Raw genomic sequence first — 57,114 nt, 5'->3', positions numbered from 1 at the left:
TCAGCTGCGCCGCATCCAGCGCGGGCTCTACGACAAACCATCCCAGAATGCGCTGACAGGCAAATCTACCGTACCAGACTACCGCGCCGTCATCGATGCAATCGCGCGTCGCGATCAGGTTCGCTGGTTGATCGATGGTATGACGGCTGCCAACACGCTCGGCCTCACCAACGCGGTGCCGGCCAAAATCGAAGTGCTTGTTGATGCGCGGTTAAAGCCTGTCACTCTAGACAATCAAAAGATCGTCTTCAAACAAGCGGCACCTAGTCGGCTGTATTGGGCAGGGCGCCCTGGCATGTATCTGGTGCAGGCCTTGCACTGGCTTCATGACGTCATGTCGAGCGACGAAGAACAGGCGGCTGTTCAAAGCGCAGTGCGTCGCCTGCTAGCCAGCCACGAAACTGGCCCGGCACTGTTGGACGATCTGAAAAGTGGTTTCGCTGCTACGCCAATTTGGATGCAGGACATTTTGCGTGGGCATCTGTTTGGTGCGGCTGCGGGTGATCGAGGCTGAGCATGGAAGGTTTGAACGCCCCGCTCTCTCCAGATGATGAAATGGCCGCTCGGATGATCGGTGATTACCAAAATGCTGAGGCCATGATCTTCGGTGAGGCTCCATCCTTTGATGCAATCCTGGCGTCGACTGGGTCTCTCGAGGACCAATTGAACCAAGCTTGATCTTGTGGCTTTGAAGCTGTCGTTCGGTTTTTTGGAGCGGCTTGGTTGAGATCAGGTGAGCAGCAACTTCGTATCTGAGTGTGGGATACCGTCCTCTTTCGCCTGCAGGAAAACTGGTGAGAGACGGTTCAATTCTTCACCGTGTTGTGCTCTTCCCATTGACCTGTTGGCCCATCAGATCGCTAGCCCGGAGGCGAGCGGGCTGCAACGCTTGGGCAAGGTTTCTGGACGGCTGGCGCCTTGCGCGCTGCTTTGCATCGCCCACAACAAAAATCGCCCTTCACGTGCTCCATTTCATTGCGCCCCAAGTTGGGTGCAGCCCGCTCTGATGCCTCCGGTCTTTTCCACGATCCGTCCAACGACGATCAATGGAAAGGATCACAACATGACATTCGAACAATCTCTCGACCTCGCAGAACTGCAAGCTGACATGGCCTTTGAAACCTACCTCTCAGCCTTTGAGGAGGGTGACCATCCTGAAGTCATAGACAGCCTCGCAACCGAGGCTCTGATTGCCCAAGATCGCTGCGCAGATTTGCGCTCTCAGGATCTGGCTCATTGAGCCAGATACCCCTGCGGATTGAGTGATCCGCAGGGGAGGGCGACCTCCTGTGGGAGGCCCCAGACAGGCAGTTGTAGAAGCTGACACCGACGCGGTCGGGCGTCAGCTTTTTTGCTGTTTTCATGTTGATCACTCGATGCGCCTTGGGGGCGCATATCCTTGCGTATTGTTTTGTATGTGAAGGCCCGCGCTCGCTTTGTGCGAGCTGCCAACAGGGTCAGTCAGAATGTTTCTGATAGTTGGTGTGGCCTCTGGGAGGCGGCGTGAAGCGCATAGAAATTGAACTCATGCAAAAAGATAAATTGCGCAATATGTATTATTGATATATGAAGGAAGGAGAAGAAAAGGACGTTGGCAGGATATGCCACTTGTCTGCGACATTTGTCCGAGGGGTCTGAGAGCGTGCCACGCAAGAAAGAATCCACCAACACGCGCGAACGCGCTTGCAAGCAAGCGCTGCCTCGCACGCGCCGCCGGATATTTGATTTTGAATGTAGCGAGGTGCACTTGTGATGAAGACAGGAAGACCAAAACGCCTCAAGCTGGAGCAGCGCATTGAGCTGGCGCGGCGCTATCATGCAGGTGAAACCCCAAAGGTATTGGCGGAAGCCTATGGCGTCTCTCGCAGGCATGTGACGCGGCTTGCAAAGGAAGAGCAGGGCGAAGGACTGGCGGTGCGTGATCCCTCTGAACGGGTCAGTTTCCGCGCCTCAGCGTCAGAGCTCGCAGCCTTTGATGCAGAGTGGCAGACACGTGGTTTCGCCAACCGCTCCCAAGCCCTCAATGCAGTGCTGCGCGGACGGTGTGGGTTCCTTGATGTGCCGCGCGATCTAGTTGCTGAATTCTGTGCCAGTTGGCGACAAGCCAAGGACGTCAGTGATGCTGGTTTGGCGCTCGCAAAGGCTGTGCATCGCGGCAAGATTTCCGTGTCGCTTGAGGACCGCGCATTGCTTGTAGACCTGCTTGATCTTGCGCAGTGCATGAGCCGTGAGCTCGGCCAGATGAAGTATGCAGCGCAGGTCCGACGCAAGCAGGATTGGCCGTTAAAGGAAGAAGGGGATGCCACCCTGCGGGCGCATCCAGATGAGACTGCGCGCGTGGCATCGGGACTGAGATTGGTGGCAGGGGAGGGTGGCCGCGAAGGGGTGCGGGAATCGGCTGCTTTGGTTCCGAACGGCGGGTCTGCGCTGCAAGCGGGCGCGATCGTGATTGATCGGAACATCTCCAATGGCTGATCCGCTCGCTCTTTACAGTTCCGTCATGGGGAAGCTCTGGGAGGATGAGCGGATCCGGGGCAAAGCCGCGGCGCGGATTGATGCGCGTATCGCGGGCCGGCGGCAAGGGCGCAGCTTTGGGCGCGTCGGATCCATGTCGGCGCGCAACGTCGCCAAGGCTGCCAGTGGCCAGAGCCAGGCGGCTGTGTTCAAGCGGATCAGGGCAGGGGGGTGCAAAACACAAGCCTCTCTTGGCAATCAGCTTGCCTATATCAATGACAAGGCCGTCTACACTTATTCGACCATGACCAATGCGCTGACGGATGACGCGGTGCTGTCTGAAGATCAGAAGTCAGATATCATCGAGGCTTGGTCGGAGACCTGGCGCGGATCGACCAAGCTCGGGTTCACCTCACACATGCTGCTGTCGTTCCCGACAGACGTCACCGTCGATCAGGTGCGCGACATCGCGATGGACTGGACGGAGCATTTTTTCGAGAGCGGTGAGTACGGTGATCAGTGGGATTACGTTCTCGCCGTACATGACGACCGCGCCCACAAACATGCGCACATCATTCTGAACAACCGTGGGCTCGATCAGGGCACATGGTTTTCTTGCTGGGCTGAGGGCGTGATGTCGCCGCAGCTAATGCGCGAAAAGCAGGCCGAGATCGCAGAAGGCTATGGCGTCATACTCGACGCGACGACCCGTCTCGAGCGGGGTATCTTTGAGAAGCCAGCGGGTCTTGCTGAAATCTACCGCGCCAAAGAAGAAGCGCGCTTGCCGCGCGAGATCATCATGACGGCCGAGGAATCCGCCGTCGCACAAGCGCAGGTCGTGGGCTTTGCCAAAGACTACACAGAGTTTGCCGAGCTGCTGGACCGCATGGACCAGCGCCATCTGGCCCGCGCCGTGCGCGGTATGGCCGCCAATCTGGGCACTGGCACCCCTTGGACATTCACCGAAGGAGAGATCGATATGAAAGACATCAAAACCGTTGGTGATGCCATCGACTATTCCGAGCGCACGATCGAAGCGTTGCGGCTGAAAGCCGAAGAGCTTGATGTAACCGAGCGCGCCGCGTTTGAAGCCAAGGCCGCTCCCGTCATTGCGGACTTGTCACAGATGGTGCCCGATCCAGAACTGCGCGCGCGGTTTGGCAAGCAGCTTGAAGAGCCCTATCCGCCCGGTGCTGGAAACGAGGTGCTGACCGCAGCGCTGCAGTCTGGCAATGACGACGCTTTGAAAGATGTCCTAGCGCAAGCCGATGAGGCGGGCATGGATAGCAATGAGTTGGTGGCGCGGATTACAGCTGGCGGCACGAAGAATTACGGCATGGCGCAAGACTGGGTTGAGCGGGACATGAATGCCGTCCTCAGCAAAGAGGGGCTGACGGTCGAGAGTGCGAATGATGAGCAACTCGATGGGGCGTTGGAACGTGTCGATGGGGTGATGGAAGCCCTGACCGAGCGGGCCAAAGAACTCGGTGTCGCAATCGGGTTGAGCCTTGCAGAGGAAGAGGCGGCAGATCTGCCCTTGATCGATGAGGATGATCGCAGCCCCAATACCTATCTGCAGGATCTGGCGGATATGTTGCGCGATGGGCAGTTGTCAGAAGTTCAGGAAGAAACTGTTGAGCGCACTCTGCAGGCTGAGCTGTTCAAAGAGCTGGGCGAGGAAGGCCTCGGCGAGCTGCGGCGCGGGAACTACGAAGTCCTCAACGACGTGCTGCCGGGCAAGATCGATCAGATCACCGTCACACAAGAATTCCTAGAAATGACCTTTGAAGAAACCGGCGACCAGGTCTTCACTGATCGTGCATCCAGTCTGCAGCAGGACAAGGCAACCGAAGTGGCGCAGCTCAAAGGGCAGCAAGAGGCGCAGACCTTAGGCAAAGACCTTGGGCGTGATCGTGGTCTCGACGACGAGATGGAATTCTAGAGCGAGGATGAACACATGAACAAAGCATTTCCTCTTTGGGCCGCACTGCCCTTTGGCGCAATCTGCGGTGCGATCCTCGGGACCATTGTCGCAAGCTTCTATTTGGCATTGGCGCTGCGAACGGGGTTTGGCAATTTCGACATGCTGGCTGTGTGGAACGCCAGTCCTGGATTGCGCGCGGCACACCCTGAAGCCTTCAAGGTGGCTTACGGTGCAGTTGGCTTTGGATCCATCGGGCTCGGTGGCCTTGCACTTGCTTGGACCTGGAAGAAAGAACGGGATGACTACGGTTCGGCCCATTGGCAGACCAAACCAGAGCTTATGAAAAACGACATGCTGCATAAGCCGGGGAAGGGGTTTGTTTGCGGCAAGCTCGGACTGCCAAAGTCAAAGGGCGGATTTATTTCTTCTGCGGCAATCCCGCATGTGATGATGGTGGCGCCAACGCGGGCGGGTAAAGGTGTGGGCTTCGTGATCCCAAACCTGATGGCCTTCGCAGGATCTGTGGTGGTCCTCGATGTCAAAGGCGAGAACTTCGAGAAAACATCCCGCTTGCGTGCACTCAATGGCGATGAGGTTTATCGCTTCAGCCCGTTTGATTGGTCCAATGCCACGCACCGTTACAACCCGCTGTCGCGCATCGCCAAAGCGCCAACCTTTGCGCAGCGGTTTACGGAAGTCAGCATCTTGGCTGATCTGTTCCTCGATAAGGACAACAAGACGCTGGATACGTTTTCAGAGGCAGGCAAGTCGATCTTTGTGGCAGCCTGTCTGCTGGCGATCCAGCGCGGCACAGCAAACCTTGGCGAGGTGAACAAGATCGTTGCGGGTGGTGAGTACAAGAACGCCCAATACAAGACTTATGCCGATGAGGCGGAGGAAGCTATTCTGCGCGAACTTTGGACCAACGCGGCCAGCGCGTCATCGCGGTTGCTGACCTCAAATATTCAGGCGCTGATGACGGCGGGCTTGAAACAGTGGGACAATCCGGCGGTCCGCTCAGCCACTCAAGTCAGCGATTTCGATTTCGCGACGTTCCGCAAAACACCGCAGTCACTCTACATCGCGGTTTCAGAAGACCACATCGCGACGCTGGCACCACTATTGCGGCTGATGTTCGCGGACTTGATTGCATCGATCCGTCTCAAAGAGCCAGAACAAGATGAGCCGTGGCCAGTCATGATGATGATTGATGAATTCCAGCAGATGGGCGCAATGCCGTATTTGGAACGCGCGATCCATTCGCTGGCGAGCTATGGGGGCAGGGTAGCGATGATCGCGCAGTCGCTGGCATCGTTGGATCGCATCTATGGGTCCGAGGGCCGTGAAAGTTTGGAGAACGGTGCAGGGCTGAAGCTTTACATTACGCCGCGGGATCAGCGCACGGTAAAGGAGGTTTCGGTGGCTGTGGGCAGCACGACACGGGAAGCGGTGACGCGGATGTACGGGCGGAACAAAGGGATACTTGGTGCGACGTCGACATCTGCCCGATTGGAGGAGCGGCCGCTGCTATCGGAGACAGAGGCGCGGCTGATGGATCCCGACGAGGTAATAATCTTGGCGTCGCCGCAGCATCCGATCAAAGCGCAGCGCATCAAGTACTACGATGATCCGCTTTTTAAGGCGATGGACGCCAAACAGAAGGACAAGCCGTTTCCTTATCCGCCAAGTGTGGAAGGTGTTGGGCCATGGGGTGTTGGGAGTGACGAGAACAGAGCGCAGGGGGCAAATGAAACCGGGGGCCATCCGCCGGCGCGAGATCGTGCGGAACGGCGCGAGGCGCGGGGGATGCGGGTGATGGGTGAAGGGGTTGAGATGGAACAGCAGCCTGCGCCAGAGGCGCTCGAGCGAGAGGCGGATGTGCCGAAGGCTTGGGAGCAGACGCTGGATATGCGGGAAGAGCTTATCGAGGAATTGTTAGGGTACTAGAGGCTGTTGTCGCGAACAACAGCGGACGTTGGAGCAAGCCGTAGCGGATTCACAATTCGAGCCCGAGGCGGTCATTGCTATTTCTCGCTGCGCGCGCTCGCAGCAAGAAAATCGCTGCATCAGCTTTGCTCATGGCGCTGCAAGGCGGCGGGAAAACCGGCCATTGGTGCAAGGCGCAGCAAAGATTGAGGCGGCAACTCACAGGTTGCGAACAAAGGGTGAATTCACTGCATGCGCGACAACGGCCGGTCGATGAGCATCGCGACTGCATTAGATGTAGGTCGGGCAGCGCTCCACGAGATCCCAACGTATTGGCCGCCCCTTCGTTTGTTAGGAGTGCTACTCGACAATTTCAGCCCATCTTAATAGACTCTACTCTCTAAGTCCTCAGGGTCCGGCGTCAAATGCGTGACATAAACATCAGAGCAACCGAATACTTCGAATCCGTGGCGCGGCTCGGGACGGTTACGAAGGCCGCGCAGGAACTCGGCGTGTCGCCATCGGCCGTAAGCCAGCAACTACGAATCCTAGAAGAGCAATTTGGCGTCAAACTTTTTCGCCGCGAAAAGCGACGGCTTATTCTGACACTGGACGGAGATCGTCTGTTTCAAACCACGACCCAGGCCTTCAGTGCCATCCGAAACGCCCGAGGCGCGATCTCGCGCCAGCGGGATACACGCAATCTGACCCTTCGGGTCAGCCCCAGCTTCGGCGTTCGTTGGCTTGGTCCAAAAATCGCAAATTTTGCGACAGAAAATCCCGACTGGAACATCCGCATTGACGCAACGCCCGACTTCACCGCATTCGATACCGAGGCGGTCGATTTTGACCTGCGCTACGGTTTGGGCGGTTGGACGGGCCTGACAGTCAACAACGTCATACATGATCTTGTGCTTCCGCTGTGCAGTCCGGATTACCTTGCTTCGTTGCAGGAACACTCCGACGATCCGCGCGAACAGATCAAGGCGGCGCGCCTGATCGACAGCGTGAAGATGCTGTATCGTTGGGATCTATGGCTTGCTTCGAACAAGATCGAGATCGAGGGCCTGACATATCCTTTTCGCTTCGACCGATCCTCGATGTCGATTGAACTGGCAAAGCAGGGCGGCGGGCTTGCGCTTGACAGCGTGACGCTCTGCCTGCCGGAATTACAGCGCGGTGAGCTTGTACCGTTCTCGACGAATTTCGACGTTATAGATTTCCCGGCCTATTGGTTCGTTTGTCCGCCACGCCACTTCAACCGCCGTATCGTGAGCCGATTTGCGAGCTGGCTTCAGTCCAGTGCAGACGAGCACGAAGCCGGCGCGCGCAAGTTTCTGACCGGCTTGGGGTGCAGCTTTCGGCCCGAATCCGGGCCGGAACTGATCGATGTGAAACCTTGGGGTATTTAGTAAATCGTCAAGGCGGGTACGTAAGAGATGAGCAAAAGGACCACGATTGCCACACCGTAGAACGGCAGCAACCACTTCACGGTCTGGCCAATACTCGCACCCGAGATCGCCGAGGATATGAACAAAGTCGTGCCAACAGGCGGGGTGTAAAGACCGATCGCCAAGTTGACGACCATCATCAGACCAAGCTGCACAAGGTCCAGACCGATCGCATTGCCGATCGTGACGAATAGTGGGCCGAGAAGAAGAACTGCGGCAGGCAGATCGAGAAACGCGCCAACGATCAGCATCACCACATTCAAGGCAAGGATAACCATCCAGGGTTCTGAGAAGGTCAGTTGTACCCATTCAGCAAGCTCCTGTGGGACTCGCTCGGCTGTCAGAACCCACTGGATCGTCGAGGATGCCATGATGATGATCATGACTGCGCCGGTCATCAGCCCGGTGTCGACCGAAGCCTGCCAGATTCCGCGCCATGTGAGGTCGCGATAGACAAGACCGGACACCAGAAGTGCGTAGGCCACCGCCATGACGCTGACCTCGGTCGGCGTGGCGACGCCGAAGCGCAGGGTGCCGATCACGAAGATAGGCATAAGCAGCGCGGGGATCGCTGCGAAAATCTGCGACTTAAACGCCCGGAATCCGCCTTCGAGCGGCGAGCGCGGCAGGTTCTTTATTCCCGACACCACGGCGACTGCCGCGAACATACCAACGCCGAGCATGACACCCGGCAGGATACCGGCGATGAACAGGTCAACGATTGAGACATTGGACACGAGGCCAAACAGGATCAGCGGAATAGACGGCGGGATCAGGACCGACACGGTTGACGAGGCCGAGTTGATCGCGGCCGAAAACCCGGCCGGATAACCTTCTTTCTTCTGCACCGGGATCAGCGCATTACCAAGCGCGGAGGCATCGGCCACCGCCGAGCCAGAGACGCCGCCGAACATCACCGAACCGATGATCGAGACCTGGCCCAGACCCCCTTTGAAATTGCCGACAATCAGTCGTGCGATATTGACGAGATAGACGCCGAACTTGCCCGACATCATCAGGTTGCCAGCGAGGATAAAAAACGGGATCGCCAGCATCGGGAAGCTTTGTGTCGGCGTATAGAGTCGCTGTGCGATCACCGCCATCGGCTTGCCGTCGAGCCAGAGCGCAGCAGCGACCCCGCCCAGCATGGCATGGGCGACAGGGACCGAAATTGCCAGCAGAATGAAGAAAATCCAGACGAGGGGAGCGGTCATGATGGTCTCCTTTCAGCTCAGGCTTGCGTGTTGGGGATCGTGATTGGCAACATCTTCGCCGGACAGCGCCCTAAAGAGGTTAAGCGCGGCAATGAGCGCCATGGCCGCGAAAGCGTAGACAAGACTCGAATACCCCCACACCTGCTTTATGCCGAGGGTCGACAGGGTCTGGAACTGCGAGGCCTTCAGGATTGGCTGGCTACTCCAGAGAACACTGATGGCAATGATCAGGATAATCGCTTGGATGATCAGATTGAGCCCGAGAAGCGCCCGGCCTTTCAGCAGATCAGAAAGCAGCGTGATCGCAATATTGCGCCCGCGCGCTGAAGCAATCACGAGCCCACCAGCCACCAACCAAGGCAGCAGGATCGCATGTATTTCAGAAGCCCATGGGATGCCGGAGCCAAGAGCGTAGCGTAGGATCACATTGACGAGAAGTGCTACGAACATTGACGCGAGACAGGCTGCCACGATGATCCGGCCGCTCCAGTCCAGTACGTTAGTAGCCCCGCGAGCCAGGCTGAGGAAGGGGCTGTTCTGCCCCTTCCCGCCATTCTCCGGGGACTTGCGGTCCCCGGCGGACATCACAGGCCCGCCGCTTCGCGTAGTGCCGCAACGAGCTCAGGGTACTGCTCCGCGTACTGGTCGTAGACGGACTGCGTTGCTTCTTGATATGCCGCCTTGTCGGCTTCGGCGAAGATCGCGCCTTCGGCTTCCATCGTCGGCCGAAGCTCCTCGTCAGAGGCCAGTACCAGATTTCGTTGAAGCTCGCCAGCTTCGGCCACGGCGTCGGTGACACAGGTTTGCGTCGCCTCGTCAAGGCCCGACCACCAAGCCAGACCCGCGACGACCGGCGTGGATTCGTACTTGTGGCCGGTCAGCGTGACGTAGGGGGTAATTTCGTGCAGGTTGGCCGAGTAGATGTTCACAAGCGGGTTTTCCTGCCCGTCAAAGACGCCGGATTGCAGCGCGGTCGGCAGTTCTGACCATGCCAGAGGAGCTGGAGATGCACCCAGAGCCTCGAAGATGTCGACCGTCATCTGATCGGGGGGGGTGCGGATCTGCATGCCCGACAGATCAGCAGGGGTTGGAACGCCCTTCTCAGTATGAGTGACGTTCCGGATGCCGTTGTCCCAGAAACCCAAAACCTTGAGGCCTGCGTTGTTGGCGCGTGCGTCGATCATATCACCGACCTCCCCGTCAAGCACGGCCCAAGCGGTCGGCAGATCCTTGAACAGGAAGGGCAACCCCAAGAGGCCCACTTCAGGTACGATCTGGCTCATTGCGCCTTGGCTATTCGCAGTGATGTTGATGACACCTGCCGTGGCAGAGGTTAGCATCTCGGAGTCGTCACCCATCGTAGCAGAGGCTGCCACGTTCACGGTGTGCTCGCCGCCCGTGCACGCGGTGAAAAGTTCGGCGAACTTCTCTGCTGCGACATAGCGCGGATTGCCTGGGTTGGAGCCGTGGGCGAAGATGATCTCGTCCGCTTGTGCGGTGCCCGCGATTATGGTCGTGGTGGCCAGAACGGCCATTAGTGTTGTCTTCATTGTAGGTTCCTCCCTTTGAGAAGACTTCAGGTTTTGGCGCCATTCCTCATGACGCCGGCTTTTAGCTCGGGGATCAGTGGATCAAAGAGCCTCCGTTGACGTCGACCTCAGTGCCTGTGCAGTAGGCGGAAAGGTCGGACGCAAGAAACAAGGCGCAGCCGGCGACGTCTGACGCCGCTCCGGCTCGGCCCATGGGAATGCCGTCCAGCACCATCTGTTGCTGATCAGCGGTCAGCTTACCTGCTGTGATGTCAGTGGCGATGAAGCCGGGACAGATGGCATTCACGCGCACGTTGTCGGGGGCCAGCTCACGCGCCATTGCCTTGGTCAGACCAAGGACACCGGCTTTGGCTGCGGAATAATGCGGCCCGCCAAAAATACCGCCGCCGCGCTGCGCAGAGACGGACGACAGGTTGACGATGGAGCCGGATTTCTGCGCTATCATCCCGGGGATGACGGCCTGGCTCACATAAAGCGTGCCGCGCAGGTTCACGTCTGTCACCGCGTCATAGTTCTGCGGCTCGATCTCCATGATCTTGAGTGGCTGGGTGATCCCGGCGTTGTTGACCAGAATGTCAATCCGGCCCCAGCTGTCCATCAGCGTCTGGATTGCCGCATTGCAGGCATCTTTGTCAGTGACGTTACAGGCGAGACCGACATGACCCTTACCGAGGTCCGCCGCTGCGGCCTTTGCCGCGTCAGCGTCGAGATCAAGAATGGCAATTGTTGCGCCGTGTTCGGCGAACATTTGCGCTGTCGCCTTGCCGAGACCTCGGGCCGAGGCCGCGCCGGTCACAATGGCGTACTTGTTCTTCAGAAGCCCCATAGCCTCTCTCCTCCCTTAAATTGTGTTGGACTGACTAAACCCTAATTCGTCATAGCCAATCTTTGATCTTCGCCGCGATCTGGCTGACTGTCATGCCGTACATCTCGTGCAAAGTCGGCAAAGCGCCCGCTTCAAGGAACTCGTCTGGAAGACCAATCATTCGGAACGTCGGGGTTACTCCGTTCGTCAGCAGGGTCCGCGCAACCGCCTCACCAAGCCCGCCAACAACGGTGTGGTTTTCGGCCGTAACGACCAGACGACCGCCCTTCTGCGCTTCCGCAAGGATTGTCTGGGTATCCAGCGGCTTAATCGTCGGGACATGCAGCACGGCAGCCTCTACCCCATCCGCCTCAAGTTGGACGGCGGCGTCCAGCGCACGCATGGTCATGAAACCTGTCGAGATGATTAAGGCATCCTTCCCGTCGCGTATGATCTGCGCTTTGCCCAGCTCGAACTTGTAGTCTGGTTTGTGGCGAGTCAGAACGCTCGGAACCTTGCCCCGTGGCAGTCGCGAATAAACTGGACCGTTATGCGCAGCAATCTGCGGCACCATGCCTGCGATATCGTCAGCATCACACGGGTCAATGATCGTCATGTTCGGCAGGCCCCGAAAAATCGCCAGGTCCTCTGTCGCCTGGTGGCTGGGACCGTAGCCAGTGGTGAGTCCTGGAAGGGCGCAAATGATCTTGACCGGCAGGTTTTCTTCGGCAATCGCCATTGCAATGAAGTCATAAGCGCGCCGCGAGGCGAAGACAGCATAAGTCGTGGCAAAGGGATTAAAACCTTCCCGTGCCAGCCCGGCGGCGGCCGACATCAACAACTGTTCCGCCATACCCATTTGGTAGAACCGGTCCGGCATCGCTTTGGCGAAGATATGCAGATCTGTGTATTTGGCGAGATCGGCGGACAGACCGACAATCTTGTCGTCTTTCCGGGCGGCCTCGACCAGGGCAAGGCCGAAAGGCGCCGCCACCGTGTCATAGCCCTCTGCCGCCAAGGAGGCGATCATCGCGGTCGTTGCAACCTTCTGACCGTCCGGGCCCAGCCGGACCGTGCGCGGCTCGTATTTGCGCTTCATCGAGGCGAGGGTCATTGCGGCTTTCCTTCTTCCAGCTTGGCCAGGGCTTTGGACCATTCGTCGGCTTCCACGCGCACGAAGTGGGTGATTTCGCGGCTTTCCAGGAAATCTACGCCCTTGCACATGCGTGTGTCGAAAATGATGACACGCGGTCCGGCATGGTCGGTGTTGCGTGCCTCATCGAATGCGGTCACGACGGCATCAAGATCGTTTCCATCCACCCGCTGCGCGTGCCAGCCGAAGGCGGCCCATTTTTTCTCTTCATCCCCTTGCGCCAGCGCCGCGCGCGTCGGCCCGTCAGCCTGCTGATTGTTGAAATCGACCAGACAAATCAGGTTGTCGAGCTTCCACTGAACGGCAGACATGACCGCTTCCCAGGTCGATCCTTCACCCAGTTCGCCGTCCGACATGAGGTTGTAGACGAAGGCGGGGCTTTCCTTGCGCTTTAGGCCAAGAGCCGCGCCGACAGCGATGCCCAGACCGTGACCCAACGATCCACCGGTAATTTCCATACCGGGCGTGTAGGACGCCATGCCAGACATGGGCATCCGGCTATCGTCCATACCATAGGTTTCAAGCTCGTCCTCCGGCAAGATTCCTGCCTCCATCAACACCGAATAAAGCGCGATGGCATAGTGACCGATAGAGAGGTAAAAGCGATCCCGACCTTCCCATTCAGGGTCTTCTGGCCGGTATTCGAGTGCATGGAAATACGACGCGGCAAGTACGTCCGCCACGCCGAGAGCCTGGCCGATATAGCCTTGTCCCTGAACCTCGCCCATCAAGAGCGCTTTGCGCCGGATGTTCCACGCGCGTCGCTCGAGCGAGACGTTGGATTCAGAATGTCGACGGACTGTTTCCATGATTTCCTCCCTTTGCCCAGTTGGGCGTCGGAGGAATTGATAGCAGAGCACACTTCACCGGTCTTTTATCTAAATTTACAGACTTTGTTAGCTCAGCTTAAATGATTTTCATAATCTACGGAACGACTACAGCCAGACCGGCCGCTCTCAAATCAGGTCGTTGGCATCGGCCAAGTTTGGCCGCTGCAATGTCTGTCTGACACGGATTGTACCAGTTCGCGCCCGACGCAGCATTGGTCAAAATGCGCTCTTTGCTGCCGAATGCGTCTGCGGCGTGTCCCAAAAAACAGGCGACCTGACAACGGCCATTCAAACTGCCTGTAAAATTTAGGTGTCAGCGCGGTGCTGATGTCTGGGTTTGGCGGGAGGATTGGAGGGCGTAATATGCCAAGAGTCCAACTTCCCGCTGTCACCCCGAAACGAAGACCCTGGAACAAGGGCCGGATCATCGGCCAGAAACGACCACTGTTGCCGAAACAGGTCTGGGCGATCCGCGCGCGGCTCGAACTGTCGGGCAACCTGCGCGATCTTGCGCTTTTCAACGTGGCCATCGACAGCAAACTGCGAGGATGCGATCTGGTGAAACTGGCGGTTGCTGATCTGGTCAAAGATGACCGCGTGCGGGAGCAAGTCTCTGTGATCCAGAGCAAAACCAAGCGGCCCGTTCAATTCGAACTGACGGAAAACACGCGCCAAACTGTCCTGGCTTGGGTCAAGTCGCCCGAGATGTTTGCGTGCCGGTACATGTTCCCGAGTCGGTTCCATGACCGCCCACACATCTCGACGCGCCAGTACGGTCGGCTCGTCCGCGACTGGGTGACCGCGATTGGTTTAGAACCGAGCGGGTATGGCACCCATTCGCTTCGTCGGACGAAAGCGGCCGAAATTTACCGAAAGACTGGCAATCTTCGCGCAGTTCAGCTGCTCCTTGGTCACACCAAAGTGGACAGCACTGTGCGCTACCTTGGCGTTGAGCTGGAAGACGCTCTGAGCATCGCCGAGCAGATCGACATTTGAGCCACGTTGGCGGACGGCATGTGCCGTTCGCCAATCCAGACCGGACTTGCGTACGCGGCGCAGCGGTGGTTCTGATTGAGCCCTCTTTGCCGAATTTCTGCGATGCAGCTAAAGTCTGCTATCCCGGTGGAGGCAAAAACGTTCAACAACCACTTGGGTTTTGAACGGGGTTTAAGGCAGCATCGAACGAGGAGTTTCGTGGTTGTGCCAAAAAGGAGGGTTTTTGGAACAAGGCAGAATTTAAATCTACTTGAAGAGAAACAGTGCATCGACCATCAGTGATCAGAGCACGTCAACGACATGGAAGTTTAAGGAATGATGAGCGCCGATGTCCGCAGGAATGCGAAGATCCCTGCAGCAATATTTACGGTAGTTGCCCTTTTTGTCGGGCTTGCACTTTTAGCGTTGCAGATGATCCTACGGATGGAGTTGATGGCCCCTGGGCTTCAGTATATTTGCGCTGAGGGCCAGTTAACATTTTGCTTTGCAAATGTTGATCAAGCCAGCGCGATTTCGCGCGCCCCTTTGGCATTCCTAGTTTACTTGGCTCTGATTCCCGCATTCCTCGCAGTGCTTGTGATGCGCCTACAAAAAACCATGCCACTTCATTTCAAGGCATGGGTCGTTGCGGCGATGTGGCTAGCTCTTGCATGTTACCTCGCCGTTCCAATCACCAGTATAAATTTCCCCTCATCGTTATCGGGTCCTGTCGCGCCAGATGGCTGGACGCTTTATCCACCTTTGTCGTCATCCTCCTCGTCTTATCAAATTGATGCGATCCTTAATTCGCTACAAATGAACAAGGTGGTAGTTGCGATACTCTTAGCCCTAAGCCTGTTCGGTTTTACAATTGCCGGATTTAATCGACTGCGCTCCACCTTTTCAAAGGTCGTGCGAATAGGTTTCGCCACTTTGATGATCTGGATGACCTGGATGCTCATCTCACGGCTAAGCTATTTTCTGGGATTCATAAGTATGGATCGGAATTTTGGGACCGTATTTTTTGACCCCGCCTTGCAGCCGGACAAAGACTTTCCGACACGTTTTTTAGAACTTTTGGACGGCCCAGAAATATGGTACATAGCGCCGGCACTCTGTTGTTTGGTTCTTTGGTTTTTAGCTAGACGAACATAGCCTTCCAAAAAGGACCGTTTGTTGAACGGTTCGCTGGACAGGACATTCGCGCACGTGCAGCGAAGGTCTGAAATGTCCCGCGTAGTGTAAGTTGATACGGTGCGCAGCGAATGGCCGCAATCGTCGCGCTTTATTGAGCCTAGTTGGGCAAATAGAACTCAGCGATTCCACGTTTCCCGTCCATTCGACCCAATTGGACGATAACATCGATCGACTTCTGAATGTACTTCCGCACCTCAGCGAAGGTGAGCGGCGTGCCCGCTTGTAAGACCATTATGGCTAACCGATCGATTGCCAGCTCAGCTGTTTCCGCATGGATGGTTGAGACTGACCCACCATGTCCGGTGTTGATCGCTTCGAGGTAAGTTAAGGCTTCGTCCCCGCGCAGTTCCCCAACGATGATACGGTCCGGGCGCATCCGCAAAGACGCCTGCAGAAGCGCGTGAGCGCTTCTCTGTGATCCAGTGCTGCGACTTGCCAGCAGGGCTACGGTGTTGGGTTGGCTAGGGAACAGTTCAAACGCATCTTCAATCGTGATCAGCCGTTCGCCATCATCGACATGAGTAAGAAGATGTCGGGCAAAGGTGGTCTTGCCAGTCGATGTGCCACCACTGATCAATATATTGAGCCTTTGATGTACCAAGGCCTCTAACGCGGCTTCGAGGTTTTCTTCAGCTTGGCTGGCAATGTCTTTCATCTTTTCAGCTCTCAGTTGGTCGAGCGAGACAGCTTTGCCAAAAAGATAGGATGGTTTGTACCCCTGCACGCCCGCTGTAGCGAACAGACGGATAGTGATCGAGGCACCCTGTTCAATGGCAGGTGGAACCGCGACCTGAACTCTCAGAGGTCGGCCTGCATATTCAACTTTGCCAGACACCAGCGGGTTTTTCTCTGATACGCGGGCATTGGCATCACCGACGATTGTCTGCGCCATATTGAATGCCGTGCTACGGTCAACTGTCTGACCTTCATGACGCATTGCCGCGTCACCTGCGGCTTCGACCCAGACTTTTCCATCAGGGTTGATTGCGATTTCGACGACATCGTCGCGCAGCAGCAAATCGCGAAACGGCTCAAGATATCGCTCTAAGTAGGACGCAGGCAGCGGGGGTTGGCTCAATAGATCACCACATCGCGGTCGACGAGAACTGTCACGGATGCACCTTGATCAATATAAATAGTGGGTGAGATCGAAACCTGCTCGGCGATCACAGACCCCACAGCGTCTTCCAGATCTCCGGAAACCCCCTCAAGCACTTCGCTGGCTGTTTCATTGTCAGTACTGTTTGCGGCAACTGCTGGTGCTGCGCCAATGAGGGAGATCAGCGCGGCCCCACCAAAACGTTCAGCAAACTTTGTGTCGACGATCCCAGTTAACCCAGAGCGCCCAAGCTGGTCGCCGCCAACAGAGGCAATTTCAATCGACGTCCCATCTGGGGTTAGAACGCGGGTCCATAGGATCAGGATACGTTTCTGGTTCAACTCAATTCCAGACCGATATTGGCCAAAAAGACGCGAGCCGCGCGGGATTAGGATTTGATCGCCAGAAAAGGCAGGCACCGGTTCAGACACAACCGCCACAACAGAGCCCGGCAAGTCGCTGTTGATAGCTGTTTGCAAGGCAGCTTGAATGACAGAGCCTTGGGAGAGCGTTCTCTCTGGAAAGGCCATCTGGGACGCTTCTTGAATTTCCAGTGGCCTTGCGCCTTGCCGGAGATACTGTTCGTTTTCGGTCAGGGTGGGTCCATCTGTTCCTGCCACAGCAGCATTTGGACTTGTTCCGTCAGCGGATGCGGTCCGTGGGCCATCTGCATAAACGACCGAAGGAGAAACGATCTGGGCGGTCAGCAATTCTTGCGCAACACGTTCGGCTTCACGCTGACGCTGCTCTTCCTCCTGCCGCTGGCGTTCTTCAAGCAACCGTTGATCTGCAATCAGACCATCGCGCGCCATTTCTGCCTCAAGACCTTCGCGCTGCGCACGTTCAGCGTCCAGCATGGCCTGCAGGCCGGCCAAACGTGCTTCGTTCTGCCGCTGCGCGTTTTCTATTTCGGTGTCTTTGGCGGCAATGGAGGCTTCAAGCGCATCGGTTTGGACTTGGAACGCCTCTCGCAGATCAGAGACGGCTTCCTGAATTTCGGCGTTGCGGGCAGATTGGCTCGCAGCAAGCGCTTCCCTCAGTTTCGCGATTTCCTCCAGCACCGCTGCACTGGGTTCTGCGGGTGCCGGCGCAGGGGCCGGCACATCGAGCGCCTCTTCAACTGCTATAAGTGCATCGTTGACCCGTTGTTCCGCTTCATCCGGCGGAAATTCCAACCGCCCACCATTTCCGGTGCGTTGATCCTGAAAGGTCTCAACGTCAGACGTTTCTAAGCCTTTGGCTCTTTCTTGCAGATTTGTTGCCAGAAAGTAGGCAGCACCACCGCCGCCAAGCGCAAGCGCGATCGCCAATGCCCCGACACCTATATTACCGCCACGGCGTTTGGTCTTGTTCTTCTGGCTGAACGTGCTCAGGCGGTCCTGAAGGTCGGGTGTGTTCTCATCAGCCATGATCAGTTGCTCACATAAATTGCGCTGTCATCGCGCAAGGCGCAGATGGCCTCGTCGCCAATCCGCAAGGTCCAGAATTGGTTCACGCCAAGCACGCGCACGATGTTGCCTTGTTGAGTCCAGTTCACGGTGCGCTCCCGGCCTTGATCGTCGGCCTTAAAGACTGCGGGTTGGCGTCCGTTTTCGGGGAAGGTGAAGTATGTGTACCGCCCGTCATCGTAGATATGGGTTGGACGGAAATCCCCTTCGCCCGCGACGCGGTAGCTGTAGTTGCGCGGGGCCTCAAAGCCTTTGGGTTGGGTACTAGCAGCTGCCGCGCGACGCTCATCCTCTGGATAGAGAAACCGCACCTCAAAAAACATGCCCGAGCGACCCGGAATGGCCCCTTCGCGCAGATGGAAGGAATAGGTCCTGCGGTTGGTGATCACTGTCATGTTGGTCGAGGCACCTTGCACATGCGGCTTGATGGTCAGCACGTTTCCGAGCTCGGGGATCGGATCGACTTGGAAACTCTCGGTGTCGCCAACAATGACCGCATCAAACCGTTCGCCTGGCCCGAAGTGGATAGTTGTTGAGTGGCGCAGATCAGTCTCGATGACGAAGACTTGGTTTTCGAAGTAAGTGGCGATGCGCACACGATCGTCGAGCGCGCCGCTGCGCGGCACGGACTCTGACAGGGCAGGGGACGCCGAAAGCAATGCGGCAGCGCAGATCAAACGGGCAGCGATATTCAAGGGATCAGTTCTCCAAAGTCTCGGCGTCGACGCGGTATGAGGTGACCACGAAGCCCAAGGGGTTGGCCCAGACATCCTGAAGGCGCTGGCGAGTTTCTGGTTCAAAGGCGTAGCCAGCAGTGGCCACATAGCTGCGCGTCACGGTGCGGGTATCGCGCGTGCGGCGCAGGGTGCGGGTAAAGCGGATCTGTGCGACGCCAGGTTCGATCTGGTTCACGGACTTGATCACAACTTCGATGACGGCATCGCGGCCATAAACAGCGATTGGGTAATCTTCGTTGGACGAGGTCCAAAGGTCGCGCAGGGTGCGTGCGGCATCTCCGTCGGATCGTTCAAGAACGGAATTGATCCGTTGTTCGCCGTCGGTCAGGTCATAGGTTTCTCGGTCATCCACATAAGCCACAAGGTTGGCCTGAATAATGGCATCGCTCTCGGACAGGGACAGTGCTTGGACTGCAGCCACTCGGTCCATTTGGCCGGTTTCCTTGTCCACGACGACAACGAATGTCTCGATCGACTTGAGTGGAAACACACTCGCTCCAGCGACAATTCCTGCCAGCCCGACCAGAACGCCAGCGGCGGCCACAAAATAGGCAAAGCGTTCGCGTCTTCGCGGGCCGTAAATAAAATCCACTGCAAAAGCGTCACTTTGATCTTGGCTTGTTTGGCTTTTCATTTTTGGTGTTGGTCTTTCATCATGAGGCGCGGAAGGATTTGACGGTGTTCAGGGCTGAGGCTGGTGTTCTGCGGATCGCTTCGCCGGTTTTGACAACGCCGCTGTTCACCGCTTGCTGGAGCTCTTGCGGTGATTTGCCTGTTGCGAGGCGCGTGGCACTGCCCGTGCCATAATCGCTCGTGTTGACGATGCCGCGACGTGCCAGCCCCGTCAGGCCGACAGCGTTGGAGGCGATGCCCATCACGCCGGTTAGGTTGGAGGCGATGTAAGGGACGGATGCCATAATCCCGGCGCTGAGGAGCAGAATGACCAAGAATGGCAAGATGAGACTGACGGTTTCGACATCGACGGGATCGGCGGACGCATCGCCAATGGCTTCTGCGATCGCAACGATAATGCCAGCAGCACCTGCAGCGGCGACGGGCATCAAGGCGTAGCCGATAGTTGCACGGCTCCAGGCCTCAAAGAGAGACTGGGTTGGCTTGAACAGCGATGTGATGATCATGAATGGGGCAATCACGATCATCAGCGCAAAGACGATTTTGGCGAATGCAATGATCCCAGCAGTAACGGCTGCGAAGAGTGCGGAAAGAACGAAGAAAATTGCGCCAAGCACAGCCCCAAAGACCCAGCCGGCTTGATCGCCGATCGTGTCGCCGTAGGCCGTGATCCGGGCCACCATGTTGTCGAGACTTTCGTATACGCCGGCCTCATCGCCAGATCCCGTGAGAGCGAGAATGGATGCGCCGACTGAGTCCGGTACTTGCGTTACAATGCCGTAGATAACGCTAAAATTATCCCAACTCTGGGCGAAAATGGCGACCAGCGAGATTTTGATCCCAAATGCAAATGCGCTGCCAAAGGTCATGGGCTTGAGTTGCATCACAACATTGATGCCCAGCAGTATCAACAACAGGACAGCACCTGCTGTGATGACATTGCCCACTGCTGCAGCCGACGAGATGAAGCCATCTTGTGCGACGCTGTCTACAGCTGCATCGACCTGGTCGAGGATATCGCTGATAATCCCCATCTATTCGGCACAACCCTCGGCGTGCTCAGCCTCGAGCGCATCGGCCATGGCATAGAGGTCGAGGACTTTGAACGGCAGGCGCGGATTGTCGGACGTTCGAAAGCGCGGCAGCTCTGCGAGAGCAATGTCCCATGTGAATTCTCCCAAGAGGCAATCACAGGTTTCGGTTTCCAACTGCCGTTCGGCAACGAGAATACGCAATATTGCGCGGTATCCGTTGCGTAGATAAGCCGTCTCCGCAAGATCTACCGGAGGACGCGGAATGCGGCAGGCCTCCCCAGCATCAGGGGTAATAGCCATCGAACTGAATGGCTTTGGCCCACCGGATGTTGAATCAGGTGTTTCAGCAAAAGCGGAGACAGGCAGCGCGATAAGCAGCGCTGCAACTGTAGACCGAATTGAACGCGGGAGGCGCATCATCACGGATCCACCGCCATTGATCTGAACCGGCGCTCATCGGCCAGTGTCGCCGCATCAACCACACCGAGCTGTCCTGCGCTAACACCTTGTGCCGCTTCCAAGCGCCAGATTTGCGTCAGGATAATCCCGAGTTCGATAGTGACCCGCGTGTTCAAATCAACGGCCGCTTTCAAGCCGTCTTGATCGTCGATCAAGCCAACCATTGTTTCAAGGCGTTCCAGACTTTGGCCTGCTTCTGCATGGCTTTCTTGCGCGGCTACCGACAACATAGCGCTGGCGCCTGCGGACGTCGCAATGCGGTTGTCAGCAGGTTGTGGCGATGACGAAAGAGTGCTGAGCGTCTCAGGCGTGAACCCACTGCCGGAGAGCACACGCTCTACTGATGCTTCCAGTTCCGCGCCTGGATTAAAGCCACTCAGGAAATCTCCGCTCGCCAGTGAGCGCGCTGTATTTAACGGGCCAACAAGTTTGCCCCGCAAGGCGCGGAATTCTTCAACCGATGCAAAGAGACCGCTCAGCCCGCTGCCTTCGATAAGAGATGCCAACTGGGCGTCCAAGTTAAGAAGCTGGGAAAGCTGGGTCTCGAGCTCCAACCGCATGGTGGCCAGCTGTTGCAGCTGAACATTCAGGTCTTCGGCCATGTGCTCAAGCTGCGCGACCAACTGGCCAAGCTGTGAGCCGTCAAACGTTGGCACGCCTTGTGCGCGCGCTGGCGTCGAAAGGCCAAGGGCGGTTATCGCCGCGACCGAAAGAAGAAGCTGTTTCAATTTGGCACTCCCATTTGCATGAATTCACGCTCGGATAGGCGGTCCGCGACCAGATGTTGGGCATGGGTCGCTTCGCGTTGTTGATTGGCTGCCATCAGCCTGACGCGCAGATTTAGGATGCGGGCGATTTCAGCTTTGGCGTAGGTGTTGAGTTCCCACGCGGCTTTCGCATTTGGTTGGGCGTCGATTTGCAGAATGATCGCGCGCAGGCGGTTGATGACCTGCATCGTCGTGGCGTGGCTGCTTGCCGCATAATAGACGCCTGCATCCGAGATGTTGGCGTATTCAGCGAGGGCGAAATCTGAGGATGACAATGTGCCAAGCGCCTCCGCACCACCGACAACGGCAAGGTATTCGTTGTAGAATTTGGAGATATTGCGCACATAGCCTTGGGTCTCGGTAAAAGGCGGCACGCCGCCATACTCGATCACGCGTCCGGGGCCTGCGTTATAGGCTGCGAGCGCATGGGGGATGTTGCCAAAGCGGTTCAGCTGGGTCGTGATGTAGCGCGCGCCACCACGCAGGTTGTCCATAGGATCGTAGCGATTGACGCCCATGTCCGATGCGGTGCCGGGCATGAGCTGTGTCAGTCCGTAAGCGCCAACATGGCTTTCGGCGGTGATATTGAAGCGGCTTTCCTGTTTGATCAGTGCCTGAAACAAGCAGCGCCATTGCGTGGCGGAAAGACCAGCCCGTGCGACGCCTGGTGCGCCAGCATATTCGCCTGCAACGCGCACAATCATCATTTCGACGGTTTCGCGGCCCTCGCCAAAGAGGCGGCTGTTCATCGGACTTGTATCGGTGTTGGGATAGACGGAAGCGACCCCAAAATCAGCGTTGCCTTCAAGGGCGCTGATATCAAAGCCCGGACCCGTCATAGCGGCAGAAATTGCCTCGAGCGTGCGCAGCTGATCTGCCTGCACCTCGGCGATGGAAGAACGCTCGGCTTCTTTGTCACCTTGGGTTCCCAAATCCTGAACCAATGCGGTCACACGCGCAATGGTTTGCCCGATTGCGGCGTTGTCTTGCGTTGGTACACCTTGGGCGAAGCCCGAGGTTGCATGCAGGCAAAGCCAAAGCCCAGCAGATATGATGACGGGGCGGATCATTCTGGGCGCGGCAGGGCTTCGAAAGTACAATCTTTGCCGCTCGCAGCTGAAACTGGGGTAGTGTCCCGGGATGTGGTGTAGGAACTGGCATCCACCTGCTTCTTCATAGCTGGTGTCGCTCGTTCACTGAGCGGCGATCATTGCCGTCTCCTCATCATGGTTGCACACGGCGGTTAGCTTTTCTACCGGCATGTAGCGGCGAGAGACGGCCCACTCATCATTTTGCTCCAGCATGAGCGCCCCGACGAGCCGAATGACGGCCTCTCGATTGGGGAAGATGCCGACGACGTTGGTGCGCCGCTTGATTTCCTTGTTAACGCGCTCCAAGGGGTTGGTGCTGTGCAACTTCGAGCGCAGGCTCTCGTCGAACGCCATGTAGGCCAGCACATCGTGCTCGGCCTCGTCCATTAGCTCGGCTACATCGCGGTACCGGTCACGCAGGTTGTCGGCGACCTCGCGCCAGCGCAGATGAGCCTGATTGCGGTCCTTTTCGGCGAAGACGGTCTTCACCACGGCGCTGACCACCGGTTTGTTGGTCTTGCTCACCCGGGCCAGCAGGTTGCGCTGGAAATGCACTCGGCAGCGCTGCCATCCAGCACCCAGGACCTTGCGCGCCGCGGCCTTGAGGCCTTCATGTGCATCGCTGATGACCATCCGGATGCCGCGCAGTCCGCGCCGGGTCAGCGAGCGCAGGAAATCGGCCCAGAAGGTCTCGGCCTCGGATGGCAGGACGGTGATTCCCAAGATCTCGCGCCGCCCGTCAGTGTTGACCGCCACCGCCACTATCACCGCCATGGATACGATCCGCCCGCCCTCGCGCAGCTTTACGTAGGTAGCGTCCAGCCAGAGGAAGGGCCAATCGCCCTCGAGGGGGCGGTTCAGGAACGCTTGCACCCGCTCGTCGATCTCCTCGCATAGCCGTGACACCTGGCTCTTCGAAGTGCCGGACAGCCCCATGGCGCGCACCAGGTCATCCACCGCGCGGGTGGAGACGCCTTGGATATAGGCCTCCTGGATCACCGCCATCAGCGCCTTCTCGGCGGTCCTGCGTGGCTCGAGGAAGGTCGGGAAGTAACTGCCTTTACGTAGCTTCGGGATGTTCAGGCCGATGGTTCCCGCCCGGGTATCCCACTGTCGCGGCCGATAGCCGTTACGCTGGTTCTCGCGGTCCGGGCTGCGCTCGCCATGCGCGGCGCCGCAGACAGCGGCCACTTCGATGTCCATAAGCCGCTGCGCGGCGTCCTGGATCAGCTCGCGCAGAAAATCTGCGTCATCGCTCTTGGCGATCACCCCCGGAAGGTCGATTATGGGGTTGGTCATCGTGTTCTCCTTCGTTGTCGTCGGTCTTTGAGCAACCTCAGACTACGAAGAAACGCGGTGGCCGCCAGCCCGGCCGCGCGCTGCGCTAAGCCAATGGCTTCGCGCGCGGCCTCCTACACCACGGGGTGGGGCACTACCGAAACTGGTGCCGTGGCCGCGAAGGATAGCGTTGCGCGTGTCACCACCGGGTCACCGCTTCGGTTAAAGCATGGGGACGTTTTCTCGGTGTATTGCGCGCAGGCCGATAGCAACAGCGCAGCCGAAAGCACAAGAATGGTTTGGGAATATCTCATTGTGGTCTCCAAAAATCTGGGTTTGAACGCCAGTCGGCTGGCACGCGGGCCTCACCTGTGGCACCGCCGCCCAAGATTGGCAGCAAGTCGCCAAGGGCAGAGAGGTCAGCATCGACAAAGACGCTGTCACCCGCGGAGCGCACCAGCGCGATGCGTTGGCCAATGGTGGGTTGGACGAGCAAAGCAGCTTCCTTGGAGTTCACGCGCAGAAAATCGTAATCGGCCACCGTGGCGCGGTCGTTGGGAAACAGGATCTGCGTCGGGACGGTTTCAACAATGGTTTTGCCAACGCGGCTGTCGCGCAACTGGCTGGGGTACTGCGTCATCATGATCACGACGCAGTTCATCTTGCGCAGGGTCACGAGCCAGTTTTCCAACCGTGCGCCGAAATAAGGATCATCCAGTAGTTTCCACGCCTCGTCCAAGACGATGATGGTGGGTCGACGGTCTTCAACTACGCGTTCAATCTGGCGGAAAATGTATGAAAGCACAGCCATGCGCTCCGTTGTCATGTCGAGGATCTCAGTCATATCAAACCCGACGATGTCGCCAGAGAGATCGAGGCGCTGCCCACGGTCGGGTTCATCAAATACCCAGCCAAACCGACCGCCGGGGGCCCATTCTGCGACGCGGGACTGCAGCTCGCCATCATCATCCAAGGACTGGAACAAGGTTTCAAAGCTGGCAAAGCGCTGTAAGGCTGCGCCAGCATCTGCATTCTGTGTTACCGCACCCTGGATGTGGCGCGATTGTTCTCCGGATAAGGCACCGCTGCGCGTCAGCAAGGTGGCCAACCAATCGGATAACCAAGCGCGTCCGCGTTCATCGATTTCAGAGGCGAGCGGGTTGAGGCCTGTGGGCACGCCTGCGCGGATTTCATTGTAACGGCCACCCAAAGCTCGGACTGCCATTTCCAAGCCGCGATCTTTGTCAAAGAAGAACAGGCGTGCGCCGATCCGTTGCGCTTGCGCGGTGAGGAAGGCAGTCGTCAATGTTTTGCCAGTTCCCGTGCGCCCTAAAACCAGTGTGTGGCCCACAGTAGGTTCTTTGCTTGCAGAACCCGCTTCGTGGAAGTTGAAACGGTAGCCTGATGTACCCACTGTTGGCAGAACCGCAATGCTCTGACCCCACGGGCTCTCGTCATTGCTACGCCCTTCAACACTGCCGTGAAGGGCTGCAAAATCAGAAAAATTGGTCGATGAGATTGGTGTCTTTCGGGCGCGATAGCCAAAGTTGCCCGGGCTCTGTGCAAAATAGGTGGCTTTCAGCGCCATGTTTTCGCGCACGATCACAGCCATGATTTCTTGGCCGACCCGTTTGATCTGTGCGGCGGCGCGTTCAAGTGTGTCGCGGTCAGGCGCATAGACGGCGATGGAAAGGTGATGGTCGCCAAAGGCGATGCGTCCCGCCTCTTGATCGTCTGCAGCCAAGGCCAATTGGTCGCGCAATGACACGGCGGCATCATCTGACGCATGCATCTGTCTGATGATGCGCTGGATGCGCTCGGCCATGATGTTGTTCGGGATTGGACTGAATGAATTGGTCAGTACGATATCGAGAGGCAGATCTAACGCATCGAGAAGCGTCACGTCTGTCAGTGCGGGATAGGATTTGATGCTAAAGAGCGCGCCATATTTGACGGCACCTGTTGTGGCACATGTAATCGTCGCCACATCTCCATCGAACGTCGCGCGGCAATCACTGATGGTATGAGACAGGGGCAGGGGGCTTTGACCAAATGCGATGGGTGAAAAGCTGCCTGCGTTGAGCGTGTTCAGATACCCGAGCCATTCACCGCCCGTCTTTGTTAAGCGAACAGGGTTTGCCGAAGAGAGGGCCACCGCAAAGAAGCCCATAACCTCGTTGAGCTCTTGAACACGCGCTGCGCGGTCTTTGACCCAAGCTTTGCGGGCGAGTGCGCGCAAAAATGGGATGCGGGCTGCGAGATTGGGGCGGCGAATGACGCTGAGATACATCTGCCGCTTGGAAGGTCGCAGGCCTTTGATGTGAGCTGCCCAACGGGCATCGACTTGGGACGCGAAGGTATCACCCTCGACGGGCTTAAGGTCTAAGTTTTGTGGAACAGAGACGCGGTGGATGTAAAAACCGAACGTATTCCCGGTTTGGGCCACGATTGCGGCAACCGCGCGCTTGAGCGCATCAAGGCGATCGTCCTCGGTAGTCATCGGGTTCAGACCATCAAGGCGTAGGGTTGCCAGAAGATCGCCTTCGCGCAGCACCATCACATCGTCCGTTGCCAAAGCAAAATAGGGCAGGTGCTCCGCAAGGTAGCTTTCACGGGCAAATCCTGTTCCCCCAGCTTCACGCACCGCAGGGCCGATGCCGCTCAAAGTTCCACCATCAAGCGCCAAAGCTGTCACCCCCATGATGTGCGCGGTTTTTGGTCGGGCGCACGGTGCCAAAGGAGATGCGCAGCACTTCAAAGAAATGAGGCTCTTTGTCCGCAACGAACCAAAGGACTGGATAGGCAATGATCCCGATCAGGAAAAAGATCAGAGATTTCGTCCAGATAAATGGCAGAACGACCCCCATGGCCAAGACCACCAGATATCCGACAGGGAGACCCAGATACTTGGGTGGGCGTGCGAGGCCGAGGAAAAGTGGGGAACGTTCTGCCATCTGCTCTGCCTGCTCTTAGGTGAAGCCGTCGACGATGGTGCCCGCCGAGAAAATCAACACGATCCCGATGATCACGGAGGCGAACCATCCCCAGTTCAGCCGCCCCATCATGCACATGAAGCCTGTGCCAATGACCGCTAGAGTAGCCACGGCAATGCCAATTGGTCCTGTGAGTGCGGCTTCGACCGTCTCCAACATTGTTTGAATGGGCGACAAGTCTTGCGCGAAGGCAGGGGAGGCAAGGAGCGCTAAGGTTGCGACCATGAGTGGCAAGTATCGTGAGTGGTGTCTTGGCATGAAAATGTCCTTGATCAGTTCAGTTCAATAATGACGGGAGCGCGTGTGGGTGCTGTATTGGCGACGCGGATTGGTGCTGGCTGCGACGTTCCACCGGACAGCCGTTCACGAATGTCGTGGATGCGTGCAATGTAGGCGCGTGTTTCAGAAAACGGCGGTACGCCTGAGTATTGCTCAACGCGATGGGGCCCAGCGTTATAGGCGGCTAAGGCAAGTTCGACGCTTCGGAATTCTGCCAGTTGGGTTAGCAGGTAGCGTGCTGCGCCGTCGAGGTTCTGAGAGATATCGCGGGGATCCACACCAAGCTCGCGTGCCGTAGCAGGCATCAATTGCCCTAAGCCATAGGCACCCTTGGGGCTGATGGCAGTCGGATTGTAACTGCTCTCCGCTTCAATCATCGCTTGAAACAGAACGTGCCAGTCTCGCGTCGAAAGGCCTGCTTGCGCGATGGCCCTGTTGTTTTGGTGCCGGCTGGCCGTCTGACGAATGAGTGAGAGAACTTGGGCAGAGGCTCCCGCCGCAGGCGCAATTGGTGCAACGGCAACAGGTTGCGCTTCCACAGCATCGTCGGACGTGGCCCAGCTCGGGCGTGTTCTGTGAAACGTCCACCCAGACGCCGTAGCCGTTCCGTCAGCGCGAAAGGCTAGAACGTCAGCCGTTGCCCTCGAGGGTAATGTTGTAGTCAGCACCAAAGCGCAAATCGCGCCCGTCGCCAAACTCGAGATGGTGTTTGAAAAGCCCCGGCCAGATATTGAAGTATCGCGCTTCTGGCCCGAGAGGCGTGATCCGCGTGGACACAAGAATGGCTTCGGGTTCGCCCTCACGCAGGTAGATGCACTGGTAGCGCGGCTTGCCATCGTCCGTGAACCCCACGAGTTCATACCGGCAGCGGAACGCAACTTCCCTCTTTTGAAGGTCTTTGACCCCATCGAGTGTGATCAAGATTTGATTGCGCGCTATCGGCATTTGGACTCTCCCCCTGAGAGCCCTTCTAGTCCGACCTAGTACAAGCGGAAAGACACATTGAGTCAATATGATATATTGCAGAATTTAACAAAATGCTAAACCATAGGACGAAACCAAACAAAGGAGTCTCCGATGAAACGGCTTATTTTGTCAGCAATCTTTGGTGTTTTGATGACATTTGGCGCACCTAAAAAGGCGCAGGCCTACGATATAGATTGCGCGATTATGCTCTGTATGGCGGGTGGATTTCCTCCGAGCGCGGTCTGCGCGCGGGCCTATCGCACAATGATCCGCCGCATCACGCCGTGGCCGAGTAGGCCTCCGTTCGGGATTTGCACCTTCGCCGCAGTACCGATTGAATTGGGTGGCCCCGGCGGTGAGGGCGAGGTTGATACGGACCTTCCAGAATACGAATGGCTCAACCGCACACATGTGATCTGGTTCACAGGCCGCTCTTACACGCCGCGTGACGATCCAAGGCAGTGGGACTGGAGTATTCGGTCTTGTGACCGTGATGTGAACAAGCATGCAATTTTGACCCCGTAGAGGGGTGATCGGCGTCCAAAAATGACCCCCTTACACCGATGTGGATAATGCCCCCGAGGCTATCGGGGAGCACAGTTTGGGATGTTGGTTGTGGAGACGATTGCGAAGATCCGGCGGGCGTATTTTCAGGACAAGAAGCCGATTAAGCAGATTTGCCGGGAATTGCGGGTATCGCGGAACACGGTGCGCAAGGTGATCCGATCCGGTGTGACGGAGCTCACCTACGAGCGGACGGTCCAGCCACAGCCGAAGATTGGGCCCTGGAAAGACAAGCTCGACGAGATGCTGTCAGTGAACGCGCGAAAGCCCAAGCGTGAGAGGCTGACCCGGATTAGGGTCTTCGAAGAACTCAGAGCCCTCGGATATGACGGCGGCTACGATGCTGTCCGGCGCTACGCGGCCTCATGGTCCAAGGACGAACAGGCGGCATCGGCCGCTGCCTATGTGCCGCTGACCTTCGATCCCGGTGAGGCCTATCAGTTTGATTGGAGCCATGAGATCGTGGTGATCGATGGCGCGACGACGACAGTGAAGGTGGCGCACGTCCGCCTTTGCCATAGCCGAATGCTGTTCGTGCGAGCCTACCCGCGCGAGTCACAGGAGATGGTCTTTGACGCCCACGACAAAGCTTTTGCCTTCTTCGGCGGAGCCTGTGCTCGGGGGATTTACGACAACATGAAGACGGCGGTGGATACGATCTTTGTCGGTCGCGACCGCGCCTATAATCGCCGGTTCCAGCAGATGTGCGGACATTACCTGGTCGATCCGGTCGCCTGCACCCCCGCCTCGGGCTGGGAGAAGGGACAGGTCGAGAACCAGGTCGGCGTCGTCCGGCGGCGGTTCTTCGTGCCGCGACCGAAGTTTAAAAGCTATGCCGAACTGAACGCTTGGCTTGAAGACCGGTGCGTTGCCTGGGCTCAGTCCAACCCGCACCCCGAGCTCCGGGATCGAACAACTTGGGAGGTGTTCGAGCAAGAACGAGCCAGCTTGGTGCCGTATGTCGGCCCCTTCAATGGCTTCCACGCCCTGCCTGCCTCGGTGTCCAAAACCTGCCTCGTTCGGTTCGATAAGAACCGCTACTCGGTGGATGGTCGAGCCGTCGGTCGCCCAGTTGAGATCCGTGCTTATGCCGAGCGAGTTGAGTTCTGGCAGGACGGTAAGATTGTGGGGCAGCACGACCGAGCCTTCGGCCGCGACAAGGCGATTTACAATCCGCTGCATTACATCCCTGTCCTGGCTCGAAAACCGGGCGCGCTCAGGAATGGTGCGCCCTTCAAGGACTGGGAGCTGCCGCCAGCAATCAGGCGTGTGCAGCGCAAGCTTGGTAAGGTGCCGAACGGCGACCGCCAGATGGTTCAGATCCTGAGCATGATCCCAACCGACGGGCTGGATGCGGTGGATGCCGCTTGTGCCGAAGCCCTGAATGAAGGGGCTCACGCCGCCTCCGTCATCATTAACCTCTTGGCCCGACATCGTGAGCCGCCGCCGCCGTTGACCATCGATACGCCGGACGCGTTGCGGCTGACTTGCCAGCCCGTGGCCGATTGCCAACGTTACGACAGCCTCAGGAGACCCAACCATGGAAAGATCACAAGTGCTGGACGCGATGAGCCAGCTGAAGCTCTACGGCATGAAGGCCGCCTACGATGAGATCATCACGACAGCAGTGAAGCGTCAGCACGAACCGCAACAGATCGTCGGCGACCTCCTGCACGCCGAGATCAGCGAAAAGCAGGCGCGTTCGATCAGATACCAGATGAGGATTGCTAAACTACCACTGGCCAAGGAGGTCGATGAGTTCAGCTTCGAGAACACGCCGGTCAACGAGACGCTGGTGCGCGATCTGGCCTCCGGAGAGTTCCTTGAGCATCAACGCAACGTAGTGCTGATCGGCGGCACCGGGACCGGCAAATCCCATCTTGCCGTGAGCATCGCCAGGGCCTGCATCCGCCGTGGTAAGCGCGGCCGCTTCTTCAACATCGTCGACCTTGTGAACAAACTCGACGCAGAAGCCCGCGCTGATCGCCAGGGGCGCACTGCGGATCTCTTGTGCCGCCTCGACTTCCTGATCCTCGACGAGCTCGGCTATCTCCCATTCGCCCAGACCGGCGGTCAGCTGCTGTTCCACCTCGTCAGTCGCCTCTACGAGCGCACGTCCATCATCGTAACGACCAACCTCGACTTCGGTGAATGGCCATCGGTCTTCGGTGACGCCAAGATGACGACAGCACTACTCGATCGCCTTACCCACCACTGCGACATCGTCGAAACCGGCAACGAGAGCTGGCGCTTCAAGACCCGCGAATGACCTAAACCCCGCTGGCCCGATACGGCTGCGCTGTATAAAGGCTACACCGCATCGGGCCAGCTACCGAGCGCCCAAAGGGGGGTCACTATTGGATGCCGATAAGGGGTTATGATTGCTTGCCGATTGACACCGTGAAAACCGAACCTGCCGATATATCGCACGTGTCTACGGCTCGCACACGCGTTGGCCGAGCTCATTTGTCTCCGAAAGCGGGCAAACTATTTTGTTGCCCGTTGGGCGTGGTTTTGGAAACTTCTACTCGCGCGATATCATGGTCGAATATGGCGACTACGGAGGCAATATGGGTCATTCAGACTGGTTTTCCTACTGAGCAGGTATCTGCCTTTGTCAAAGCAGTATGCAAGGTTTCACGACAATGGCCGATTGTTTGACCTTCTTCGGATCGACAAGCCAGCGGCGAACAGTTGATCCGTCGTTCCATCTATAGTCGATCAATACGAGGGTAAGATCGTCTTGCCGCTTCTCAAATCCCTCTTGAAACGGCACAGCAAGCAGCTGTGAGCCTCCAGACACCTTTTGATCATCTGAGGTTTCATGATCGGCGGTTCCTGACTTTTTACCGCGGGTTATCAGAACTGGCTCGATTAACTCGATGGGGTCAACTTCGAGAGCAAAAGCAAGCTTTTGCACGGTCGCCATTGAGGTATAATATTGTGAACGTTCCAGTCGGCCAACATAGCCTCGTTCAAGTCCTGCCTTAAGTGACAGGGCTTCTTGGCTAAGGGATTGAAGCCGCCTTAGTTTTCTTAAATTTGCACCAACGCGATCTCGTAAATCCATGCGAGATCAATGGCTTGATTTTGGCTGATAGTGCGACGGAGTATACTACAGATTTTGTTGTTTTGACGTTTGGTGCGGCGCATCATGAGAAACCGGCACACACCCTAGTGAGCAACTTGCTTGCAATATATGCAAGCATGACCTATATAGACCCATGAATAGCAAACACCGCAAGACTCTGGCCGTTGTCTTTGCCGACCCAGTGTCGGGAACAGTCGAATGGTCCGCTGTTGAGAGATTACTTGTCGCAGCTGGTGCGCAGGTCATCGAAGGACGCGGTTCACGAGTGCGGTTCGAAAAGGACGGCGAGGTCGAGACGTTTCATCGTCCGCATCCCGCCAAGGAAGCCAAACGCTATCAGGTGCGCGCCGCCCGCGCATTCTTGGAACGGATCGGAGTAACGCCATGACCAATACCATGACCTACAAAGGCTACTCAGCCCGCATCGAGTATGATGATGAAGATGGCATTTTCACTGGCCGCCTTGCCGGTATCAGCGATGGTGTCGGATTTCATGCTGACACGGTTGAAGCGTTGCGGGATGCCTTTCATGAAGCGGTTGAAGACTACGTTGAGACTTGCGCAAAGGTCGGCAAGGAGCCGCAAAAAGCATTCTCGGGTCAAGTCATGTTTCGCGTCGATCCCGAGGTACACCGCAAGGCGGCACTCGCGGCGGAGCTGTCTGGCAAAAGCCTGAACCAATGGGCCGAAGAAGTTCTTGGTCGCGCGGCGGAGTAAACGAAGACACTGAACATCGAAGCGTCGGGATTGTGGGTAACGCGCTGCCCGCCCAACAGGGCGGGGCATTGGCAACCAAACTTACTGCTGGGTATGCTTAGATTTAAGTATCCAGCGGTAGTCTCACGGTGTCGCCCTCAATCACGGGGAAGGAAATTTTGGTGAAACCGCAGTCGGTCAGAAAAGACACGATTCCCGTCACGGTTTTGAACTCACGAATGGAAATTTCACCTGCCATCCTAGAGCGCGCCGTGACCAACATTTGCGTAGTCCCATCGGCATGTTCTGCGTGCATCGTCCAAACTCCAAACCATGATGATGCTTTGCGCGTTGGCGATACGTTGCATGTAATGATGAGTTTCGAACCCGTCTCAAGGCGCTGTTTCAATGCGACCTCTGTTAATACATTGGGTGTTTCTGGTGGGTTCAACGGCAAGATTCAATCCACTCTCAATCGGTCAATAATGCTTTATTGTACCAACACCGGTCCCTAAGACAAGCTACGAAGGGGGCTATCTGCCCCCGCGCCAGTGGCGCTCCCCCGAGGATTATTTCGGGGAAGATAAAGGTAGGTGTCCTATCCTTCTGCGTCGTCCGAAGTAAATTCGATTTCGATTGTGCTGAACGGCTCTATACGGGTCAGACCATCGTTTCCGATTGACGCTTGGATAACATCAAGGGCTTTGCTTGCTTCGGTGTGAAAGTCTCTGCCATCACCCGATTGGGAAAGAACGTCGCGTAGATCAAGCGTGATGGTGAACACCATTTCGCCCATGTCGATCACAACAACTTCGTGATCCATGCTGCGTATCGACGGTTCCGACTTGGCGAGTATCGAGCATAGTTCAACCATAGCTTCGGGGTGCAACGTCAAGCCGGTCTGTTTTTGGGTTTCAAAAAACAGGGCTGCGATAAAGTTGTGAGAAACAAAGCGAGTGTCTTTCACGTCCCAATCGTTCATAAAATCGGCTGTGTAGCCCTCGTCAGCACCGACCAATGCCGCATATCGGTCGCGGCACGCTTCACGCATAGCGCCTTTGGTTGGGTAGGATGTTGCGAGGGCCGCAAAAAGTGTCTCCGCTAATGTATGCGGATCAACGGTGTCATCGTCATGGCCGGACGCAAAACCGACAGGGATTTTGGCCTTGTTTGGTCCTTCGATGTATGGGGCACCTTCGCCAAATGAATCGCAATATCGTAGTGGTTCACCAGCGAAACGTTCTACAAGTTCCGAACCTCGACCAGCGCGAACAGCTCTGATCCAAATATGGCGTGTAACTTTGGACACTGACTTTGTTCGGAATCCAATCAAATAGTAGTTTTCGTCTGGGTCAAAATCCACTTGCCAAAAGTTACCTTCAACAGCTTTTGCAAGTTCATTCGCGAACAATGCTTCGTCCTGGATGGTGAAAAATTCTGTTGGCTTCTTTACTGGCTCAAGGCCCCAATACTCATACCAATGATAGTCGGGGTCATGATGCTCTGGCAGCGTATCCGCGCCGTAGACGTGGATGGAAGCAAGACGACCGATAATTGCACCAATGACTTGATCTTGCCAACCAAGGGAGGGCGGCAAGCCTTGCTCGGCAAGACCTTCAACTGTGAAGGTGCGCAGGTAGATTTCGTCGATCCCCTCGTCTTCATCTTCCGCTTGGCGCTCGTCGCAAAACTCGACAACCATATCATTTGTGAACCGTATATAATCATAAAGTTCTTCCAAAACCGGACCCGGCACTAGCAGTTTGCCGCTGTCCCATTTCTTGATCGTATCGAGCCGAGTGGAAAAAATGTTGGATGCATCCTTTTGGGAAAACCCAAGGTATTTGCGCATGTAAGCGAACCGATTATCCATAGCGATAATCCTCCATTTGTTGTTGAAACTGGACTTGAAACCAAAAGCCAGTGGACCAATCCTCCGGCTGTGTTGAATCGTAGTTATCTTCTGCGAACCGAGCAAGCGGTTAAAGGGCCATCTGCATTCGGCCTTTAGGGCAAACAGGCTGGCCTAGCCTCGCGCGGTAGTCAGCAAGGGCGTAATTAACTCACCCAAAACTGAAACCGGACCTTCGTGCACAATGCAGCGAAACAGGAACAAGAGCCCAGAGCGCACGGTTTTCTTCAGTAGAGCTAAAGTCTGCAGTCTGGGGAAGGCGGAATTGCCTCAAAAACGGCAGCCCAAATCTGGCATTGGGAGAACGTTGCGACACCTTGGTGCAGCACCTCCACTGCATAACTGTCTCGTCTCTGTTGTCTCTCTTCGTTGATTTGCGATGTCGAGCCTAGGGTGCAAATCATTCTGGCCACCAGAAGCATATGAAAAAGGGTGCTCCAAACATGGAACACCCGCATTGTTTTGCATCCAGAGCCGGCTTACTTCAGCAGCACGTCCAGCGGCACAGGTTCGCTGATTGTAAAGCTGCCGATGACACCTGGTTTGCCATCTGTAATCTCGACAATCTGCATTTCAGCAGAGTTCTGGTGGTGGATCTGATCAGAGAAGCTGCGCGGACCAAAGACTGTTGGTTCGCCATCCATCTTCTCAAGTTCGGCTGTTACGGCTGATGCTTCGACAGTTCCGGCCCGTTCGACCGCTTTGGCCCATAGATCAATCAGCAGATAACCCGGATACGCGTATGTGCTGGACGGACCAGCGCCTGTAGCCGCCTCAAACGCATCACGGAGTTCGTTTACGGCAGGACGCGTATCATCGCCGTAGATAGACCCTTGAACCGGCACAATGAAGTTGGACAAATCAGGTGCGGCGTCCAGCCAGTAGGAGCCATCAACCGCAGAGCCGTTCAGGATGGTCGAGTTGATGCCCGCTGCCCGAATTTGGCGCACAGCAGACGCAGCCCCCGGAATGTAGGAGCACAGCATGATCACGTCTGGTTCGCTCTCAAGGCCTTTGATCCGGGTGATCTGGCTGGCGATGGAGGCATCGCCATTGAGGAAGGTATCACGACCGACAATCTCGCCACCCGCTTTGGGGAACATCCAGTCGAATCCGGTGCAGATACCTTTGTTGTATTCGATTGTCGTATCAAGCAGCACATAGCCGGTTTTTGCTGAACGCTCCTTAACGGACCATTCCGCCATCGTCGCCCCTTGAACAGCCGCCAGAACAGAGGCGGAGAAACTGTTCGGGCCAACCCCTTGGATACCTGCCTTGATGTCTTCTGCGCAGAGGAAGAAGGAGTTCAGGCCCGCCGCCTCAGCCGCCAAGGCTGCAGGTGCGCCAAAGTCGTAGTCACAGGTCACGATCAGCATTTCCGCGCCTTCATCGACCAGTTGCAGACCGGCACTTGCGGACTGTGCCTGATCGCTCTTGGTATCGGCTTCGATCCATTTGATCTGCTTGCCAAGCAGACCGCCGGCCGCATTGATCTCATCAATCCGGATGCGCGCCGCGGCGACGGCAGGGGCGTCATAGGCTTCGAGCCAACCGGATTTTGCAATGGCAAAACCGATTGTTATGTCATCGGCCATGGCGGGCGCGCCAAGCGCTAACGTGAGGGCTGTTGCAGTGAAGAAGTGTTTCATTAGTCGTCTCCCTTTAGGTTTCGATGTGTTTGATTTTCCGGTTAGCGGCCACCGATCCGCAGCCGGAGTTCACGCCCGCCAGTCAGACCGGCAGGGCGTAGAATGAGAACCAGGATCATGATGATCCCGATGATGATTTCCTGAGCACCCGTTGGCAGAGCCAATGTCGTCTCGCCAATCTCCATGCCCCGCTCCATCCGCACGAGCCCCTCGATGATGATGGACAGAACAAGGACCCCCATGACAGCGCCGGTCAGGCTGCCAATGCCGCCCACGACAAGCATTGCAAGGGTAATGAAGGTAATGCCGAGGTAGAAGCTGTTGGGGTTCAGAACACCAAGCGAATGGCCAAAGAGCGCACCCGCGACACCCGCAAAGAAGGCAGAGACCACAAGAGAAATGAGCCGATGGCCATACATGTTGATACCGCTGGCGTCTGCGGCCACTTCGTCTTCGCGGCTGGCACGCAAGGCCAGTCCGGATGCGGAGTTGGCATACCACGCAGCGGCCAGAACTGTGACAGAGGCCCACCCCAGAGTAACCCATTGATCGGCATATCGTGTCAGGCCGACAACAGAAGACGTGGCCCCCGTGACGCCTTCCCAGCTGGAATAAACGGTGTAGACAATTGCCAGAAATGCGAATGTCGCGATAGAGGCGGCGATGCCGGAGAGCCGCAAGATCGCAGCACCTGAAATCAGTGCAATGACAGCCGCCAGAAGGCCCGAAGCAACAGCAGCCGGAAAACCATGCCATTCAGCAGTCGCCAGATACGGCCAGAGATCAGGTAGGAACATCCCCTTCATCTGGGGCCTCAGGGTCAGCCATGCAGAGCAATAGGCCCCGATCGCCATGTAACCGGCATGTCCGAAACTGACGAGGCCGGAGTTGCCAACGAATATCCAAAGCCCGACAACAAAGGTCACGCGGATCAGGGTTTGCGCCGCCATACGCGCCAATGATTTGTCACCCAGAAGCGTGACCAGCAATGTGAACACCACCAGAATGGCGATCAGCAAGATTGGCGTGGACCAAGCACTCAGGCGCTTTTGTTTATGTGTTTGTGCCATGTGCTAAACCCTCGGCTTCGTAGATCTCGGAGCGAACAATCCGTCGGGGCGCAGCAGCAAGCTGACAATGACCAGCGTATAAAGAAACGCATCACGGAAAGGCCGTGCTTCGAGCGGGAGGAACCCCTGCAAAATGACCGAAGCAGCGCCAATCAAAAATCCCGCCGCTACAGCACCGGGCAAACTGCCCAAACCGCCGATCACTGTGGCAATGAAGGCAACCAACATGATCTGCCCGCCCATGCGAATGTCTGCCACACCGGTTTGTGTGACCATGATCAGCGCCACAGCGGCAGCCAGCGCGCCAGACAGGGCAAAGGCGCCGGTGATAACCACATTGGCCCGCACACCCAAAAGCCGCGCCATGGTGAAATTCTCAGCCGCCGCGCGCATTTCCAGCCCGATCCGCGTGCGTTTCAAAAGCAAGGCAAGCGTCACAACAACGAGCAAAGTGGTGCAAATGACGATGATCTGTAGCAAAGGGATCGAGGCCCCTGCGATGCTGACGGGCTGGTTCAACTCTGGCCAGAGGCTTACTGCCTTGGGACGGCTGCTGTAGACCAACAGCAGTGTATTCTGGATCACGAACCCCAAGGCAAAAGATGAAATCATCATCGCCACAGGCGTGGCATTGCGCATGTGCCTGAAGACAAAGAACTCGGAGGCGACGGCGATTGCAGCGCCGATCAGCAGCAGCAGCGGGATCAGCAAAATCGCCGGCGCTTTGCCCAAGAACATGACGGCAACTGCGTCCGTCGAGGGCACAATCAATGCAAAAACGCAAAAGGCGATGTATTCGCCGTGGGCGAAATTCACCAGTTTCATCACCCCGAAGATCAGAGCAATCCCAAGTGCGGCCATGGCATAGATGCCCCCAAGGCTCAGCGCATCAAAGAGCAGCTGTGGAACGGCGTTCATGTCGCATCCTCCGACTGGTTTTGCCCAAAGTAGGCTTCCTTAAGCAGATCGCTTTCCGCAAAGCCTGCCGCATCGCCATCGCCGGCAACATGACCCCCGCGCAGCAACACCATGCGCCCGCCAACCCGGGCCGCGCGGGCTGAGCTCTGTTCAACGATGATCAGGGTCAAGCCGCGTTCGGCCTGCAGATTGACGAGCGTTTCATAGACCTGATCGACAATATTCGGAGCCAACCCAAGCGAAGGTTCATCCACCATCATCAGTTTGGGATTGGTCATCAAACCGCGCCCGATCGCCAACATCTGTTGCTGTCCGCCGGACAGTGCTCCGGCATTGGCATGCCGCCGCTCACCCAGGATAGGAAAGCTCTGGTAGATCCCGTCGATATCCGTTTCAATCGCCGCCTTGTCCTTTCGGATGCCCGTGCCCACACGCAGGTTTTCCTCGACTGTCAGCGTTCCGAAAACCTCGCGGCCTTCCGGAACCATGGTCAGACCCAAACGCGCTATCGCTTCGGGCGAGCGGCCATTGAGCACATCGCCGTCCACCTCAATGCGGCCATGGGTCGTGGCAACGGCTCCGCAAATCGCCTTGAGCAGAGAGGACTTGCCCGCCCCATTCGGCCCGGAGATGAACAGCCTCTCACCCTCTTGAACAGTAAAGGAAACATCCGACAGTGCAGGCACTTTGCCATACCGAACCGCGACATCGAAAACACCCAGCTTTGACATCACGCGTGCTCCATGTTTTCTGGCGCATGCTCTGCGCCCAGATAGGCTTCGCGTACCGCCTGGCTGGCCAGGATCTCGGTCTTGTCGCCCTCTTCGATGATCTTGCCCGCGTCCAGAACATAGACATGGTTTGACAATGACAGGACAAGCCCGACGTTATGCTCGATCAACAGGACACCGCAGTTCAGCTCATCCGCGATCCGCCTGATGATTTGTGCCAGATCATCCGCTTCGGTTTCGGACATGCCTGCGGCGGGTTCGTCCAGCAGCAGGTAATCGGGGGCAAACATCAGCGCACGCGCAATGCCGACCCTGCGCTCGTCCGTATAGGGCAGCCCGGCTGCGGGCAGTTCGGCAAGATGCCCGGCCCCCATCCAGGACAACACGCGCAGCGCTTCGTCTTCGGAGGCGCGCCGCGAATGGCCAAGGCCCACCCCGGTCACTGCAAGATTGTCCAGTACATCCAGCCCGGAAAACAAGCGCCCGGCCTGGAACGTGCGCGCAAGACCCCGGCGGCGAATGTCATAGGGCGCTTTGGCGTTGATGTCCTGCCCATCCAGCATGACCGTGCCTGACGTGGGGTCCTGAAAGCCTGTGATGATGTTGACGCAGGTGGTTTTGCCTGCTCCGTTGGGGCCGATCAACCCGACAATTTCCGCCTTCTTTAGCGAAATCGTCACGTCATCCAGAGCCTTGAAGCCACCAAACGCAACGCTGATTGATTCCAGTTCCAATGACAAAATCTTATCCTTCGCGTTCCTGTTCCGACCGTTGTGCTCCACAGCCGCCAACCGATGGCGGCTGCGGGTCCTGGTGATGCTCACTAGGTCCAGTGTGCCACGCTGCGCCGCTCGAAACTCTCGCGGAACTGTTCGATCGTCTTGGGCAGCGGCTCGCCGGTTTCCCAATCCAGGATCACCGCATAGCGTCGCACGGCGTCCATCGCGTCGATCTCGCCGTTGCGATACATCTCGGCAACCTTTTCAGGATCAATGCGCGCCCAAGCCACGCGGTTTTCACGAATATGCGCCCGCAGTTTCTCGGTCTCGGCCTCATCGACCTCATATTCACACAAGTCCGCATCAATCTCTTTGATCACAACGCCATAGTCCAACGCGGCTCGTTTGATAGAGACATAGTCATCCACCACATCTGTCAGAACAGCCTCTGTCTTTCGTTCAAGCGGGTCGCCAAAGCCGCCGCCCCCCGCGGTCGGGCGCGCAAACTCATCTCCCGAATACATCGGGAAGCCAGAGAAGACAGACCCAAGCCATTCGTGCGTGTCCGAGCCGGCGCGTTTGATGGTCAGACCATGCGGCATGGAGGGCAAACCGCCATCAACACCCCAGACAACGGCGCGTTCGCGGTCGCAGACATAGGACATTACGGATTTTTCACTTTCCAGAAGCAGGGAGGTTTTCTGCACCCCTGTCCCACCGCGCCATTTGCCCGGGCCTGCGCTGTCTTTTTTGATCTGAAATTCAAGCGTCCGGGTCGGGTTGACCCGCTCGTTGCCTTCGTTGGGTTGAGACATGAGCCCGGTTCCGAAACAGGCGGTGGTGACGTCGCTGCCATCCTTGCCGCGCCGTCCGCCCCAACCGCCGGGGAGCCATTCGTAGAACATGAATGTAAAGTCCTCCTCGCGCCGCTTGTCCGTGCCCCCCGCCAACAGGTATTCAAGATTGAATGCACAGGCGATGGCGCGCTCCGGCATGATCTCCGACCACATCTCGAAAACCGAGTTCATGATCTTTTCAAACGGCATCAGGAAGCCGGTGACCGCCGTGGGCCACTGGGCACTGACCACCGAATTTTCCGGCGCAGCGACAGAGAGCATCCGATAGAAGCCGGAGTTCAACGGCAGGTCAGGAAAGAAGGTCTTCATCCCCGCGACGACAGCCGAGAATGTGGCTCCCGGCGCGGAATTGTACATCGAACCAATCGTCGGGTGGCTGCCTTCGAAATCGTAGTGAATCTGATCACCCTTGATTGTCATCTTGATGTGGATCGGGATCATCCCCTCGCCACCTGACGGGTCCCGGTCGATGTAGTCGACGGATTCCCATGTGCCGTCGGGCAGCGCCGCAATACGCTGGCGCACGGCGCGTTCAACGTAGTCCTGCACCTCGTTCATGCCCTGCTTGACCTGCTCGCGCCCGTACTTTCGCACCAGCCGCAGGATTTCACGTTCGGCCACCTGCGTGGCCTGTGCCTGGCTGTGGATGTCACCGATAATCGACGCGGGGTCGCGTGTGTTGTTTGCGATCAGGTTGGCAACGTCGGAACAAAAATCGCCGGCACGGAATAGCCGGACAGGTGTGATCCGAACCGCCTCGCGGAACATGTCTTTCGCCGTCACATCAAACGAACCGGGCACAGAGCCACCCAGATCAGACCAGTGCCCGTTTGACTGCGAAAACCCGATCAGCTCGTCTTCATCAAAGATCGGCCGCACCAGACGGACATCGCTGAAGTGCGTGCCACCTGCGTAAGGGTCGTTGATTGCGTAGACATCGCCGGGCATCATGTCGCCCTTGAAGACGCGAATGACGTCTTTGCAGGTAAAGTGCAGCGTGCCGACGTGCACCGCGATGTCATCGTTGCCCTGCGCAACCGAATTGCCTTCGGCATCATGCAGCGCGTTTGAAAAGTCGCGGTTGTAGATCACAAAGGAGTAACAGGTGCGCAGCATCTGCTCGGCCATCTGGTCAACGGATGTGATGAAGGAGTTCTTGAGAACTTCAAACGTGACGGGATCTAGGGCTTTTGAATCACTCATAGTATTACTCCTGCACTCGGATGAGAATGTTCATGTATTGATCGACTTCAGCAGTCGTGTTCGGCGGAATTACGGTGGTTGAATCGAACTGCTCGACAATGGCGGGGCCGTCAAAGGTCGCACCGGCGGTCAGGTTTTCACGCTCGAAAATCATCGCCGTGTGGGCCTTGCCGTCAAACCAGACATCGCGTGTCTTGTCGGTCTTGGGCTTGTTCTTCCTCACCTCGTGCTTTTGCAGCTCGGCCTTGGGAACCATACCCGTCGCCGTCAGCCCCACACGGAAGATCGACACCGGTGCGTCATCCCGGCGGAAGTTGAATTCGCGCTGGTGTTCGCTGTGGAACCCGTCGATCAAGGCCTCAATATCGGTGACCTTGGACGGCGCAGATACTGCCAAGGCACGCCATTGGCCCTGATACATCATCTCGACCGTGCGCTGCATGACAATGTCCTTGGGCGCTACGCCTTCGTGCTTCAAACGATCAGCGGCCATGGCCTCCAGCCGCACGAAGGCGGCCTCCAAATCCTCCGGCTTGGTATCAGCCGCAGCAGCCATGAAGCTGTCTGAGAAGTCGTGCTGGATATCGACCAGCAGGCAACCCAGAGCCGATGTCACACCCGGATTGGGCGGGATAATGACAGTCGGGATCGACAACTCCTTGGCAATTGCCGCACCATGCAACGCCCCGGCTCCGCCAAACGCCACAAGCGCGAAGTCCCGTGGGTCATAACCTCGGCTAATCGACAGCAAACGCACCGCATTGGCCATATTTGCGTTTGCAACCGCAACCACGGCTTCGGCGGCTTCGTGCAGCTCCATTCCGAAAGGCTCGGCCACAGTCTCTCTGACCGACGCTTCGGCCAGGGCAGGATCAAGGGTAATCTTGCCCCCCGCGAGCGATGTGCCAAGGCGGCCCAGCACAACATTGGCGTCCGTGTTTGTGGCCACTTCATTGCCGTTCTTGTAGCAGGCAGGCCCAGGGAAGGCGCCCGCAGATTGCGGTCCGTTGCGCAGTGACCCGCCTTCGTCTTTCCACGCCAGCGACCCACCGCCCGCACCGATGGTCAGCACTTCGATCGACGGGAACCGGATCGGATAGCCATATTCGATATACCAGTCTTTGGTGACACGCGACTTGCCTTCATACACCAAGGATACGTCCGTGCTGGTCCCGCCCATGTCAAAACCGATAGAATTGTCAAACCCGCAAAGGTTGCCAATAAAGCGGCTGGCAATCGCGCCCGCGGCAATGCCCGATCCTGCCAGACGCGCGGCAAAGTCTTTAACGCTGGCCGGGGTCATCACGCCGCCGCCCGTGTGCAGCAACAGCAGATCGCGTTCGTAGCCGCCGTCAGCCAGCTTACCCTCAAGGCGCGCTACATAATCAACGACCGAAGGCGACACGACCGCGTTTGCCATCGTTGTCGAGAAACGCTCGTGCTCAAAAATCTCCGGCAGGACCTGTGAAGAGATCGACACCGGCACATCCGGCATCACACTCAGCAGAATGTCTCGCATCCGCTCTTCATTGGCCCCATTGGTGTAAGAGTTCATAAAGCAGACAGCAACAGAGGCGACTTTGCGCTTCTTCAAAACATGCGCGATGCGCAGCGCTTCTTTTTCGTCCAGCTTTTCCAGAACCGTGCCGTTCGCGTCGACGCATTCACGGACGGTCAGACGGTCCCGACGCGGGATGTAGGGTTTGGCCACATCCTTGTAGGTATCCCACAGATCCTCCTTGTTGGCCCGGCGGATTTCGACCACATCGCGGAACCCTTCGGTGCAGATCATCGCAGAACGCGCCAAATTACGTGTGATCAGCGCGTTTGTTGCCACGGTTGTCCCGTGCGAAAACATCGACACCTCGCTGAGGTCGATGCCGCCCTGATCAATCCCGTTGAGAATGGCAACCATCGGGTCATCCGGTGTCGATGACGTCTTTTCGATGCGGATCGCACCCGTTGTTTCGTCCATGATGACGACGTCGGTAAACGTCCCACCCACATCTACGGCAACTCTGGTATTCTTCATGTCTACATCCTTCAAAAGACAACAGGGCATCAGGAAGGCGCCGGCGAAAGCCGACACTACTTGGAGATTTTCGGTTTTAGCTAAGGGTTATGGAGGGGCCGACTTCTGGCCTTGCTGCGCGGCTTTGCGCGTTTCGGTCGGTGTGCAGCCGAACTGCGCACGATAGGCTTTGTTAAACTGGGATTGATCCGAAAACCCCCACCGATGGGCTATCTCGGCAATTGTGATGGCCCCTTCGACGCTCAGGTCCTCGCGCGCGCGCACCAGACGCTTTTCGCGGATGAACCCGGAAACCGACCGGCCCGACTCCGAGAACAATTGTTGCAGATAGCGCTGCGACACATTGCAGGCCTTTGCCACAAGGCTTGAGGAGAGATTCTCATTGAAGAGGTTGTTGCGGATAAACTGTTCTGCGCGGTGCAGATGTGCTGCGCGGATTGTCGAGGTTTCGCTGTCCAGCACACGGTCATCTTTGCGGATTGAGAGGCACAGCAGATCAAGGATGTGCTTGCCAGCGGCCGCGCGCGCCTGCTCATCAAGCAAATCGACGTGCAGCGCCGTTGTCTTGACGGTATCCAGAAAATAACTGGCCACACCGGCTGTGCCATCAAAACTCAGCGCGCCCAAACGGTCTGTTGGGCCGATGCGGGCCCGCACGCTTTCGGAAGACACCTTCAGCACCAACAGCTCGTTCGTCTGTTCATGCCAGAACTCGTAGGGCAAATCGCCCCGTTCGACCAAAAACTCGCCCGGTGAACATTTCGCCTGGCGGGCATTCTGGTCAAAGCCGACCGTCCCCAATCTTGGAATGGTAATCAGCAGACTGCTTTCAACTTCGTCCAGAAAGTGCCGCTTGTGCCTTTTGTATAGAATGCCGTCGCAACGCATCTGCGACAGACCGACGATACCGAGGCTCCAAGTATTGAGATCACCTGAAAAGGACTGGTCATCCGCCATCGTGGTCTCTAGGGGAAAGAACGTATCTGAGACAGCCGCCTGCCACTGGGTGGCAGTCATGAGCTTTTTTGCAGCTTTGTCCTTCTGATTCATCCAACGTCCCCCAAACACAAATGGCGAAAACACAACTGTCTCATGTGTTAAAATAATCGTAGCATCGTTCCGGCAAACCACTTTGGCAAAAAACGCACAAACTCTTGTGTCACGTGTCAATTCGCGCACTTGCGATTCTTTCATCGGGCCCAGAAAGGCCCCGGAAAATCCTAAATATCTAACTAAAACATATTTTTACCAACCATTTGCAGCGCGAGAACACCGCCAAATCGGGTCTTGGTTTTGTGAAACGGAAAGCTGCGAAGGCAACAACCTGAGCGGGATTGGGCCGCATTTTCCCCAAGATTCACGGCCGCTGCGCTTCAAAAAAACGAAGCATCCAAACAGAATCACAGGATGGAAGTGTCCTCAAACCACGACCGAAATCCCGGCGGGCGTTTCTGCTTCAAATGGGCGGCCTCGCTGGCCCGCAGAGAGGATGCTCGGAACAAAACTGCTTGCTAAAAGCAAGAAAGCGGCGATAGCACTGAGGGCAAATCGCGGCCCCCTGCCGCGTGAAAAACGCCAACTTACAAGAAGTGATGCCTGCCATGGATGTGCGACCAAATTCAGACGAAGCCCGTGATATCGCTTATCATTTTCACAGCTATACCAATGCCGAAGCGCATGAAAAAATTGGTCCGCTGATCATTGAATCAGGCGAGGGAATCCACGTCACCGACTCAAACGGCAACCGCTATATCGAGGGCATGTCCGGCCTTTGGAGCGTGGCAGTCGGGTTCAACGAACAACGCCTTGTGGATGTCGCCAGCCGGCAAATGCAAAAGCTGCCCTACTACCACAACTTCTCGCACCGCTCGCATGGTCCGGCGATTGATCTTGCTGAAAAGCTGATCGAAATAGCCCCCGTGCCAATGAGCAAGGTTTTCTATACCAACTCGGGCTCCGAGGCGAACGATACAATCGTCAAGATGGTCTGGTATCGCTCGAACGCGCTCGGCAAGCCCGAGAAAAAGAAGATCATCTCGCGCCTGCGCGGCTATCACGGCGTGACAGTCGCCGCCGCGTCGATGACGGGTCTGCCCTATAACCACAAGTCCTTCGATCTGCCGATGGAGGGCATCTTGCACACCACTTGCCCGCACTACTGGCGCGAAGGTCAGGACGGCGAAAGCGAAGAAGCTTTTGCGTCACGCTGTGCCCAAGATCTTGATGATATGATCCAGTCAGAGGGCCCCGAAACTGTAGCCGCATTCATCGCCGAGCCTGTCATGGGCGCGGGCGGTGTTGTTGTTCCTCCGGCGACCTACTGGGAGAAAATCCAAGCGGTTCTGGCGAAATACGATATCCTTCTTATCGCAGATGAAGTGATTTGCGGTTTTGGCCGTACGGGAAACATGTTTGGCTCTACAACCTTTGACATAAAGCCCGACATTCTCACCATGTCCAAGCAGATCACCTCCAGCTATTTCCCCTTTTCGGCTTTCATGATCAACGATCGGGTCTATCAGCCAATCGCCGACGAAAGCGGGCGCATCGGTGTTCTGGGGCATGGCTATACGGGCGGTGGCCACCCCGTCGGCGCAGCCGTAGCGCTGGAAAACATCAAGATTATCGAAGAGCGCGATCTTGTGGCCAATGCCGCCGAACGCGGTGCAGAATTGCAAGCTGGATTGACCGACCTAACGTCCCACCCTCTCGTTGGAGAGGCACGTGGCATTGGCCTCATAGGCGCACTTGAATTGATCGCCCCAGAGGGTAAATCAGGCGATTTTGCCCCTGGAAAACTCGGCGCCCAAATGAACGCAATCATGCTGCGCAACGGCCTCATCTCACGTAATATGACAGACGCGATGGCATTTTGTCCGCCATTGATAGTGGGCGCGAATGACGTGCGAGAAATCATCCAGATCACAAAAAAGAGCCTGGAGGAACTGGCCGCAGACATAAACGGGGCCGCCTAGTCAGGGGAACGACAAGCCAGAACTCTTACCCTTTCCCATCCGGGAAAAACTTGGGTCGGCCTGTCTACACATTTTCCGGGTGGCGCCTGTCACGCGAGCTGATCTTTACAAATCTCGTTCAACCAAGAGCTTCTTCGGGTGAACCTATGCTGAGCGGCTTTCAGACCGGCGAGACTCCGTTCTTGTTGACGGCCTCTTTGTTGCTTTGGTGCGTTGCGGCGGCGCGGGCCGAGCTGTGACGCGCAGGACGCGGACGACATGCGCGACGCGCTTCTGCATGAGGCGGCAGAGGCGCGCCGCTTGCCCTCTGATCCTGACTGGGGCGTCATCGAAAACTCCGGCCTCACCTGGGGCGGGCCGATCAGGGAGCAGGGTGGACCGTGGTAGGATCACCTGGAACGATTGGGCGGTTTGGGAGAGCGCACGCCCGACAACTTCAAGACGTTCGATTTCTTCGACGAAGATCGAGGCCTTGCCACAAGCGCAAAGACGCTCGAAACCCGCGCGCCGGGATATGCGGACCGGCCCAGCCGTATCTTTGGTGCATTGAAGCGCTATATTGATCAGATCGACAAGTTTGGAGGGGGTGTCGTAGGAGAAACAGATATTCGCCCAAATCAAATCGACCTCAAACGCCTTGAGCTTGCGATTCCTGACAACACCACCCCAGAACAGTTTACTCAAATTCAAGGGGCGATAGACTATGCCGAGAGCTTGGGTATCGATGTGAATGTAAGGCTTATCCGATGAGTAAAGCGCTAACCTTTGAAGAACAAAGAGCGTAAGTGCTTGCAGAGGCGGCTGGGCGCAAAAAAATTCCAAGCCTCCCAAAGAACGCAAAGGTGCCTTTTTTACGGGCTATCGCAAATTCACGGAAATCGCCTCACAAGCGGTGTATGGTAGCGCGCATTTGGATCCCAAGGGATACCATCAATATTTTTCGGCAGACCTAACCGCGATAGAGATCGGTGTTCGCGCGCGGGCCGCCTTCTTGGCCAGCCGGTTCATTACGCCAGAACATCCAGAGTGGAATGACGTCATCCGGATTCCGACAAAGGAAGAATTCAAGGCGTGGGAGGAATCAGACAAGGCGCGCGCTGGTGTCAGGACTTTGAAAGCGCTGTTTAACGGTGCGGGCCATGTTTCGTTAACATTGCGGGACGGCAAGATCGCAATCAAGCCAACACGCTATCGCGGACATGGCCATTGGGAGGGGATTCGCGGTCAAGAAGATACGGTCTTGCCGGAACACGTGTCATACGAAGAGCTTGGCAGGGCCATTCCGGGCGCACTGGACATAAGCCGCTCAGCGTAGGTTGTTAACTTGAGACGCCAGCAAAAGCAGTCATTGGAGTAGCCGCAGCGAAATGGTGCTTTGTCGCGCACCGCGGGCCTTTGGTGCGGACGCAGCGAATTCGTGGTTTCTGCGGTTTGCCCTTTGCGCGGAACGCAGTCTTGCGTGCCGGGCGCGCCTGAGGGCGGCGCGGTTTTGGGGGTCAGCGCGGCAGGTCGTTGTAGGGACAAACATCTTTTTCAAAGGGCACATGCCTGCGCCGGAAGGGCGGGCCGCTGACAAGCTCCGGGCCTGTGATGCGATCCATGCGGAAGTGCCGGAAATCTTCGCGCGCCGGATCCCATGCGACAAGATACCAGAGCGGTTGCAAGATGAGCATGGCCTGCGGCTCGACATTGCGCAGGCTGCGCGCGCCTTTGGCATCCCGATACTCAAAGCGGAGGTGCTGGCGCGCCAGAAAGGCTTTTTCAAAAGCGGGCAGCAGGGCGGGGTCGATTGTGCCCAGGTCAGAGAGGTCCTGTTTGGGCGAGAGTTGGCCGATGTGCAGACAGGCGAGGAAGCGGCGCAGATCGCGCACTTTGTCAGACGGCAGGGCGCGCTCGATCTTGGCGAGGCCTGCATCTGCGAGATCGGAGAAGGGCAGGTTCTGGGCGGCGCGCATGGCGGCCACGCTGATCAGCAGCGCGAAGACTTCGGCCACAGAGAGGCGGGCGGTTGTTTGCATGGACTGGGGGTCAAGCTGCACGCCACCGCCGCGCCCGCTTTCGGAATGGATGACAAAGCCTTCGTCACGCAAGGCGGCGATGTCGCGCAGGAGCGTGCGTCTGGAGGCGCCGACCTCTTCGGCGAGCTCCGCGACGGTTGATGTGCCGTTGCGCCGAAGGCTGCGCACGATGGTGTCATGTCTCTGTCTGATATTCATTTTGCCACTCTAGCACATATGGTGACAAAATTTGGCACTTATTGGCAATAGGGCTTTCTCATGGAAATCAAAAAAGGAAAATCAGATATGCAACGCAGAGCCGTAAATCCGTGGGACTGGTCCTTGAAGCTGGGATACAATCAGGCAGAAGTCATTGAAGGGCCGCGGCGGCAGCTTATTTGTGCTGGCCAGACGGCTGTAGACGGGCAGGGCAAGCCCCAGCATCCGAACGACATGCGCGCGCAGATTGCTTTGGCGCTGGACAACCTTGAGGCCGTGCTGGCCGGAGCGGATATGTCGCTTGGAGATGTTATCCGGCTTGGGGTCTATGCCACGGATGTGGACGAGGCGTTGAAGAACTTCGACCTGCTGGGCATGCGTTTCGGGCCGCTAAACTGCGCACCGCCGATGACGCTTCTGGGGGTGACGCGTTTGGCTCTTCCGGGTTTGCTCTTTGAGATCGAGGCGACAGCGGCGGCCTAGGCCCTGTGCGAGAAGAGGGTGCGCAGTGAATGCGCACCCTTGGGCAACGGCGGAGCGCTGACGGGGAACGGCATTTTTTGTTTTCAGAGTGCTTAAGGCTGCGAAACCGCCCGTTAAACTTTGGCCAAATCGCCAGAAACAGGGGGGTGAAAAGCGTGCACAAGGCGTGCACAAAGCGTGCACCGGTTGAAACGGGGTATTGGTCACGGAAAATTAATTAATGGGGCGTTCGGTGGGGGTGAGGTTTTGGCCTGAGCTGCCGTTGATGATACGCGCGGCGAACGGCGGGTGTGAGCCCAGACTCACTGATGCTGCGCGCTGAACGAATGTCCGGTATTGGGATACTGATAAATCTACCGATAAGCGTTGGAACAAAACACAGAGGTCGGGAATTGGGAGCGGTAAGGTGGTCTGATACCATTGGCATTTGCGTGCTATGTGGGGAAATTCCAAAAGTTAGTTTCTCCTCGCGCGGCCAGAAACTGCTGGTCGGCATCGGACAATGGGCGCAATGGAGGGCGAAGAGTTCGCCAGTTTCCATTCCTAGACCGATGGGCAAGCACCTCTTTCACGGCTTGGGTAACCGGCAATTTTAGCAGAGTTTCAACCCAAGCTAATTCCATGCGAGATTGCGCCGCCCGAGCACTGGGGGAGTTAGCTCGCCAACCCTCAGATATTTCGAAAAGTTCAGCCGGAAGTAAATTTGCCGTGGCCGTAATTGCGCCGTGCCCACCAGCTTCAAGAACCGGCCAGAGCAGGTTGTCATCCCCGGTGAACACTGAAAGCTCGGGGAACTGAGTAACATATTCAAGCGTTGCCGATAGGTCGCCAGAGCTGTCTTTGATACCTGAGAACACGCCGGGATAAGCGGATAAAAGGTGCCGGATGGTGCGAATACCGATCCCCGCACCTGTTGCTTCGGGGAAGTGGTAGAACACGATATTCCTGACTTCAGATCCCAGCTGATCAACCAAACCTGAGTAGAATTCAATCACACCATCATCATCAGCTGGCCTGAAAAAGAAAGGCGGGTGGATCAGCGTGCCTGCGCACCCTTGATCCGTTGCATGTTTGGTCAAAGCGGCTGTGTCTTCGATGGACGCGCAGCCGGTTCCCACGATCAAAGCTGATGGCGCAATGCCATCAGCGATCAGACCTTCGAGGGCGCGCATGCGTTCTGTGAGGCCGAAAGACGGCCCTTCGCCGGTCGTTCCGAACAGGACCGCACCATCACAGCCATTGGCAAGGACCCATGCGCAATGCTGCGAAAGTGTGCTTGTATCAATGGCCCCGCGCGCATCCAATGGAGTCACCAAAGCCGCGCAGAGTTTTGGAAGAGTGTACATTATCGCCTCCAATTGGGCACTATTCAGAAAGTTCAGTCAGGTAGGTGCTTAGCTTTTCTAAACCCGCCCTCAGAACATCGGTGCTGTTGGAATATCCGATGCGCACGTAGCCCTCCATGTCGAAGGCATCGCCCGGGGTCATCATAACACCTGTTTTCTGCAAAAGATCGACGCAGAACCCTCGCGACGTGATTGGCACATCAATCTTGAGCATTGCCGTCGTTCCGGCGCTTGGTTTGACCCAAGAGATGCGCGGTTGTGCGGCGACCCATTCCGCAAGGATCGCAAGGTTGTCGCGGGTGATCTTTTGGCTACGCGCCAATAGTTTGTCTTTGTTTTCCAAGGCCATCGCCGCGAAATGGTCGTTGATCATCCCGACAGAAATCGTGTCGTAGTCACGGTGGATCAGAACCTTCTCGGTCACTTCAGCAGGTGCCACGACCCAGCCGACGCGTAGGCCAGCCAAGGAATAGGCCTTGGACATACCGGCCGTGGCGATGCCTTTCTCGTAGACGTCCACAATCGACGGGGTCATGCCATCGCCGGTTTGCCCTGTGCCACGATAGACCTCATCACAAAGAACATAGGCCCCAACTTCGCGGGCGATCTGCGCGATCTCTTCAAGCATCGGGCGTTCGATCAACGCGCCGGTGGGGTTGTTGGGGTTTGTCAGCGCGATCAGTTTGGTGTCAGGCGTCACCAAGGCACGCAATGCGTCAAGATCAGGCAGGAATCCATCCTCGGCGCGTAGGCGCAAGATTTGAACATCTGCCTCGATGCTTGCAGGGATGGAGTAATGCTGTTGATACGTGGGCACGATCGAAACCACCCGATCCCCGCGCGACACCAATGATTTATGCACCAGCGTATTCGCCGCGATGGTCCCGTGGGTGACAGTGATATTGGCAATGTCTTTATCAGCGTAAAGCGTCGAAATCGCAGTCCGCAGACGGGTCGAACCCTCGATCGCACCGTAGGTCATTTTCATCGGCAGCAGCGCAGATAGATCATCGCTGTTGCGACCGGACATTTGCAGCAACTCATCAATCGTGATGCTGGCAACGCAGGTTTCGGCAAGATTATAGGTGCAGTGGTTTTCCCACTCGTTCATCCAGATCTCGACTTTGAACGGTTCGATATGCATGGCGTAGGTCCTTTACGCTGTGGCGTGTTGATAGACGGCGTAGCCGATCGCGATGTCCTCAAGGCCGAGGCCAATGGATCGAAAGAAGACAGGGCGATCCGCGTCAGGTTTGGCGCAGGATGCAACGCAAAGCTCTGCCAGATCGCCGCAGATATCATTCGCAGACCATCCGCTTTCTTGCGCAATTACCATGTCACCGGCCGCATTTGGTGTCGTGGCGCGGTAGTCGCAATAGACTTGTGCGGTCTTCAGAAATGCTGGGTCAACTTCATGGGCACGCGCCACATTGGTGCTGATCGAGGTGACAAGCGCATTTGAGGCAAAATCGGCCACGTCCACAACAGGCGTACCCGATGACGTACACAGCATGACGACATCTGCCTCTTGGACAGCGACTTTAGCCGTATCGGCTAAGGTGATGCCGGATTGTAGTCCTTGCCATTTTGCCTGTGTTTCCGGCACGCTCGCTAAACTTGGCGAGTACACACGCACATCTGCCCAATCGCGCAGCCCGGCGACATGACGCATATGCGCTTGTGCCACAGCACCTGAACCAATGACCGCAAGCTTGAGGGGACGATCATTTGGCGCGAGCAAATCAACCGCGAGCGCGGTCGTCGCGGCGGTACGTTCTGTCGTTAAAGCGCCCGCGTCCAGCAAGGCCAGCGGTTGGCCCGTCTCCATCGACATCAGAACCGACCACGCGGTGATGATGGGGCCGCCGTCACGCGGCAAGTAGGGTGACAGTTTTGCGCCAAAAACGCCCGCGCCGCCAAGCGCCCCGAGATATGTGATGAAATCACCGCCTTGGGGAAATTCGGTAATGGTCTGCGGCGGTTGAACTGCACGATCTTGTCCAAGCTCTGTGAAAAGGTCTCGCATTGCTTCAACAATATCGATCTTGCCCAATGCGTTAGAAACGGTTTCTCTGTCGAGAGTAATTGGGGTGTTTGCCATTGCGTTAATCCTTTTTGGCCTTGCTAGCTAAGCAAGCCAGACAACGCCATCATCCCAAAGGATGACTCTACAAAGGAAAGTGCCGATAGCCGTGCCGCAGACAAGTTTCCAAGCCTTCAGCGAAAAGCTGGCAAGCGTCATCGATGGCCAATCAGGCGCCGACCGTTTTATCGAGGCCGTATCTGCTTTGTACCCTTGCGAGGCGGCATTTGCCGTGCTGAACCGACCAAATGCATCGCCTGTCTACTTGGCTGACAGCTACGCTGATCTTTCTTCCAAAGCGGCAGTGCAACGCTATGTCACCTCCACTTTTGAAATCAATCCCGTTCATAACGCCATACGGGGTGGTCTCGGCGGCGGCGTTTACCGCATGGCCGACCTCGCCCCTGATAACTGGAGCGCGACTACAGCGGACGTTATTGCGGATGATGCTGAAGAGATAAGCTTCCGAACGCCCGGGTGGCCACAAGGCCTTCGGGAAGTGTCCGTGCTCGTTGAACTAGAAGACGGCATGGTGGGTGAAATAAGCCTTGCCCGCGCCGCTGCATCGAAAGGTATCCCCGATGCGGATTTGGACGCTTTGCGAAGCGTTTTGCCACTGATACGGTCCGCGTTTCTCAGGCTCGCATCGAACTCCATTAATAATCTACCATTGGACCAAACGAAATCACGGTCTTTGGCATCTTTTGGGAACGATATCCTTTCGCCAAGAGAGGCTGAAATCATCCAGATGATCCTGAAAGGGCATTCCAGCCTTTCAATCAGTTTAAGTTTGGACATTGCTCTACCAACAGTAAAATCACATCGCCGTAACGCCTATGCCAAACTTGGCATCAGCACACAGCAGCAGTTGTTCCACGCCTATTTGAAATCGCGTGAACCTGAGGGAGAGAAGTAAATAGAGTAAACCCAGCATACACTGTAGTAGAACTGCTAACTTAGAGGCACTACGTCGCAATTCTTAAATCCGGACATTCGCGCGACCGCAGTGAAGGTGCGCTTTGTCCGCACTGTGTCAGTTCATGCGCTATGCAGCGAAGGGCAGGTCTTCCCAAATCTGCGATGGTCATAAACTTGAGGAGGGGGCTGGCATTCGAGCTGCATATTGACCTAAATTTCCTGCATGGCTTCGAAGACTACATTGAATACAAAGAACCTTGCGGCGCTCGGCGCTGAGCGGTTGGCCGACCTTCTTCTTGATATCACCAAAGGTAATGCTGACGCAAAGCGGCAGCTGAGGCTGGAGCTGGCAAGCGAAGCCGGTTCCGGAGATGTCGCTCGGGAGATCCGCAAGCGGCTCAGTAGCATTGCAAGATCACGATCGTTTATTGACTGGCAGGGCCGCAATGCTTTCGCGGCTGACTTAGACATGCAGAGACGCGCCATCGTTTCTCAAGTTGGGCCGGTCGATCCAGCAGGGGCGTTTGATCTGATTTGGCGGTTCGTGGCTCTTGCGAATGGGGTCTATGAACGTTGCGATGACAGTACGGGCAAGGTGCAGTCGATTTTTTACGAAGCCTGTGAAGGCTTGATCGATATGGCCGAGGTTGCCGCGCCGGACCCGCTTGTCCTGGCAGACCAGTTGCTGGAGGCCTTGGCCGATGATGATTATGGGCATTATCCAACTTTGATATCAGGTCTTGCTTCAGTCTTGGGTTCAGAAGGATTGCAGCACCTTAAAGCTGGGATCACCACTTCGGGAATTGATCTGTCGAACAACTACGCGCTGCGCATGGCGCTCGAGCAGATTGCGGATGTCGAAGGTGATGTAGACGCCTACATTGACCAACAAAGTGATCTGGCACGAAAGGCACCACAGGTTGCTGCTGAAATCGCGCGTCGTCTTCTTGAAGCGGGGCGGGTTGAGGAAGCATGGGAGGCCATCAATGCGCCCGATGAGAAAGATCGCGGATGGATTCCCTATGACTGGGAAGTGACCCGGATCAGCGTGATGCGCGCGATGGGGCAGCCCGAGGTGGCGCGGGACTTTATGTGGACGTGTTTTGCACGCAGCCTAAATGCAGACCATCTACGCGCATGGCTCAGCGGACTACCTGATTTTGAAGACGTCGAAGCAGAGAGCCGAGCCCTTGAACACGCGCTTGGGTTTGAGAGTTTCACGACAGCTCTCCATTTTCTGATGACTTGGCCCGCGATTGAGCAGGCTGCAGTTCTTATCACAAACCGTGCCGCAGAGATTGATGGAAATCACTATGAGCTTTTGGGACCGGTGTCCGACGCCCTTGAGGATCGCCATCCACTGGCCGCCACACTTTTGAAACGCGGCTTGATCGATTTTGCGTTGCAAAATTCACGGGTCAAACGGTATCGCCATGCTGCGCGTCACTTGCGTGAGTGCAAGAACCTAGCCGCGAGAGTTGACGACTTCGCACAATTTGATACGCATGAGGCTTATCTTGATGGCTTGAAACAGTCTCATGGAAAGAAGACCTCATTTTGGGGGGCGGTTGCTTAGTGTTCAGCTCACGGTGAGGGTAAGAGGACCCGTGTTCATTCTTTGTTCTTTTTCGCATAATGAAGTTTATGTTAATTTACCCTCCAGATCCCTTCTTCCTGAGCCACTCGCGATTCAGAAAGAAGTTTCTGTAAATGAGCCACAACATTCCTTTCGGCGGCCATTGCAATATGCGGGTCAGATTTCTTGTAGACTGAAGCGGCGATATTCTGGACTGTATCGGAAGTATTTAGGAGATGCTTGAGGATCTGGGTCTCGCGGCGCATCCGGTTGGCAAGTAACCGTTCGATGTAAGGGCGCGGATCCTGGAGTACGGGCCCGTGACCCGGCAGGCAGATCCTATCGTCGCGATCAATAAGCCGTTGAAGCTGGTCGCAGTAATCACGCATGTTGCCGTCAGGGGGGCTGACGATCGAACTGTTCCAACTCATCACGTGGTCGCCCGTGAATAACACTCCATCCAGCCTCGCAAAGCAGAGGTGATCGCTCGCGTGACCGGGTGTGTGAAGGACAGTAAGACCGGCAATCCTTTGCCCGTCTTCCAAAAACCCGTCGGGTTGAAATGCATCGTCTGGAAAGGCACGCGAAACATAAACGGGCAGACCTGTCCGTTCGCGCAATCCCGGCACGGCACCGAAATGATCGGAATGGTGGTGTGACACTAGAATTCCGGCCGGGTTGCCTCCCAGATTCTCGACAATTGCTTCGAAATGTGCACTGTCTTCTGCTGGACCCGGATCGAGAATGAACCGACCGTCAGGTGTATCAATGATGTAGCTGTTCGTCCCGTGATAGGTCATCTTCCCGGGATTGCTCGCAACGATCCTCAGGATTCCCTCGGCCACCTGTTCTGCACGCGCGCGACACGGTTCCGGCTCTGTGTGAAACATGCTGCGTTTTGTCATTGAATACGACCACTTTCTGACAGTGAAAAGTCTGGGACTTGCAAAGCCGCCTTTTGCTTTGCATAGCTTTGGAAGCCTCGGGCTGGCGTCCAGCGCCGGTCAGAACCGGCGCTGGAACAAGGCAACAAAGCCCAGCAGTCAAGCGTGACCCCGATTATGGAAACCTGTATACAGCACTACAGCAATTGCTGCCTTCGTCAGGTCTCCAAGCAGGAACGGGTAAAGCCCGGCGTTCAGCAATTTTTCGCCATAGCCGACAAAGCCACCCAACCAGAATAGCCCTGCGCAATACATAAGTATCGAACCGGAGAGGACCGCTACAGATGCTCTGATTGAAGGCGGAAGCCCTGCCAGCTTTTGAACCATCCATCCTGCAGCCGCCGCCGCGAGCGCAAACCCAATCAAGAATCCGCCAGTGGGACCCGCAAAATAGGCCAGACCCGCCGGTGCGGGAGGCGTGCCAGCGAAAACCGGCAGGCCAAACAGACCTTCCAGAAGGTACGCAGCGACAACTAGACTACTGCGCACCGGCCCCAGGAAAAGGCCGAGACCCAAGACCACCAGGGTTTGTGTTGACATCGGTACCGGGTAGAACGGCACCGCGATTTTGGCGGATAGTGTCAGAAGTATTGTGCCGATGAGTATTATTGAGATCTCTCGGGTCAGTCTTGCGACCGGTTGGCGTTGAGTGGCTTCCAAATTCATCTGTTTCGTCCTTGTTTCTGTAGATCGTTGATTTGCTGGATAGGGAAGCTCACATGCGCTTGGCGACTTCTTCCAGCATGACCTCGCTCGCACCGCCGCCGATGGCCTGAACACGGGCGTCGCGCGACATGCGTTCAACCGGGGTTTCGCGCATATAGCCCATGCCGCCGTGAAACTGGACGCAGTCGTAGAGCACGCTGTT

At 56.7% G+C, this 57,114-nt stretch carries 55 protein-coding genes and 2 pseudogenes (2 of these 57 running past the window's edge); 20 read left to right on the top strand and 37 right to left on the bottom strand.

What is annotated here, in order from left to right; all coding sequences use genetic code 11:
- From R1T45_RS00890 to R1T45_RS00865, 6 genes are all read left to right on the top strand, one after another.
- Positions 1–514 carry the 3' portion of a DUF6088 family protein gene (locus tag R1T45_RS00890; protein WP_317388824.1) on the top strand. 152 nt of this gene lie to the left of the window's left edge, so 514 of the gene's 666 nt are visible here — the last part of the coding sequence; its start codon lies beyond the left edge, outside the window; it ends in the stop codon at positions 512–514.
- 549 nt (positions 515–1,063) lie between these two features.
- Complete coding sequence (locus R1T45_RS00885) at positions 1,064–1,240, top strand: hypothetical protein (RefSeq protein WP_007120927.1); 177 nt, start codon at positions 1,064–1,066, stop codon at positions 1,238–1,240.
- Positions 1,241–1,752: 512 nt separating this feature from the next.
- Complete coding sequence (locus tag R1T45_RS00880; RefSeq protein ID WP_007120925.1) at positions 1,753–2,475, top strand: helix-turn-helix domain-containing protein; 723 nt, start codon at positions 1,753–1,755, stop codon at positions 2,473–2,475.
- Complete coding sequence (locus R1T45_RS00875) at positions 2,468–4,396, top strand: relaxase/mobilization nuclease domain-containing protein (RefSeq protein WP_317388823.1); 1,929 nt, start codon at positions 2,468–2,470, stop codon at positions 4,394–4,396. Before R1T45_RS00880 ends, R1T45_RS00875 begins: the two co-directional genes overlap by 8 nt.
- A gap of 15 nt (positions 4,397–4,411) precedes the next feature.
- Complete coding sequence (locus tag R1T45_RS00870) at positions 4,412–6,325, top strand: type IV secretory system conjugative DNA transfer family protein (protein ID WP_007120923.1); 1,914 nt, start codon at positions 4,412–4,414, stop codon at positions 6,323–6,325.
- A 404-nt stretch (positions 6,326–6,729) separates the two neighbouring features.
- Positions 6,730–7,716, top strand: coding sequence for a LysR family transcriptional regulator (locus tag R1T45_RS00865; protein WP_007120922.1), 987 nt, complete (start codon positions 6,730–6,732; stop codon positions 7,714–7,716).
- Here R1T45_RS00865 and R1T45_RS00860 read toward each other — a convergent pair.
- The 6 genes from R1T45_RS00860 to R1T45_RS00835 all read right to left on the bottom strand — a co-directional run bounded on the left by R1T45_RS00860 (position 7,713) and on the right by R1T45_RS00835 (position 13,286).
- Positions 7,713–8,969: a TRAP transporter large permease gene (locus R1T45_RS00860; protein WP_007120921.1), complete on the bottom strand. Its 1,257-nt coding sequence runs from the start codon at positions 8,967–8,969 to the stop codon at positions 7,713–7,715. The genes R1T45_RS00865 and R1T45_RS00860 overlap by 4 nt on opposite strands.
- A 12-nt stretch (positions 8,970–8,981) precedes the next feature.
- Positions 8,982–9,554: a TRAP transporter small permease gene (locus tag R1T45_RS00855; protein ID WP_007120920.1), complete on the bottom strand. Its 573-nt coding sequence runs from the start codon at positions 9,552–9,554 to the stop codon at positions 8,982–8,984.
- Positions 9,554–10,519: a TRAP transporter substrate-binding protein gene (locus tag R1T45_RS00850; RefSeq protein WP_040701884.1), complete on the bottom strand. Its 966-nt coding sequence runs from the start codon at positions 10,517–10,519 to the stop codon at positions 9,554–9,556. The genes R1T45_RS00855 and R1T45_RS00850 overlap by 1 nt, the downstream gene beginning before the upstream one ends.
- A gap of 73 nt (positions 10,520–10,592) precedes the next feature.
- Complete coding sequence (locus tag R1T45_RS00845) at positions 10,593–11,345, bottom strand: SDR family NAD(P)-dependent oxidoreductase (protein WP_007120918.1); 753 nt, start codon at positions 11,343–11,345, stop codon at positions 10,593–10,595.
- 49 nt (positions 11,346–11,394) lie between these two features.
- The gene (locus R1T45_RS00840) at positions 11,395–12,438 is read right to left on the bottom strand and encodes a transketolase family protein (RefSeq protein ID WP_007120917.1); all 1,044 of its coding nucleotides are present in this window, start codon (positions 12,436–12,438) and stop codon (positions 11,395–11,397) included.
- On the bottom strand, positions 12,435–13,286 hold the full coding sequence (locus R1T45_RS00835; RefSeq protein ID WP_152467648.1) for a transketolase: 852 nt from the start codon (positions 13,284–13,286) through the stop codon (positions 12,435–12,437). Before R1T45_RS00835 ends, R1T45_RS00840 begins: the two co-directional genes overlap by 4 nt.
- Before the next feature lie 384 nt (positions 13,287–13,670).
- Here R1T45_RS00835 and R1T45_RS00830 point away from each other — a divergent pair, with 384 nt between their 5' ends.
- Positions 13,671–14,303, top strand: a complete 633-nt coding sequence (locus R1T45_RS00830; RefSeq protein WP_317388822.1) for a tyrosine-type recombinase/integrase — start codon at positions 13,671–13,673, stop codon at positions 14,301–14,303.
- Positions 14,304–14,618: 315 nt separating this feature from the next.
- Positions 14,619–15,437: a hypothetical protein gene (locus R1T45_RS00825; protein WP_007121049.1), complete on the top strand. Its 819-nt coding sequence runs from the start codon at positions 14,619–14,621 to the stop codon at positions 15,435–15,437.
- Positions 15,438–15,576: 139 nt separating this feature from the next.
- Here R1T45_RS00825 and virB11 read toward each other — a convergent pair whose 3' ends face one another.
- From virB11 to R1T45_RS00755, 14 genes are all read right to left on the bottom strand, one after another.
- Complete coding sequence (gene virB11, locus R1T45_RS00820; RefSeq protein WP_007121048.1) at positions 15,577–16,557, bottom strand: P-type DNA transfer ATPase VirB11; 981 nt, start codon at positions 16,555–16,557, stop codon at positions 15,577–15,579.
- Entirely contained in the window at positions 16,554–17,987 is a 1,434-nt protein-coding gene (locus R1T45_RS00815) for a TrbI/VirB10 family protein (protein ID WP_007121047.1), read from the bottom strand. Before R1T45_RS00815 ends, virB11 begins: the two co-directional genes overlap by 4 nt.
- A 2-nt stretch (positions 17,988–17,989) precedes the next feature.
- Entirely contained in the window at positions 17,990–18,721 is a 732-nt protein-coding gene (locus R1T45_RS00810) for a TrbG/VirB9 family P-type conjugative transfer protein (RefSeq protein ID WP_007121046.1), read from the bottom strand.
- A 4-nt stretch (positions 18,722–18,725) separates the two neighbouring features.
- On the bottom strand, positions 18,726–19,397 hold the full coding sequence (locus R1T45_RS00805) for a virB8 family protein (protein WP_007121045.1): 672 nt from the start codon (positions 19,395–19,397) through the stop codon (positions 18,726–18,728).
- Positions 19,398–19,416: 19 nt separating this feature from the next.
- Positions 19,417–20,430 carry a type IV secretion system protein gene (locus R1T45_RS00800; protein ID WP_007121044.1) on the bottom strand — a complete coding sequence of 338 codons (1,014 nt, stop codon included), beginning with the start codon at positions 20,428–20,430 and terminating at the stop codon, positions 19,417–19,419.
- Positions 20,431–20,631: a hypothetical protein gene (locus R1T45_RS00795; RefSeq protein ID WP_289091424.1), complete on the bottom strand. Its 201-nt coding sequence runs from the start codon at positions 20,629–20,631 to the stop codon at positions 20,431–20,433.
- Between the two features lie 218 nt (positions 20,632–20,849).
- Entirely contained in the window at positions 20,850–21,617 is a 768-nt protein-coding gene (locus R1T45_RS00790; RefSeq protein ID WP_007121042.1) for a type IV secretion system protein, read from the bottom strand.
- Entirely contained in the window at positions 21,614–22,726 is a 1,113-nt protein-coding gene (locus R1T45_RS00785; RefSeq protein WP_007121041.1) for a transglycosylase SLT domain-containing protein, read from the bottom strand. Before R1T45_RS00785 ends, R1T45_RS00790 begins: the two co-directional genes overlap by 4 nt.
- Before the next feature lie 123 nt (positions 22,727–22,849).
- Positions 22,850–24,046: an IS256 family transposase gene (locus R1T45_RS00780; RefSeq protein ID WP_276154815.1), complete on the bottom strand. Its 1,197-nt coding sequence runs from the start codon at positions 24,044–24,046 to the stop codon at positions 22,850–22,852.
- A 289-nt stretch (positions 24,047–24,335) separates the two neighbouring features.
- On the bottom strand, positions 24,336–26,726 hold the full coding sequence (locus tag R1T45_RS00775) for a type IV secretion system protein B4 (protein WP_007121040.1): 2,391 nt from the start codon (positions 26,724–26,726) through the stop codon (positions 24,336–24,338).
- Positions 26,701–26,979, bottom strand: a complete 279-nt coding sequence (locus R1T45_RS00770; protein ID WP_007121039.1) for a type IV secretion system protein VirB3 — start codon at positions 26,977–26,979, stop codon at positions 26,701–26,703. The genes R1T45_RS00775 and R1T45_RS00770 overlap by 26 nt, the downstream gene beginning before the upstream one ends.
- 15 nt (positions 26,980–26,994) lie before the next feature.
- On the bottom strand, positions 26,995–27,276 hold the full coding sequence (locus R1T45_RS00765) for a TrbC/VirB2 family protein (RefSeq protein ID WP_039965702.1): 282 nt from the start codon (positions 27,274–27,276) through the stop codon (positions 26,995–26,997).
- Positions 27,277–27,290: 14 nt separating this feature from the next.
- Positions 27,291–27,674, bottom strand: coding sequence for a lytic transglycosylase domain-containing protein (locus R1T45_RS00760; RefSeq protein ID WP_007121037.1), 384 nt, complete (start codon positions 27,672–27,674; stop codon positions 27,291–27,293).
- 253 nt (positions 27,675–27,927) lie between these two features.
- Positions 27,928–28,242, bottom strand: coding sequence for a hypothetical protein (locus R1T45_RS00755; protein WP_007121036.1), 315 nt, complete (start codon positions 28,240–28,242; stop codon positions 27,928–27,930).
- A gap of 132 nt (positions 28,243–28,374) precedes the next feature.
- On the opposite strand from R1T45_RS00755, the pseudogene R1T45_RS00750 reads away from it, so the two are divergent.
- The 3 genes and pseudogenes from R1T45_RS00750 to istB all read left to right on the top strand — a co-directional run.
- Positions 28,375–28,758: pseudogene (locus R1T45_RS00750) on the top strand (hypothetical protein); the annotation flags it as partial.
- Positions 28,759–28,869: 111 nt separating this feature from the next.
- Positions 28,870–30,438 (top strand): IS21 family transposase, encoded by a 1,569-nt coding sequence (istA, locus tag R1T45_RS00745; protein ID WP_317388942.1) that lies wholly within the window; start codon positions 28,870–28,872, stop codon positions 30,436–30,438.
- Positions 30,368–31,096 carry an IS21-like element ISPkr1 family helper ATPase IstB gene (istB, locus tag R1T45_RS00740; protein WP_317388941.1) on the top strand — a complete coding sequence of 243 codons (729 nt, stop codon included), beginning with the start codon at positions 30,368–30,370 and terminating at the stop codon, positions 31,094–31,096. Before istA ends, istB begins: the two co-directional genes overlap by 71 nt.
- 348 nt (positions 31,097–31,444) lie before the next feature.
- Here istB and R1T45_RS00735 read toward each other — a convergent pair whose 3' ends face one another.
- A complete protein-coding gene (locus R1T45_RS00735) occupies positions 31,445–31,897 on the bottom strand; it encodes a helix-turn-helix domain-containing protein (protein WP_083790418.1) in 453 nt (150 codons plus the stop codon).
- Between the two features lie 154 nt (positions 31,898–32,051).
- Between R1T45_RS00735 and R1T45_RS00730 the strand changes: the two genes are divergently transcribed.
- Both R1T45_RS00730 and R1T45_RS00725 read left to right on the top strand, forming a co-directional pair.
- A complete protein-coding gene (locus R1T45_RS00730; RefSeq protein ID WP_007121033.1) occupies positions 32,052–32,306 on the top strand; it encodes a type II toxin-antitoxin system HicA family toxin in 255 nt (84 codons plus the stop codon).
- The gene (locus tag R1T45_RS00725; RefSeq protein ID WP_007121032.1) at positions 32,303–32,635 is read left to right on the top strand and encodes a type II toxin-antitoxin system HicB family antitoxin; all 333 of its coding nucleotides are present in this window, start codon (positions 32,303–32,305) and stop codon (positions 32,633–32,635) included. Before R1T45_RS00730 ends, R1T45_RS00725 begins: the two co-directional genes overlap by 4 nt.
- A 577-nt stretch (positions 32,636–33,212) precedes the next feature.
- Here R1T45_RS00725 and R1T45_RS00720 read toward each other — a convergent pair.
- The 9 genes from R1T45_RS00720 to R1T45_RS00680 all read right to left on the bottom strand — a co-directional run bounded on the left by R1T45_RS00720 (position 33,213) and on the right by R1T45_RS00680 (position 44,755).
- On the bottom strand, positions 33,213–34,487 hold the full coding sequence (locus R1T45_RS00720; RefSeq protein ID WP_007121030.1) for a hypothetical protein: 1,275 nt from the start codon (positions 34,485–34,487) through the stop codon (positions 33,213–33,215).
- A gap of 518 nt (positions 34,488–35,005) precedes the next feature.
- Positions 35,006–36,175 carry an ABC transporter substrate-binding protein gene (locus R1T45_RS00715; RefSeq protein ID WP_152467149.1) on the bottom strand — a complete coding sequence of 390 codons (1,170 nt, stop codon included), beginning with the start codon at positions 36,173–36,175 and terminating at the stop codon, positions 35,006–35,008.
- Between the two features lie 41 nt (positions 36,176–36,216).
- Positions 36,217–37,245 carry a branched-chain amino acid ABC transporter permease gene (locus tag R1T45_RS00710; RefSeq protein WP_007120584.1) on the bottom strand — a complete coding sequence of 343 codons (1,029 nt, stop codon included), beginning with the start codon at positions 37,243–37,245 and terminating at the stop codon, positions 36,217–36,219.
- Between the two features lie 3 nt (positions 37,246–37,248).
- The gene (locus tag R1T45_RS00705) at positions 37,249–38,163 is read right to left on the bottom strand and encodes a branched-chain amino acid ABC transporter permease (RefSeq protein ID WP_007120583.1); all 915 of its coding nucleotides are present in this window, start codon (positions 38,161–38,163) and stop codon (positions 37,249–37,251) included.
- Positions 38,160–38,894, bottom strand: a complete 735-nt coding sequence (locus R1T45_RS00700; protein WP_007120582.1) for an ABC transporter ATP-binding protein — start codon at positions 38,892–38,894, stop codon at positions 38,160–38,162. The genes R1T45_RS00705 and R1T45_RS00700 overlap by 4 nt, the downstream gene beginning before the upstream one ends.
- Positions 38,894–39,634: an ABC transporter ATP-binding protein gene (locus tag R1T45_RS00695; RefSeq protein ID WP_007120581.1), complete on the bottom strand. Its 741-nt coding sequence runs from the start codon at positions 39,632–39,634 to the stop codon at positions 38,894–38,896. Before R1T45_RS00695 ends, R1T45_RS00700 begins: the two co-directional genes overlap by 1 nt.
- Before the next feature lie 83 nt (positions 39,635–39,717).
- The gene (locus R1T45_RS00690; protein WP_317388940.1) at positions 39,718–41,673 is read right to left on the bottom strand and encodes a hydantoinase B/oxoprolinase family protein; all 1,956 of its coding nucleotides are present in this window, start codon (positions 41,671–41,673) and stop codon (positions 39,718–39,720) included.
- 4 nt (positions 41,674–41,677) lie between these two features.
- Positions 41,678–43,705, bottom strand: a complete 2,028-nt coding sequence (locus R1T45_RS00685) for a hydantoinase/oxoprolinase family protein (RefSeq protein WP_317388939.1) — start codon at positions 43,703–43,705, stop codon at positions 41,678–41,680.
- 87 nt (positions 43,706–43,792) lie between these two features.
- The gene (locus tag R1T45_RS00680) at positions 43,793–44,755 is read right to left on the bottom strand and encodes a helix-turn-helix domain-containing protein (RefSeq protein WP_317388938.1); all 963 of its coding nucleotides are present in this window, start codon (positions 44,753–44,755) and stop codon (positions 43,793–43,795) included.
- Between the two features lie 551 nt (positions 44,756–45,306).
- Between R1T45_RS00680 and R1T45_RS00675 the strand changes: the two genes are divergently transcribed.
- From R1T45_RS00675 to R1T45_RS00660, 4 genes are all read left to right on the top strand, one after another.
- Positions 45,307–46,680, top strand: coding sequence for an aspartate aminotransferase family protein (locus R1T45_RS00675; protein ID WP_040701702.1), 1,374 nt, complete (start codon positions 45,307–45,309; stop codon positions 46,678–46,680).
- Between the two features lie 258 nt (positions 46,681–46,938).
- Positions 46,939–47,067 carry a hypothetical protein gene (locus R1T45_RS00670; RefSeq protein ID WP_317388937.1) on the top strand — a complete coding sequence of 43 codons (129 nt, stop codon included), beginning with the start codon at positions 46,939–46,941 and terminating at the stop codon, positions 47,065–47,067.
- A gap of 15 nt (positions 47,068–47,082) precedes the next feature.
- Positions 47,083–47,430: a hypothetical protein gene (locus R1T45_RS00665; protein WP_317388936.1), complete on the top strand. Its 348-nt coding sequence runs from the start codon at positions 47,083–47,085 to the stop codon at positions 47,428–47,430.
- A gap of 160 nt (positions 47,431–47,590) precedes the next feature.
- On the top strand, positions 47,591–47,995 hold the full coding sequence (locus R1T45_RS00660; RefSeq protein WP_317388935.1) for a contact-dependent growth inhibition system immunity protein: 405 nt from the start codon (positions 47,591–47,593) through the stop codon (positions 47,993–47,995).
- Between the two features lie 181 nt (positions 47,996–48,176).
- On the opposite strand, the gene R1T45_RS00655 is transcribed toward R1T45_RS00660, so the two are convergent.
- Positions 48,177–48,896: a helix-turn-helix transcriptional regulator gene (locus R1T45_RS00655; RefSeq protein ID WP_317388934.1), complete on the bottom strand. Its 720-nt coding sequence runs from the start codon at positions 48,894–48,896 to the stop codon at positions 48,177–48,179.
- Between the two features lie 87 nt (positions 48,897–48,983).
- Between R1T45_RS00655 and R1T45_RS00650 the strand changes: the two genes are divergently transcribed.
- A complete protein-coding gene (locus tag R1T45_RS00650) occupies positions 48,984–49,379 on the top strand; it encodes a RidA family protein (RefSeq protein WP_007120572.1) in 396 nt (131 codons plus the stop codon).
- 434 nt (positions 49,380–49,813) lie between these two features.
- Here R1T45_RS00650 and R1T45_RS00645 read toward each other — a convergent pair whose 3' ends face one another.
- Genes R1T45_RS00645 through R1T45_RS00635 form a run of 3 tightly spaced genes read right to left on the bottom strand, consistent with a single transcriptional unit; the run spans position 49,814 to position 52,826 of the window.
- Positions 49,814–50,725 (bottom strand): dihydrodipicolinate synthase family protein, encoded by a 912-nt coding sequence (locus R1T45_RS00645; protein WP_152464277.1) that lies wholly within the window; start codon positions 50,723–50,725, stop codon positions 49,814–49,816.
- Positions 50,726–50,744: 19 nt separating this feature from the next.
- Positions 50,745–51,869 carry an aminotransferase gene (locus tag R1T45_RS00640; protein ID WP_152464276.1) on the bottom strand — a complete coding sequence of 375 codons (1,125 nt, stop codon included), beginning with the start codon at positions 51,867–51,869 and terminating at the stop codon, positions 50,745–50,747.
- Between the two features lie 12 nt (positions 51,870–51,881).
- A complete protein-coding gene (locus R1T45_RS00635; RefSeq protein WP_152464275.1) occupies positions 51,882–52,826 on the bottom strand; it encodes an ornithine cyclodeaminase family protein in 945 nt (314 codons plus the stop codon).
- 91 nt (positions 52,827–52,917) lie between these two features.
- Between R1T45_RS00635 and R1T45_RS00630 the strand changes: the two genes are divergently transcribed.
- On the top strand, positions 52,918–53,724 hold the full coding sequence (locus R1T45_RS00630) for a helix-turn-helix transcriptional regulator (RefSeq protein WP_284376190.1): 807 nt from the start codon (positions 52,918–52,920) through the stop codon (positions 53,722–53,724).
- A gap of 243 nt (positions 53,725–53,967) precedes the next feature.
- Positions 53,968–55,302 carry a DUF6880 family protein gene (locus tag R1T45_RS00625; protein WP_254702677.1) on the top strand — a complete coding sequence of 445 codons (1,335 nt, stop codon included), beginning with the start codon at positions 53,968–53,970 and terminating at the stop codon, positions 55,300–55,302.
- Positions 55,303–55,373: 71 nt separating this feature from the next.
- Here R1T45_RS00625 and R1T45_RS00620 read toward each other — a convergent pair whose 3' ends face one another.
- From R1T45_RS00620 to R1T45_RS00610, 3 genes and pseudogenes are all read right to left on the bottom strand, one after another.
- Positions 55,374–56,207, bottom strand: a complete 834-nt coding sequence (locus tag R1T45_RS00620) for an MBL fold metallo-hydrolase (RefSeq protein ID WP_240672155.1) — start codon at positions 56,205–56,207, stop codon at positions 55,374–55,376.
- Positions 56,208–56,345: 138 nt separating this feature from the next.
- Complete coding sequence (locus tag R1T45_RS00615; RefSeq protein ID WP_074838768.1) at positions 56,346–56,912, bottom strand: biotin transporter BioY; 567 nt, start codon at positions 56,910–56,912, stop codon at positions 56,346–56,348.
- Positions 56,913–56,961: 49 nt separating this feature from the next.
- Positions 56,962–57,114 (bottom strand): annotated as a pseudogene (locus tag R1T45_RS00610) (acyl-CoA dehydrogenase family protein) (its annotated part continues 165 nt past the right edge of the window); the annotation flags it as partial.

Origin of the sequence: Sulfitobacter sp. LC.270.F.C4 (genome assembly GCF_032922545.1) — a bacterium.
Taxonomy (GTDB): Bacteria; Pseudomonadota; Alphaproteobacteria; order Rhodobacterales; family Rhodobacteraceae; genus Sulfitobacter; species Sulfitobacter profundi.
This window is presented reverse-complemented; position numbering and strand designations above follow the sequence as displayed.

Excerpts from the sequence above, each read along its gene's own strand:
- R1T45_RS00885 (WP_007120927.1), top strand. The coding sequence starts at position 1,064 with ATGACATTCGAACAATCTCTCGACCTCGCAGAACTGCAAGCTGACATG.
- R1T45_RS00880 (WP_007120925.1), top strand. The coding sequence starts at position 1,753 with ATGAAGACAGGAAGACCAAAACGCCTCAAGCTGGAGCAGCGCATTGAG.
- R1T45_RS00875 (WP_317388823.1), top strand. The coding sequence starts at position 2,468 with ATGGCTGATCCGCTCGCTCTTTACAGTTCCGTCATGGGGAAGCTCTGG.
- R1T45_RS00870 (WP_007120923.1), top strand. The coding sequence starts at position 4,412 with ATGAACAAAGCATTTCCTCTTTGGGCCGCACTGCCCTTTGGCGCAATC.
- R1T45_RS00865 (WP_007120922.1), top strand. The coding sequence starts at position 6,730 with ATGCGTGACATAAACATCAGAGCAACCGAATACTTCGAATCCGTGGCG.
- R1T45_RS00860 (WP_007120921.1), bottom strand. The coding sequence starts at position 8,969 with ATGACCGCTCCCCTCGTCTGGATTTTCTTCATTCTGCTGGCAATTTCG.
- R1T45_RS00855 (WP_007120920.1), bottom strand. The coding sequence starts at position 9,554 with ATGTCCGCCGGGGACCGCAAGTCCCCGGAGAATGGCGGGAAGGGGCAG.
- R1T45_RS00850 (WP_040701884.1), bottom strand. The coding sequence starts at position 10,519 with ATGAAGACAACACTAATGGCCGTTCTGGCCACCACGACCATAATCGCG.
- R1T45_RS00845 (WP_007120918.1), bottom strand. The coding sequence starts at position 11,345 with ATGGGGCTTCTGAAGAACAAGTACGCCATTGTGACCGGCGCGGCCTCG.
- R1T45_RS00840 (WP_007120917.1), bottom strand. The coding sequence starts at position 12,438 with ATGACCCTCGCCTCGATGAAGCGCAAATACGAGCCGCGCACGGTCCGG.
- R1T45_RS00835 (WP_152467648.1), bottom strand. The coding sequence starts at position 13,286 with ATGGAAACAGTCCGTCGACATTCTGAATCCAACGTCTCGCTCGAGCGA.
- R1T45_RS00830 (WP_317388822.1), top strand. The coding sequence starts at position 13,671 with ATGCCAAGAGTCCAACTTCCCGCTGTCACCCCGAAACGAAGACCCTGG.
- R1T45_RS00825 (WP_007121049.1), top strand. The coding sequence starts at position 14,619 with ATGATGAGCGCCGATGTCCGCAGGAATGCGAAGATCCCTGCAGCAATA.
- R1T45_RS00815 (WP_007121047.1), bottom strand. The coding sequence starts at position 17,987 with ATGGCTGATGAGAACACACCCGACCTTCAGGACCGCCTGAGCACGTTC.
- R1T45_RS00805 (WP_007121045.1), bottom strand. The coding sequence starts at position 19,397 with ATGAAAAGCCAAACAAGCCAAGATCAAAGTGACGCTTTTGCAGTGGAT.
- R1T45_RS00800 (WP_007121044.1), bottom strand. The coding sequence starts at position 20,430 with ATGGGGATTATCAGCGATATCCTCGACCAGGTCGATGCAGCTGTAGAC.
- R1T45_RS00785 (WP_007121041.1), bottom strand. The coding sequence starts at position 22,726 with ATGATCCGCCCCGTCATCATATCTGCTGGGCTTTGGCTTTGCCTGCAT.
- R1T45_RS00780 (WP_276154815.1), bottom strand. The coding sequence starts at position 24,046 with ATGACCAACCCCATAATCGACCTTCCGGGGGTGATCGCCAAGAGCGAT.
- R1T45_RS00775 (WP_007121040.1), bottom strand. The coding sequence starts at position 26,726 with ATGGGGGTGACAGCTTTGGCGCTTGATGGTGGAACTTTGAGCGGCATC.
- R1T45_RS00770 (WP_007121039.1), bottom strand. The coding sequence starts at position 26,979 with ATGGCAGAACGTTCCCCACTTTTCCTCGGCCTCGCACGCCCACCCAAG.
- R1T45_RS00765 (WP_039965702.1), bottom strand. The coding sequence starts at position 27,276 with ATGCCAAGACACCACTCACGATACTTGCCACTCATGGTCGCAACCTTA.
- R1T45_RS00760 (WP_007121037.1), bottom strand. The coding sequence starts at position 27,674 with ATGATTGAAGCGGAGAGCAGTTACAATCCGACTGCCATCAGCCCCAAG.
- R1T45_RS00755 (WP_007121036.1), bottom strand. The coding sequence starts at position 28,242 with ATGCCGATAGCGCGCAATCAAATCTTGATCACACTCGATGGGGTCAAA.
- istA (WP_317388942.1), top strand. The coding sequence starts at position 28,870 with ATGTTGGTTGTGGAGACGATTGCGAAGATCCGGCGGGCGTATTTTCAG.
- istB (WP_317388941.1), top strand. The coding sequence starts at position 30,368 with ATGGAAAGATCACAAGTGCTGGACGCGATGAGCCAGCTGAAGCTCTAC.
- R1T45_RS00735 (WP_083790418.1), bottom strand. The coding sequence starts at position 31,897 with ATGGATTTACGAGATCGCGTTGGTGCAAATTTAAGAAAACTAAGGCGG.
- R1T45_RS00730 (WP_007121033.1), top strand. The coding sequence starts at position 32,052 with ATGAATAGCAAACACCGCAAGACTCTGGCCGTTGTCTTTGCCGACCCA.
- R1T45_RS00725 (WP_007121032.1), top strand. The coding sequence starts at position 32,303 with ATGACCAATACCATGACCTACAAAGGCTACTCAGCCCGCATCGAGTAT.
- R1T45_RS00720 (WP_007121030.1), bottom strand. The coding sequence starts at position 34,487 with ATGGATAATCGGTTCGCTTACATGCGCAAATACCTTGGGTTTTCCCAA.
- R1T45_RS00715 (WP_152467149.1), bottom strand. The coding sequence starts at position 36,175 with ATGAAACACTTCTTCACTGCAACAGCCCTCACGTTAGCGCTTGGCGCG.
- R1T45_RS00710 (WP_007120584.1), bottom strand. The coding sequence starts at position 37,245 with ATGGCACAAACACATAAACAAAAGCGCCTGAGTGCTTGGTCCACGCCA.
- R1T45_RS00705 (WP_007120583.1), bottom strand. The coding sequence starts at position 38,163 with ATGAACGCCGTTCCACAGCTGCTCTTTGATGCGCTGAGCCTTGGGGGC.
- R1T45_RS00700 (WP_007120582.1), bottom strand. The coding sequence starts at position 38,894 with ATGTCAAAGCTGGGTGTTTTCGATGTCGCGGTTCGGTATGGCAAAGTG.
- R1T45_RS00690 (WP_317388940.1), bottom strand. The coding sequence starts at position 41,673 with ATGAGTGATTCAAAAGCCCTAGATCCCGTCACGTTTGAAGTTCTCAAG.
- R1T45_RS00685 (WP_317388939.1), bottom strand. The coding sequence starts at position 43,705 with ATGAAGAATACCAGAGTTGCCGTAGATGTGGGTGGGACGTTTACCGAC.
- R1T45_RS00680 (WP_317388938.1), bottom strand. The coding sequence starts at position 44,755 with ATGAATCAGAAGGACAAAGCTGCAAAAAAGCTCATGACTGCCACCCAG.
- R1T45_RS00675 (WP_040701702.1), top strand. The coding sequence starts at position 45,307 with ATGGATGTGCGACCAAATTCAGACGAAGCCCGTGATATCGCTTATCAT.
- R1T45_RS00670 (WP_317388937.1), top strand. The coding sequence starts at position 46,939 with ATGCGCGACGCGCTTCTGCATGAGGCGGCAGAGGCGCGCCGCTTGCCC.
- R1T45_RS00655 (WP_317388934.1), bottom strand. The coding sequence starts at position 48,896 with ATGAATATCAGACAGAGACATGACACCATCGTGCGCAGCCTTCGGCGC.
- R1T45_RS00650 (WP_007120572.1), top strand. The coding sequence starts at position 48,984 with ATGCAACGCAGAGCCGTAAATCCGTGGGACTGGTCCTTGAAGCTGGGA.
- R1T45_RS00645 (WP_152464277.1), bottom strand. The coding sequence starts at position 50,725 with ATGTACACTCTTCCAAAACTCTGCGCGGCTTTGGTGACTCCATTGGAT.
- R1T45_RS00640 (WP_152464276.1), bottom strand. The coding sequence starts at position 51,869 with ATGCATATCGAACCGTTCAAAGTCGAGATCTGGATGAACGAGTGGGAA.
- R1T45_RS00635 (WP_152464275.1), bottom strand. The coding sequence starts at position 52,826 with ATGGCAAACACCCCAATTACTCTCGACAGAGAAACCGTTTCTAACGCA.
- R1T45_RS00620 (WP_240672155.1), bottom strand. The coding sequence starts at position 56,207 with ATGACAAAACGCAGCATGTTTCACACAGAGCCGGAACCGTGTCGCGCG.
- R1T45_RS00615 (WP_074838768.1), bottom strand. The coding sequence starts at position 56,912 with ATGAATTTGGAAGCCACTCAACGCCAACCGGTCGCAAGACTGACCCGA.